Consider the following 54,619-nt stretch of genomic DNA (forward strand, 5'->3'; position numbering starts at 1 on the left):
CGCGGGTCTTGTTCGCCGCGTCGGTGAGCGACTCCTGGGCGGTCATCTTGCCGCTCAGCGCCGACTCCAGGGCCGGGGCGATGATCTCGTCGTTGATCTGGATCCACTGCGGGAGCGCCGGACGGGCCTGCGCCACCTTGAGCTGCTCGAGGAAGGCCTGCTGCTGCTCGCCGAAGGTGGCGGCGTCGCGCTCGGCGGCCTCCTTGTTGACCGGGAAGCCGCCCAGGGCCTGGGCCAGGGTGGTGTTGTTCGTGGAGTTGGTCAGGTGCTGCAGCCACTTCCAGGCCAGCGCCTCGTTCTTGCCCTTGGTGAACACGACCGCGTTCTCGCCGCCGATGTTGCCGGCGGGAGTGGTCTTGTACGGCAGCGGCGCGACGTTGAAGTCGAGGTCGGGGAACTGGTCCTTGATGGTGGCGACGTCCCACGGGCCGGAGATCATCATGCCGGCGAGGCCGTTGGCGAAGGCCTGGTCGGAGTCGGTGATCTCACGGGGTGAGGACGGCAGCAGGTCGACCCAGAGCTGGAGGGCCTCCACGGCCGGGGCCTGGTCGAACAGGATCTTCTTGTTCGCCTCGTCGACCATCTGGCCGCCCGCGCCGCCGACCACGCCCGGCCACATCCAGGCGCCGTAGCCGTCGCCCTTCGGCACCACGATGCCGGCGACCTTCGGGTCCTTCTGGTGGATCCCGGCGCTGATCGACTTGAGCTCGTCCCACGTCTTCGGCGGGGTCGGGACCAGCGCCTTGTTGTAGAAGAGGGCGACGGCGGTGTGGTCGATCGGGAAGCCGTACAGCTTGCCGCCGACCTTGTTGGTGTTGAGGGCGCCCTCCCAGAAGTCGGCCTCGTTGAGCGTGCCGGCCGGGACCTCCTTGATGGTGCCTTCCTGGGCGAAGCGGGAGACCAGGGGCTGGTCGAGGATCCCGACGTCGGGGACGGTGTTGCCGGCCAGAGCGGAGCCGAGCTTGGTGTTGTAGTCGTCCTTGGGGATCTTGACGATGTTCACCTTGACCCCGGGGTTGGCCTTCTCGAAGTCCGTGCGGATCTTCTCGACCACTTCGCCGGCCTGAGGGGTGCGGTCCTGGAACATCCAGTAGGTCAACTCCGTCGTGGCAGAGCCCGCGCCGCCCTCCTCGGAGCCGCCGCCGCAGGCGGCGAGCCCGGCGAGCAGCACCGCTGCGGCTGCCGCCCCAGTGACTCTCCTGATCATTTCCATCTCCTTCTCGGGGGGTTGAACAGACGATAATGTAAGACGCGAAAAAAGATCAGTCCCTCGTCGGAAACGCTTTGGTAACGCGGCACCCGCTACCCTGTGCGGCGGCACTTGCCTGGTAGCCGTTTCGTTTACGCATTGAACTAACATGTCGGCATAAAGCGGGAGGACAGGCCATGGCAAGGCCGGAGCGTAAGACGGTCAGGGATGTCCGGAAGGGCAACCGCGGCATGCTGCTGCGGACTCTGTACTTCGGCGGCCCCCGGAGCCGTCACGAGCTGACCGGCCTCACCGGCCTGAGCGCGGCGACCATCAGCACCATGACCGGCGACCTGCTGTCGGAGAAGATCCTCATGGAGGCCGGCCAGGTCGAGAGCGACGGCGGGCGGCCCCGGGTGCTGTTACGGGTCAACCCCGGATACGCCCACGTCATCGGCGTCGACGTCGCCGAGACCCACGTCAGGGTCGAGCTGTTCGACCTGGAGATGACGGAGAAGGCCCGGGTCGACTACACGCTCCGGCCCTCCCACCACGACATCGAGCTGGTCGCGCGGCGGATCCTGGCCGGCATCGACGTGGTGCTGGCCGACGGGCAGGTGACCGCCGAACAGGTGCTCGGCGTGGGGATCGGGGTGCCGGGCATCGTCGAGCGCGGCGCCGACACGCTGATCCACGCCAAGACCTTCGGGTGGGACGGCGTGCCGCTGGGGGCGTTGATGCGGGCCGGGACCTCGCTGCCCGTCTTCATCGACAACGGCGCCAAGACCATGGGGCAGGCGGAGCTGTGGTTCGGGGCCGGCCGGGGGGCCGACCATGCGGTGATCGTGCTGATCGGGTCGGGTGTCGGAGCCACGGTGGTGGCCGACGGGCTGGCCGTGCGGGGGACCTCGAACAGCGCCGGCGAATGGGGTCACACCAAGATCGAGATGAGTGGACGGCTGTGCCGCTGCGGGTCCCGGGGCTGCCTGGAGGCCTACATCGGGGCCGAAGGGCTGCTCGCCCGCGCGGGGGTGCCCGCCCAGACGACCGACTGGCCGTCGGCCCTCGGGCGGGTGCTGGAGGCGGGCGGTGACGTGGTCCAGGAGACGGTGACCTATCTGGGCACCGGTCTGGCCAACCTGATCAACATGCTGAACCCCGAGCGGATACTGATCGGCGGCTGGGCCGGGCTGATGATCGGCGAACGGCACCTCGACGAGATCCGCGTGGTGGTGGGCGAGAACTCCCTGACGCAGCCCTACAACGCGACCTCGATCGTGCTGGGCGAACTCGGCCCCGACGCGGTGGCGATGGGGGCGGCGACGCTGGTGCTGGAGGAGTTCCTTGACACGAGCGCTCCACTGAGGCTCCACGCCGCCAGTTGATGCTTAGTTCAAAGGGTTGAACTAAGGTCCCGGCCAGATCATCAGGACCACCCGCTGGGGCGTCTGCCGTTCGACGCCGGGCAGGGCGTGGGGCCAGCGGCTGATCCTTAGGTTTTCCCAGCCGCCCCATATGCCGGCGTGAGGTAGATCCACGATCTTCGGGACACGGGCGGTCACCCTGGCGAGAGCCTCCGACAGAGTGGTATAAAACCTTCCAGTTACATAACTGGAAGGTTATCTGCCTATGTTGGACGCCACGTTCGCCGCGCTGGCCGATCCCACTCGCCGGGCGATCCTGGCGCGGCTGGCCCAGGGGGAGGCCACCGTGACCGAGCTCGCCGCGCCCTTCGCGATGAGCCAGCCGGCCATCTCCAAACACCTCAAGGTGCTGGAGAAGGCCGGTCTGATCACCCGGGGCAGAGACGCCCAGCGCCGTCCCTGCCGGCTGGCCGCCGAACCGCTGGAGGAGGCGACTCAGTGGCTGGCGGGCTATCGGGAGTTCTGGGAGGCCCGCTACCGGCAGCTCGACGCGGTGCTGAAGGGCATGGAATGACCGGCGTCGTCACCCGGGGCGACCGGGAGATCGTCGTCACCCGCCGCTTCGCCGCGTCCCGGGACCGGGTGTTCGCCGCGCTGACCACGCCCGACCTGCTCGTTCAGTGGTACGGCGCACAGGGGTGGCGGCTGGTCGAGTGTTCCTTCGAGGCGTCGCCGGGCGGCGCCTACCGGTTCGTCTCCGAGGGGCCGGGCGGGGCGCGGATGGTGCAGCGCGGGGAGGTGCGGGCCGTCGAGCCGCCTCGGTCGATCACCCTCAGCGAGGTCTTCGACGAGCAGTCGTATCCCGGCGTCACCCTGATCACCCACGATCTCACCGACGAGGGCGCGGGCACCCTCCTCACCACCACGATCCGCTACGCCACCCCGGACGGCAGGGCGACGGCGCTGCGCTATCCGATGGCCAGGGGGATGGCGCAGGCGTACACGAAACTGGATCTTCTGCTGGAAAGGAACGGCATGAACTGGACCCTCGAAGTGGTCGTCGTGCCCGTGTCGGACATCGACCGGGCCAAGGACTTCTACGCCGGCAAGCTGGGCTTCACCGTCGACCACGACACGGCGTTCGGCGACGATGTGCGGATCGTGCAGCTCACCCCGCCCGGGTCGGGCTGCTCGGTGGTGATCGGGAAGGGCGCGGTGCCCGCGATGGCTCCGGGGTCGCTCCGGGGGCTCCAGCTGGTGGTGCCGGACATCCGCAAGGCCCACGCCCAGCTCGTGGAGCGGGGGGTGGACGTGAGCGACGTGCAGAAGATCGGCGAGAACCCCCATCCGGTGCCCGATCCCCTCGACAACGTCGGGTTCGTGTTCTTCGACGACCCCGACGGGAACGGATGGGCGGTCCAGCAGATCTCGTCCCGAGGCTGACCGCCCACCCGCTCTCAGCCGGTGGCGAGGATGACGTCGGAGGCCTTCACGATGGCCGTGACCTGGCTGCCGACCCCCAGCCCCAGTTCCTCGGCCGCTTCGGCCGTGACCGACGCGACCAGCCGGAGCCCGCCCGCCGACAGTTCGACGTTGGCGGTCGCCTCGCCACGTGTGATCCCGGTGACCTCGGCTGGGATCGCGTTCCGCGCACTCAGTTTCATGATCACCTCTTTCCCGGCGAGGCAGCGGCGGAATCTCGTCACACCCGCTCCCAGATGGAGACCCAGTCGATCTGCACGTTCCCGGCCGCCGTGTCGGTGGGGCCGTTCGGGATCGCCGTCTCGGTCTGGAGCACCCAGTGCATGGGCTTGACCGGCATCAGCGCCGTGTTGGTGAAGGTGCCGATGGTCGTGCCGTCGAGGAGGAAGCGCACCGACTGCGGGGTCCACTCGACGACGGCGGTGTGCCAGCCGCCGAAGGTCACGCCGGTCGGATACGGCGAGGCGACCTGTGGGTTGCCCCGGTGGTGCATGAACGCCTCGATGTGCCCGTCGAGGCTGCCCTCTGGGAAGTCGATCTCGCCGTCCGACCAGACGCCCGGAGGGTCCGGCCAGAGGAGCCAGGCCGTCTTGTAGCCGGGCACCGGGTCGGCGCGGAACCGGACCGCGTAGCGGCCGTGAAGGAGACCGTCGTAGGCGTTGGCGTGGCCGGGGATGATCGGGAGCGGGGCGGAGACCAGGTGCTGGCCGTTCTCGGTGTGCAGGAACATGTTGAGCGCGCCGTTGTGGACGCTGACCACGCGGTCGGGGGCGTACCGCCCGTGGCCCGAGGTGTCCGCGAAGCCGGAGTAGGCGGTCCACCTGCTCGCCACCGCCGACGGGAAGGCGCCCAGCGGGACGGTCTGGGTGAAGTCGTCGGTGAAGACCTGCCGCCAGCCGGGCAGGTCGCCGACCGGCATGGCCTGGCCCGACGGGGCGGGGGTGGCCAGCGGGGGCGTCCAGATCTGGGCCGGGCCCGCGTCGCAGGTGTAGACCCAGATGGGGTTGCCGTCGGCGGTGCCCACGTTCTTGGACGACAGGCACAGGCCCGAGTTGGGGTTCACGAGCGTGCCGTTGGGGCGGGGGCTCCAGATCTGGGCGGGGCCGCCGTCGCACGTGTAGAGCCAGACGGGGGTGGTCGAGACCGTGCCGGCGTTCTTGACCGCCAGGCAGTGGTTCCCCTGCACCCGGACGGTGCCGTCGCCGGGCAGCGTCCACTGCTGGTGGGCGGTGCCGTTGCAGGTCCAGAGCACGATTGGGTTGCCGTTGGCGGTGTTGCCGGCCGCGTTGTCGAGGCATTTGGCGGCGATGCCGCGGATCGGCCCGGTGGCCGCGGCGTGGGCCGGCGGCGCCAGGCTGAGCAGGGACGCCAGCAGCACGAGTGCCAGCGTCGCGGCGTGTCTCACCGTTCGCATGGATCCCTCCTTGGAGGTGGGTGACGTACCGAGCCTTGGGGGAGATCGGGCCGTCCGGGAGGCGGCTGGCGTTCCACGTAACGTTTCAGGCCGTGGCGCTGCGTGATCGCGACGAGTGTGAAACGTTCCAGAGATGGACCGAACCCCCTCAAAGCGACGTCCCCCCGGCCCGTTGCGTGACCTGTCACCCGATCTGGCGCTGGCCCAGGCGGCTCTGGCGATCGAGCTCCGGGCCGGGCGCGACAAGGCCAACATGGGGCTCCAGGAACTCGCCTCGCAGGTGTACTGGTCCAAGGCGACCGTGAGCCGCTGGCTCAACGGCCAGGCGATGCCGACCGAGAAACAGGCCCGGCAGTGGGCCGAGACGTGCGGGACCGACGTGCCGACCATGGCGCGGCTGTGGCAGCAGGCACAGGAAGTGCAGGAGCCCGTGGCCGCCGCCGCTCCCGGGCCGTCTCGGCGGCGGGTCCGGCTCTGGCCGATCCTCGTCGGCGTCGCCGTCGTCGTCGGCGCCGCCGTGCTCTGGTTCTCCCGGGACGATCGGCCGCCGTGCGCGCTGGACCACCCGATCTCCCTGCACGTCCCCCCGCAGAGCGGCGAGCGGATGAGCGTCACCGCCGAGATCCGCTGCGCGCTGCCCGCCGACCGGCGCTACTTCGTGGTGGAGGAGGTGCCGAACGTCGACGTGCGCAACCCCCACCCGGCGTTCTACGTGAAGGCGCAGGTCAGCGAGGTCCGGATCGGCGCCTCCTCGGTGCTGTCGATGATCCTCAAGGAGCCGGTGACGACCCGGGCCAAGTTCTACGTGATCAGCGTCGACGAGGCGGGCGAGCGGGCGCTGGAGGAGAACCGCGTGATCGACAACGGCCTGCTCGACCTGCCCGAAGGGTCCCGTCAGGAGTCGGCGGTCGGCTGGCACGTGAAGGCCTGGGAGTAGCGTCTGCCTAGAGTGGAAGCCTGGACATAGGGGGTTCATCATGCGCCTTGTCGGAACGGTCGCCCTGGTCACCGGGGCGTCGAGCGGGATCGGCGAGGCCGCCGCGATATCGCTGGCGCAGCAGGGCGCGACGGTCGCGGTGGTGGCCCGGCGGCGGGAGCGGCTGGAGGACCTGTCCGCCCGGATCGGCAAGGACGGCGGCCGGGTCCTGGTCATCGAGGCCGACATCACCCAGGAGGCGCAGGCCGCCGAGGCGGTCGAACGGACCGCCACCGAGCTCGGCCGGATCGACACGCTCGTCAACAACGCCGGGGTCATGCTGCTCGGGCCGGTCCAGCACGCGCCGGTCGCCGAGTGGCAGCGGATGGTCGAGACCAACGTCCTGGGCCTGCTCTACTGCGCCCACGCCGCGCTGCCGCACCTGATCAGGGCCGCCGACGACGGGCCCCGCTACGTCTCCGACATGGTCAACGTCTCCTCGGTCGCCGGGCGGATCGCCCGCACCGGGAGCGGCGTCTACAACCTGACCAAACACGGCGTCGGCGCGTTCAGCGAGTCGCTGCGCCAGGAGGTCACCCGCAAGCACGTGCGGATCTCCCTGGTCGAGCCGGGCGCGGTCGAGACCGAGCTGGCCGGGCACAACCGGCCCGAGGTGCTGGAGACGATCCGGAGCAACTTCGACGACGTCGAGCGGATGCAGCCGGAGGACATCGCCGACGCGATCACCTACATCGTCACCCGTCCCCGCCACGTCGCGATCAACGAGGTGCTGATCCGGCCGACCGAACAGGAAAGGTGACTCCGAGGAGGTCCCGAGATGCCGAAAGCCTACGTGTACCGCGAATACGGAGGCCCTGAGGTCGAGGAGTTCGCCGACCTGCCCAAGCCGACCGCCGGACCGGGCCAGGTCGTCGTCCGCGTGCGGGCCGCCGGGGTCAACCCGGCCGACTGGAAGCGCCGCACCGGCTGGTGCCGCCCCGGCACCGGCCCCGACCACTTCCCGGCGGTCTTCGGCAACGAGGTCGCGGGGGTCATCGCCGAGATCGGCCCCGGCGTCACCGGCCTCAAGCCGGGCGAGGCCGTCTTCGGCAGCCCGCTGAAGGGCGGCTACGCCGAATACGCGGTCCTCCCGGCGGCCGGCGTCGCCCACAAGCCCGACGAGGTGTCGTTCGAGGACGCCGCCACCCTCCCCGTCGCCGCCGCCACGGCCTACGACGGGGTCCGCCAGCTCGGCGTGCCGCCCGGCGGCACCCTGCTGATCACCGGCGTCGGCGGCGGCGTCGGCACGGCGGCGGCCCAGATCGCCCGCAACGCGGGGGTCAAGGTGGTCGGCACCGCCGACCCCGGCAAGCGCGCGTTCGTCGAGTCGCTCGGCGCGACCTACGTGGAGCCGGGCCCGGGTGTCGCCGAGCGCGTGCGGGCGGTGGCGCCGAAGGGCGTCGACGGGATCTACGACCTCGTCGGCGGCGACGCCCTGCGCGAGGTCGCGCCGGTCCTGGGCGACCACGCGAAGCTGATCTCGGCCGGGGACCAGTCGACGGCCAAGGACCTCGGCGGCGGCCCGGTCACCCGCGCCCGCACCAAGGAGGTGCTCGGCGCGGTCGCCGGGATGGTCGCCGACGGGAGCCTCAACCCCTACGTGACCGCGACCTATCCGCTGGAGGAGGCCGACCGCGCGCTGAGGGAGGTCGAGAACGGACACGCCAGGGGCAAGATCGTCATCACCGCGTGAGCGGTTCGCCTCGGCCCGGGTGGCCCGGCTGGCGACGTCCGGCCCCCGCGTGGTCCCGGTGACCTTCGCCCTCGACGGCGAGGTGATCGTGAGCGCCGTCGACCACAAGCCGAAGACCACCCGGCGGCTGCGGCGGCTGGAGGACATCGCGGCCGACCCCCGGGTGAGCCTGCTGGTCGACCACTACGACGACGACTGGGACAGGCTCTGGTGGGTACGGGCCGACGGGGTCGCCCGGGTGGTCGCCGCGTGGCCGGTGGAGTGCCTGGCGGCGAAGTATCCCCAATATCGGGAGAGGCCGCCCGAGGGGCCGTTCATCGTGATCGACGTGCGGCACTGGCAGGACTGGTCGGCCCGCTAGCCGAAGATCACGGTGGCCAGCGCCGCCGCCGACTCGGCCAGCGCCGCGTAGGAGGCCAGCCGCTCCAGCCTGGCCCGCAGCACCGCCCGGTCGGGCTCCGGCCGGGCCAGTTCCGCGGTCACGGCGGCCAGGTCGGCCCGCGCCTCCGGCAGGTCGTGCCGCTCGATGAGGCTCGCCAGGTCGTTGACCTGCACGGCTTTCGCGTTCGCCCCCGCCGCCATCGGCCCCGACACGGTGCCACCCGAGATGGTGATGCCGTAGTTGTCGTTCACGACGCTCCCTGCTGAGTCGCCTGCGCCTGATGACCCGCGGCGATCGGCCCGTTGACCGTTCCCCCGCTCACCCACGCGCCGTAGTTGACGATGGCCTGCTGACGGTAGGACGTGGTGTCGATGTCGTGCGCCTCCAGGTAGTCGAGGACCGCCTCGTTGAGCCGCTGCGAGATCAGCTTGCTGTACTTGTCGATGTCCAGGACCTGCATGAACGACGTCGGCTCACGCTCGGCCCCCAGCTCCCGGACACTGGCCCGGGCGCCGTAGGGATAGGCGAGGAACCGGTCGGGACGCTGCTGCCGGTTCTGCTCGAACACCGACCGCACCAGCCGGACCGGCGCGAACAGCACCTCCTCGAACAGCCGCAGCCGCAGCGCCGCCAGCGCCTTGCCCACCACGGCGATCGGGGACAGCGCCGGCAGCACGTCGATCACGTGGAAGCTGCGCCGGCACGGAGGCAGTGCCATGATCAGGCACTGGGTGTACATCATGCGCCCCTCGACCGCGAGGTGGATGTAGGCCGAGATGTCGGTCTCCCGGTCGGAGGACGGCACGACCAGCGTCCCCGAGTCGGTGACGATGGGCGGCCCCTCGGCGCCCACGGTGACCCGCTGGTAGTAGCGCATCGCGCCCTGCGGGTTCCGCTTGACGGCGTCGATGGAGGCGGGGTCGAGCGTGAAGCGCGGCATGCCGTCGGGCCCGAGCAGCGGATGGCCGCCGCCGCCCCGGTGCAGCGTTCCGGGGGCGGTCAGGTGGTCGCTGACGGTGAGCCTGGCGATGCTCTCGCGCTCGTTGAGCACTCCCGTGCGCATCTGCTCCAGGCGTTCGCGGATGAAGGCGTGCAGGTCGGCCGGGTCGATGGTGGCGTTGCGCCGCTCACCCGCCGCCGCGCCGGGGGTGGGCGGCTTCCGGTCCAGTTCGACCACGATCGACCAGGTCTGGTGGGTCTCACCCGACCCGACGAACGGGTCCTCTCCGCCGTAGAGCGCGAGGTTGCCCCACTGGGCCTGGTCGATGTACCAGTCGCGCTGAGCGGGGACCGACTCCTGGGGAGTCGTGTGGGGACGGCCGAAATCGAAGGTGGTGGAGAGCTGGATGTACTGGAAGACCCAGTAGGCGATCGCCGTGAGCAGGGCGAACATCAGCATGACGTATCCCGGCCGCACGACGCCCAGCGCGGCGGCCGGCGCTCCGACGGCGAAGGCGGAGGTCAGCGCCTGGAAGGCGAGGAGGGCCATCACCTGCAGGATGAGGCCCAGCACGACCAGCGCCGCCCAGACGATCATGAACACCCGCAGGACCGTGTTGGCCTGGACGGACCGGCGTGACAGCAGGGCCAGCGGCACCATGCTGATCAGCAGGCCGGCCGTGATCCCGAAGTCCAGACCCAGTCCGAGTAAGAGCAGCAGTGAGATCACCGCGTCCCGGGCCACGGTCACCCGCCGCGCCCGCAGGCAGTGCATCAGCACGGTGCGGGCGTCGGTCCGGCCGTGCGACGGCGCCACGGCACGGTGCCTGTCGCCGAGGAGCTCGTCGATGACGGCGTCCCGGAACTCGGCATCGATGTACGCGCCCGCGGACAGGTACCGCGTGCTGTTGGACAGAACCGTAGGAACCGACATGCAGGCGAACGTAGACCTCTATGTCATAAAGTAACGGGAAAATCACCGGTTGGAGTCACGACTTTTCCAGGGACTTACGCAGATTCCGGGCCAGGTACTCCCTGGCCTCGTACGCGGCGTCGAAGAAGCCCGGGAAGGTGAAGAACCCGTGCAGGGCCCCGGCGAACTCGCGGTAGTCGACCGGCACCCCGGCCTCGTGCAGAGCGTGCGCGTACGCCCTTCCCTCGTCCCGCAGCGGGTCGTACTCGGCCGTGATCACGGTCGCCGGAGCGAGGCCCGACTTGTCGGCCAGGTGGAGAGGGGACAGCCGGGGATCACGGGGATCTACGCCCGGGGCGTACTTCCCGACGACCCAGGCCATGTCGGCCGCGCTCAGGCCGTAGCCGGAGTGGAATCGGTTGTAGCTCGGGGTGTCCATGGCCACGTCGGTCACCGGGTAGACGAGGGCCTGATGGGCGAGCGGCAGGCCGGCGTCGCGGGCCAGCCAGGCGGCCACGGCGGCCAGGTTGCCACCGGCGCTGTCACCCGCGACGGCGACCCGTCCCGGGGCGGCGTCGTAGCGGGCGGGGTGGTCGAAGACGTCGCGGACGACCGCCCAGGCGTCGTCGACGGCGGCCGGGAAGACGTGGTGGGGGGCGAGGCGGTAGTCGACCATGGCGACGGTCGCGCCGGTGCGGACGGCCAGGTCGCGGCCCATGGGATCGTGCTGGGGAAGGGTGCCGTAGACCCAGCCGCCGCCGTGGAGGTAGACGACCACGGGGAGGGCGGGGTCGCCGGTGGGGCGGTACAGGCGTACCGGAACATCCCCCACCGTCGTGTCGGTCACGGAGAAGACGTCGACGGGAGCGCCGCGCTCGGCCTTCTTGTTGTCCAGATGACGGAGCACCTCCACCTCGTCGTCGGTGATCGAGTCGAGGTCGGCGCCCGGGATCGGGGGGAAGCGGTCCAGATACGTCTTGGACTGCGGGTGGAGTGGCATGCGCGAGAACATAGTCGACTTCGCGGGACGAACGCCCTCTGACGGTGCGCAACCGACCTGACACCAAGGGCTGACCAAAGAAAGGTCAGGGGACCCTAACGAACGAGCTGATCACAAGTGCACTTCGGTGGGTCCCCCGGAAGAAGAACTGTGAGAGACTCCAGCATTGCGGGGCGGTAGCTCAGCCGGTCAGAGCATCGGACTCATAATCCGTGGGTCGTGGGTTCAAGTCCCACCCGCCCTACTCAAAACCCCAGGCCAATCGCCTGGCCCCGGGTGTGGCCCCACGCCCCAAGGATAACCACAGATCACACCAGGATGATCACTTCGACGGTTCAGATCCGGCCGTCAGGAGAGTGCTTGGGCCGGAATCACCTGGACGCCACGTCGGGGACAAAATGCCAATGAATGGCATACATCCCCACACGGTCAGTGGCGCGATGGACGGCGGACGCAGTTCCGCAGAGAACGGGATCTCCACGACCCTGTTCTTGGGCGTCATTCCAGGCCCAGGTGGCGGAGGGCGGTTCGGGCCTGGGCGGCGGCCTCCTCGCGGGTGGGGGCGGGGCGCAGGCCGAGGAGGCGCTGGCGGTGGGGCTCGCCCAGGAGCAGGGTGAACACGGAGTGGGCCAGGTCGAGGTCGGGCTCCGGCAGCCGCGTGGCGATGGCCGCGATGTAGGCCTGCGGCCCGTCGCGGTAGAAGCCCTCGGCCAGGTCGGGGAAGCTGTGCGCCTCGGTGACCAGCAGGCGGTGCAGGCCGATCGCCTCGTCTGAGTGCAGACCGGAGACGATCTTGGTGGCCAGCTCCAGCAGGGTGTCGCTCTCGGTGGGCTGGTCGAGGGTGCGCAGGCGGCGGCGTTCCACGGCGGCCAGGAAGATGGCGGTGCGGTCGCCGAAGTAGTCGTAGAGGGTGCGCTTGGTGACGCGGGCCTCGGCGACGATGTCGTCGAGGGTGACCTGGCGGAAGCCGCCGGCGACGAACAGGCGTACCGCGACGTCGAGGATCTCGTCGCGGCGCTGGGCGCGCTCCGCCGCCGTCGGGCGGCCCCGCTTTCGGGGAAGCATCCTGCCTCCTTGCCAGAATGAACCATGTTTCGTTTCATTATATGGTTCGGCTGAGCGAGAAGGAGATCCGACATGCTGTTGGCGTTCTACCGGCAGATGGTGCTGGTCCGGCGGTTCGAGGAGCGGGCGGCACGGGCGTACACCGAGGCGAAGATCGGCGGCTACTGCCATCTCAACCTCGGCGAGGAGGCCACCGTCGCGGGGCTGATGGCGGCGCTCGAACCGAGCGACTACGTGTTCACCAACTACCGGGAGCACGGCTACGCCCTCGCCCGCGGCATCGCGCCCGAGCGGGTGATGGCCGAGCTCTACGGCCGGACCGACGGGGTCTCCCGGGGGTGGGGCGGGTCGATGCACATGTTCGACGTCGCCTCCCGGTTCATGGGCGGCTACGGCATCGTCGGCGGTCAGGTGCCGCTCGCGACCGGCGCCGCGCTGGCGATCGACTATCGCGGCGGCGCCGAAGCGGTGGTCTGCCTGATGGGTGACGGCACGACCAACATCGGGGCCTTCCACGAGTCGCTGAACATCGCGGCGCTGTGGGAACTGCCGATCGTGTACGTCGTGGTCAACAACGGCCTCGGCATGGGCACCCCGGTGGAGCGTTCCTCCGCCGAGCCCGAACTCCACAAGCGCGCCTCCGCCTACCGGATGGCCTCGGCCCGCGTCGACGGCAACGACCCCGTCGCGGTGTTCGACGCCGCCCGGGTGGCCCTCGACAGTGCGCGCGCCGGGCGGCCCTATCTGCTGGAGACCGTCTCGGGGCGGCTCAAGGGCCACTCGGTCGTCGACCCGGCCCGTTATCGCAGCCGCGCGGAGGCCGAGGCGCTCCAGGCCGCCGACCCCGTCGCCGCCTACGCCGTCCGCCTGCACGAACAGGGCGTCCTCACCGACGACCTCATCGCCGGGATCGACGCCGAGGCCACCGCGATCGTCGCGGCCGCGGCCAGGTTCGCCGACGAGAGCCCCCACCCCGAGGTGGCGACGCTTTTCGACTACACCTACGCGACCTCCGTGCCCAACGACTCACGTCGACTTCCCGGTGAGGCCCTGTTCGCATGAGCGTCATCAGCTACCGCCAGGCCCTCCACGACGCGCTGCGCGGCGAGATGCTGCGGGACGACGACGTCTTCCTGATCGGCGAGGAGATCGGGCTCTTCGAGGGGTCGTACAAGATCACTGCGGGGATGCTCGCCGAGTTCGGCCCCAAGCGGGTCAGGGACACCCCGATCGCCGAAGAGGGCTTCACCGGCGCGGCCATCGGGGCGGCGATGCTCGGGCTGCGGCCGGTCGTGGAGATCATGACGATCAACTTCTCGCTCCTCGCGCTGGACCAGATCGTCAACCACGCCGCCAAGATCTACGGCATGTTCGGCGGGCAGGCCCGCGTGCCCCTGGTGATCCGCACGCCCGGCGGCGGCGGGCAGCAGCTCGGCGCCACCCATTCGCAGAACATCGAGCTGTACTACGCGTTCGTGCCCGGCATGAAGGTCGTCGCCCCCTCCAGCCCGGCCGACGCGAAGGCGCTCATGCTCGCCGCGATCCGCGACGACGACCCCGTGCTCGTGCTGGAGAACCTCGCCCTCTACAACACCACCGGCGAGGTCCCCGACCACGACGAGCCCGCCGAGATCGGCAGGGCCGCCGTCACCCGGCAGGGGGCCGACATCACCGTGGTCGCCTACTCCCGCATGGCGGCGGTCGCCCTCCAGGTCGCCGCACGGCTCGAAGAGGAGGAGGGGATCGACGTCGAGGTCATCGACCTGCGCAGTCTCCGGCCCCTCGACCGCGACACGATCGTCGCGTCGGTGCGGAAGACCAACTGCGCGGTGGTCCTGGAGGACGACTGGCTCACCTACGGGATCGGCGCCGAGATCGCCGCGACCATCTCCGACGGCGCGTTCGACTGGCTCGACGCCCCGGTCCGGCGCGTGGCCATGGCGGAGGTCCCTCTCCCGTACGCCAAACCGCTGGAGACCGCCGCGCTGCCCTCGGCGGCCGACGCGATCACCGCCATCCGCGAGACCCTCGACGCCGTCGCCCGGAGGAGACCCTCATGATCGACATCCTTATGCCCCGCCTGTCCGACACGATGACCGAGGGCGCCATCTCGACCTGGCACAAGAAGCCCGGCGACCGCGTCTCGCCGGGTGACGTGCTCGTCGACATCGAGACCGACAAGGCCCTGATGGAGTACGAGGCCTACGAGGCCGGAACCCTGGCCGAGATCCTCATCCCCGAGGGTCGCAACGCCCCGATCGGCGCCCCCATCGCCCGCCTGGACGACGGATCGGACGACATCCGCCCGGAGCGGATCGCGGCGACGCCGCTGGTCCGCAGGCTCGCCCGGGAGCGCGGCATCGACCTCGCCGCCGTGGCGGGGTCCGGCCCGGGTGGCCGCATCATCAGAGCCGACCTTGAAACGAGCCGGGAACCGGCGAGGGAGAAGCCCGTCACGGTTCCGGCGCGACCGGATCAGCGCGAGCCCCGATCGGTGCCGTTCGACCCGATCCGCCAGGCCGTCGCCGCCCGGCTCACCGAGAGCGGCACGACCGTCCCCACCTTCACCGCCACGGCCTCGGCCGACGTCGAGGACCTGCTCGCCCTGCGCGCGCAGATCAACGAGGCCCACGCGGACACCGGCGTGAAGGTCAGCGTCAACGACCTGCTCGTCCGCGCCGTCGCGCTCGCCCTGCGCGCCCATCCCGGCGTGAACGCCTCCTACTCACCCGAAGGACGCGGCCACACCCTGATCCACCGGCGGATCCACGTCGGCATCGCGGTCGCCTCCCCGGCGGGCCTCGTCGTGCCCGTCGTCCGCGACGCCGACCGCGCCACGGTCACCGCCATCTCCACCGCCGCCCGCGACCTCGCCGGCCGGGCGGCCGACCGCACCCTCACCGCCGCCGACATGAGCGACGGCACGTTCACCGTCAGCAACCTCGGCATGTACGGAGTGGAGCACTTCACCGCCATCATCAACCCGCCCCAAGGGGCGATCCTCGCCGTCGGCGCCGCCCGGCCGGAACCCACCCGCAGGCGGCTCCGCTACACGATCACCGCCGACCACCGGATCATCGACGGCGCCCTCGCCGCGCGCTTCCTCGCCACTCTCACCGGCCTGCTGGAACACCCACTACGCGTGGTGGCCTGACCGCGCTCCCGCCGTGGGGCCGGCGACCACGCCCGGCCCTGGCCGTCGAGGCGTGGCTGCTGGAGATCGAGGCTATCGCGGCCCGGTAGGGAGGTCGGGCAGGCCGTACCTCCCGCACATCGCCTGGAAGATCGCGACCTTGTCGTCGCCGTAGCGCCGGACGTGGGCGGCGTAGGACTCGGCGGAGACGAACCGGGGCGGATGTGACTTGGTGTGGAACTTGTCGGCGTACATGACGAGTTCCTCCTCGCCGGTCTCCGCGAGGTAGTCGGCGACCGGCAGGGGCAGGGACTGCCGCCGGACGTCGTCGGCGGTGAGGCCGACGCCCGTGTGGTGGGAGGCGAAGCGGCAGAGCTGCTCGGGCAGGCCCTCCTCGGCGAGCAGTTCGTGGCCCAGCACGCCGTGCCGCACGTAGGGGGCGTCGCCCAGCCGGTAGACGCCGATGTCGTGGAGGAGGCTGCCGGCTCTCACCAGGTCGGCGTCGAGTTCACGGCCGGTGTGGGGCAGGAGCTGCTCGGCGATCCCGCGCACGACCTCGCAGTGGCCGTGGACGAGCTCGAACATCTCCCGGGTCGGCGCGTGTTCGCGGTGCAGCGCGCGGATCTCCGCGTCCGAGGGGATCATGACCGGAGCCTACGGCATGCGGGCTCAGCCGATGTTCGACAGGATCCGGGGTCGCAGGACCATCGCCGCCACCGCGGCCAGGGCGGTCAGCGCGGCCACCACCATGATCGGCACGGAGGTGATCTCGACGCCGGCCGACGCCACGATCACGGCGGAGGTCGCCGTCAGGCTCAGCACCGTCGTCGCCATCAGCAGGCTCGTGGTGATCGTCGTCTGCCGGCCCATGTACGAGGTCAGCGCCGCCCCCACCACCAGTAGCGACCCGACGACGCCCAGCACCGGCGGCAGCGTCTCGGCGGTCACGTCGCCGGAGGCCAGCATCTCAGCGTGGGTCATGACCTCGTAGTCGTTGCCCAGAGCGGCGCTCAGCCGGTCGCGCAGCTCGCCGGGGTCCACCCCGGGGGCGGCCTGCACCTGGACCGACTCCAGCTCCAGGTCGCCGACCAGGTCGGCCGCCGCCATCGGCAGCAGCCCGATGGTCCCGCGCACGTCGAGGCTGGGGTTGCCGCGCGACTCGGTCACGCCGGTGATCTCGAAGGCCCTGTTGGCCCCGTTGCCGTGCACCATGATCGTCTCACCGACCTCCAGGTGGAGCTGGTCGGCGGTCCGCCGGTCCAGCACGGCGTCCGAGGCGCCGTGCGGCGGCTCGCCCTCCATGCCGGGCGCGGAGGCCGACAGCAGGGCCATGTCCAGCGCCACGGCCTCCAGCGGGACCAGGGAGCCGAACCCGACCAGGCCGACGCCGCCGCCCTGGACGGGCATGGCCGCGGCCACGCCGGGCACGGCCCGGATCTCGGTCAGGGTCGTCTCGGGCAGGGTCGGGATGGTTTCGAGGCCCGGATATCCCGCGGGCAGAACGGCGGCGTCGATGGGGGATTCGTCGCCGGAGAGGCAGCGGGCGAGGTGCCAGCCCGCCCCTGAGAGGTGGAGGCCCGTGCCGATCAGGAACAGCCCGGCGACGGCTGCGATGACGCAGCCCGCCAGCGCCCTGAGGTGGCGGCTGGTGCCCGACATTGCGCTTCCCCCATACACGTCATCTGAAAAGGTCTCAAAATGGTCAACACCGCCGGGCCGCAAATAAAGCCCGACGGTGCTGTTTTGGCCGAAAACTTTACGTACTACGGACGGGTGTAGGTCAGCGTGAAGGAGCCCGAGCCGCTGTAGGCGTGGACGCGGTAACGGTAGGTGCCCGCGCTGCCGGTGTAGGTGATGGACTCGTCGGCGGCGGCGCTGGTGCCGCTGGCGACGGTGGTCCAGGTCGAGCCGCTCAGGCGCTGGAGGTAGAGGTCGAAGTCGGTGCCGTTCGGGCCGTCGAGGCAGACGGTGTGCGTGCCGGCGTTGGCGGTGAACTGGCTGCTGTTGCCGTACTGGCCGCTGCTCAGCGAGCCCGTGAGGGTGCCGCCGTTGCAGGAGCCGCCGCCACCGCCGCCCGTGGTGGTCAGGGTCAGGCCGTAGGCCGACAGGATCTCGTTGACCGGCTGGAAGTAGGTCGTGCCGCCGACGGAGCAGTTGCCGCTGCCGCCGGAGGTGACGCCCTGGGCCTGGGTGCCGGAGATCCACGAGCCGCCCGAGTCGCCGGGCTCGGCGCAGACGTTGGTGCGGGTCACGCCCGAGACGGTGCCCTGGGAGTAGGTCACGCTCGTGCCGATCTGCTGGACGGTGCCGCAGTGCCAGCCCGTGGTCGAGCCGGAACGGCAGATCGAGCCGCCGACGACCTGCGCCGTCGAGCCCGCCACGGTCGCGGAGGTGCCCGCCACGGTCGGCGTCGGGACCCAGTTGGAGTTGACCGCGACCCAGGCGTAGTCGTTGCCGGGGAACGAGGAGCCCTGGAAGGTGCCCTGCGCCACGCGGTTGTAGCCCTGGGTGGAGGCGCCCACGTTGCCGCAGTGGCCCGCGGTGACGAAGCCGGGGGTGCTGCCCCGGGTGATGGAGAATCCGATGGAGCAGCGGCCGGAGTTGTTGATGTAGTAGGCGTCGCCGCCGCGCAGGTCGTAGTAGGTGACCGGCTGCTCGTTGCTGGCCACGAACCGGACGGCCGCCTTGTCGACGCCCGCGGCGGCCACGAACGCCTCGGCGGCGGCCTGGTCGCGGGTCTCGACGACGACCGAGTTGGTCTTCACGTCGACGTAGTACACCGGCACGGTCTGCGGGGCCGCGGCGGTGTCGAGCTTGTCCTTGAGCGCGGTCAGGTCGCCCAGCGAACGGGTCACGAGCTGTGCCTTGGCGCCGCCGGCCTGGATGGCGGCGACCTTGGAGGCGTCGGAGGTGGCCACCGTCAGCGAGCTCGCGGTGTCGCCGCTGAGCCAGGAGCCGCCGAACGAGGCGCCGAGGTCGGTGCGGACCTTGCCCTCCAGCTTGCCGAGCCGCGCCTCGTTCACGAGACGGAGCTGGGCCTGCTCGGCGGAGAGGTTCAGGTCACGCTGGAGGGCCTCCAGCATCGAGGGTGCCGGTTTCGCCGGCGCCGCCACGGCGGCCGGAGCGGAGGACAGGACGAGGGCGAAGCCCATGGTGAGGGCGCTCGCCGCGCTCAGGATGTGCCTGCTGCGCATCGATTCTCCTTGGGGGCTGGGAGTGACCTGAACGTAAGCTGCAGGACCACTCTCAGAGGAGCCGTCGTTTGCCCCCTATCACCGTGTTATGACCCCCTTATGGCATGGTTCCGAACCCCGGGTTACGGGCCAGCCAGTTCGAGTAGGGTGCGCTCTGCCGGACCGCGTCCAGGTGGGAGAACTTGGCGTGGCTGACCACAGCCGGTGCCAGCTGGGCGGCCGGGGTCTCCGGATGCCAGCCGAGGAGCTGCCGCCAGCGCAGCGGCGCGCCGCGCACGGGTAAGGCCACCAGCCCCTCACTCATCCGGAACGTGGCCTGGCACAGCGCCACCGCGCGGCCGACCCTGACGAGGTGGATGCAGGTGGCGACGTCGGTCTCGTAGATCGCCTTCGGGGCGAACCCCGACCGCGAGGCGGCCACCGCGAAACACTCGCCGAAGCAGCCGTCGCCGGGGGTGACCGCCCACTGCTCCCCGGCGAAGTCGCCGAACTCGACCTCCCGTTCCCCGGCCAGCGGGTGGGAGGCCGCGACCAGCACGAACACGGGGTCGTTGGCGACCAGCGTCCACGACAGCGCCTCGCCGCCGGGGGGACGGGAGTCGCCGCAGACGCCGATGAGGGCGTAGTCGAGGCGGCCGAGCATCACCTTGGTCGACAGCTCCCCGGTCGACCACGACGTGGCGGTGGTGATGACGGCGCCGGGCTCGGCGGCGGCCAGCCGGTCGACCAGGCCGCCCAGGATCGGGCCGTTGGCGGCGCCGATCCGGTAACGCCGGCCGATGGGCTCGCCGTTGGCGAGCCGGGCGGCCTCCTCCTGCAACTGCTGCACGGCCGGCAGCAGCACTTGGGCGCGGGCGAGCACCAGCTCGCCGAGCGGGGTCGGGCGGGAACCGGTGTGGTCCCGCTCGAACAGGCTGCCCCCCAGTGCCCGTTCGATCCGCTTCAACTGTGCGGTGAGCGCGGGCTGGGCGAGCCCGAGCGCACTGGCCGCCTTGGTGACGCTGCCGGTCTCGGCGACCATGCGCACGATTCTCAGATGGCGCAGCTCCAGGTCCATAACGTGACGGTATGACCCCCGAATAACTCCAGCAATGATGATTTGTCACACAATCTGACTAGTCATGTCGGAAAAGGTCTCCCAAGACTGTGCCGCCACCGTTACCCCACGGGAAGGCCCAGGGTAGGCCTCACCAAAAGAACGGGGGACATGGGTGAGGGTCTTTCTCGCGCTGGCGATCATCGTCGTCGGCGTGGCCGCCTGTGGTCCCGAGACCCCCGTGCCGGACGGTCCCGCCGCCAAGGTCAGGCGCGGGTTCAAGATCGGGCTGATGCTGCCCGACAAGACGACCCCCCGCTGGGAGAAGTTCGACCGCCCGTACATCACCTCGTCGGTCGCCCAGCTCTGCCCCAACTGCCAGATCATCCCCCTCAACGCCGAGGGCGACCCGGTCGCGCAGCGCCGCCAGCTCGACCAGCTCACCGCCCAGGGGGTCAAGGTCGTCATCCTCACCCCGGTCGACGCCCGGGGCATCCAGCCGTCGGTCGACCAGGCGGCCCGGCGGGCCGTCAAGATCGTCTCGTACGACCGCCTCGCGCAGGGCGCCATCGAGGCCTACACCTCCTTCGACAACGTCGACGTGGGCCGCCTCCAGGGCCAGGCCCTGGTCGAGGCGGTGAAGGCGAGCGGCCGCAAGGGCGACATCATCATGCTCAACGGCCCGACCACCGACCCGAACTCCGACGAGTTCAAGGCGGGCGCGCACGCGGCGATCGACGGACGGCTCCGCATCGGCGCCGAGTACGACACCCCCGGCTGGAGCCAGGACGAGGCCGAGCGCGAGACGGAGATGGCCATGGACCGGCTGGGCACCGACAACGTCGTCGGCATCTACGCCGCCAACGACGGCCTGGCCGGCGGCGCCGCGGCGTCGATCCGCGACTCGGGCCTGGCCCCGAACACCCCGCTCACCGGCATGGACGCCGATCTCGACGCCATCCAGCGGCTGATGCTCGGCACCCAGACCATGACCATTTACAAACCGATCCAGCCCGAGGCCCAGAACGCCGCCCAGCTGGCGGTCGACCTGGGCGCCGGGCGGCCGATCCAGGGCACCAGCATGGTCAGCAACGACACGAAGGAGGACATCCCGGCCGAGATCACCAGGGCGATCGTGGTGACCCGCGCGACGATCAAGGACACGGTCATCAAGGACGGCTTCTGGACGGTCAACGAGGTCTGCGGCCCGCCCAACCTCAAGCCGGTCTGCCAGCAGCTAGGCATCACCTGAGGTCTCGTCGGAGGGGTCGGGCACGTCCTTGGGCCGCAGCCGCTCCCACAACAGGAAGATCGCCGCGATGACGAGCATCCCGACCCCGGTCCACAGGTTGATCCGCACCCCCTCGGCCTTGGCGATCTCCTCGGCCCCGTCGAGGAGGCCGGCGACGACCAGGATCACGCCGTAGACGGCGAACAGGCCGCCCAGGATGCGGCGGATGTCGAACAGCATCGCGTCCCCCTTACAGGAAAGGCAGGTAGAAGGCGGCGGCCAGGACCAGCGCGCCGGAGCCGAGCACCACGGGGGAGCGGTACCACGCCTTGTCCCCGGCGAGGGAGTCGTCCTTGAGGTCGACGTCGGTCAGGCCGTACACCAGACCCCGCAGTTCCTCCTCCGGCTTGGGCGTGGTGACCAGCGTGATCACGACCGAGACGATCGCGTCGACCAGGAACGCCGCCCCCGCGGCGACGAACGAGGCGTTCAGGTCGGTGCCCAGGTCCAGGATCTCGGCGCGGTACGGGATGTAGACCGCGAACGCCGCCAGGGTGCCCGCGATGATGCCCCAGAAACCGGCCCAGGGGGTCATCCGCTTCCAGAACAGGCCGATGATGAACGTCGCGAACAGGGGCGCGTTGAAGAAGGCGAACAGCGCCTGGAGGTAGTTCATGATGTTCGAGAACCCGGCCGCGATGAACGCGGTGCCGATCCCGGCGACCACACCGCCGATGGTGGCGATGCGCCCGAGACGTACGTAGAACTCGTCGGGCTTGTCGCCGTTCACGTGACCCTTCCAGATGTCATACGTGAAGACGGTGTTGAACCCCGAGATGTTGGCCGCCATGCCGGCCATGAACGAGGCGAGCAGACCCGTGACCGCGACGCCGAGCACGCCGTTGGGCAGGAACTCGTTCATCAGCAGCGGGATCGCGTAGTTGTAGGCCGGACCGCCGTCCTTGCCGAGGTTGGAGAAGAGCACCAGGGCGATCAGGCCGGGGATCACGGTGACGACCGGGATCAGCAGCTTCGGATAGGCCGCCACGATCGGCGTCAGCCGCGCCGCGTTGGTGTTGCGGGCCGACAGGCCGCGCTGGACCTCGGCGAAGTTGGTCGTCCAGTAGCCGAACGACAGCACGAACCCGAGCCCGAACACGATCCCGACCCAGTTGGCCCCGAGCGGGTTGTCGGCCGTCGCGGTGTTCGACCAGGTGTGCAGCGCCCCCTCGCCGAGCACGCTCTCCCGCACCTTCTGCCCGAGCCCCTCGAACCCGCCGACCCGGATCAGCCCCAGCACGACCACCGGGACCAGCCCCGCGATGATCACGAAGAACTGCATGACCTCGTTGTAGATGGCCGACGACAGGCCACCCAGGGTGATGTACGCCAGCACGATCGCCGCCGACACGATCACCGACAGCCAGAGGGGCCAGCCGAGCAGCGCCTCCATCACCAGCGCCAGGGCGTAGAGGTTGATCCCCGCGATCAGCACCTGCGCGACGGCGAACGCGATGGCGTTGAACAGCTGCGTGGCCGGGTTGAACCGCCTCCGGAGGAACTCCGGGACGCTGTGCACCTTCGACCGGTAGTAGAACGGCATCATCACGATGCCGAGGAACACCATGGCCGGAATGGCGCCGATCCAGTAGTAGTGGACGGTCATGAGGCCGTACTGGGCTCCGTTGGCGGCCATGCCAAGGATCTCGATCGCCCCGAGGTTGGCGGAGACGAACGCGAGACCCGTGATCCACGCGGGCAGGGCACGCCCGGCGAGGAAGAAGTCGCTGGAGGAGCGGATGGCGCGGCGGGCGGCGAATCCGATGCCCACCACGACTGCGAAGTAGAGCGCCAGGATCAGATAGTCCAGCGCGTTGACATCCAGGCGGAGGTCCTGGGGAGCAAGAGCGAGCACAGCCAGCCGCTACCCAGGAACCTCACGGTGTCACGTTGACCGGAGTGCGGTCTCGTGACCGTTTCAGCCGAGCAGGCCGAGATACTGGGCCAGACGTGCCTGGACCTGGGTCAGCAGGTCTTCGTCCAAGGCCCCACTGCGATCTTCCAGGACCGACTTCATGAGCGGCTGGACCGCCGGGATCCTGATCCAGCACTTCTTGACGACCCCGCCCTGGCCCCGGGCGAGCTGGATGTCGAAGCGGGTGCGACGCGAGGTCGAGCCGGAGATGGGACAGACCAAGACGAACGGCCAGTGGGAGTCGCTGTTGGACTCTCCACCCGTGACCACGACGACCGGGCGGCGTTCGTCGTGGACGACCCGCTCTTCCTCCGGAATCAGGCGAAGCGCTTTGTCGCTGACGAGGTAGACACCACCGGTCACATAGGGACCTGGCACTCATTCCTCCATGAGGTGCCGGGTCGCCTCGGCACGGTGCTCCGCGAGCTGGGAGCTCTCTTCGACCAGATCGTCGATGCCGCCGGGCTCGTCTTCGGGCAGGGGGTTCCGATCGGCCCACCGGCGCAGGCGGTCGAGACCGGTGTTCAGATCGGGAAACGGCGCTCCGCCGGCCAGATCGAGTCGCACCTCACGCTGGTTCTGCTGGATCGCCATCTGCATGGGGCGCGTCTGGTAGGTCAGGCTCCTGAGCTGACCCGCGGACCATCGCCCGTATTCGCTGAGAACGTCGTCGATGATCTCGGCGAACTCGTCGTCGACGATCGTCTGAGGTGCGTCGATCAAGTGGATGACGCGTTCGCGGTGTCCGGCGAAGGGATCGGCGCTCTCCTCGACTTCGAGCACCCCGGCCTCGGAAAGGTCGCGCTCGACCTCCGCGAGGCGGAAGCTGTGAGGGCCGTGGTCGCGCCACCGCCATTCGACGCCGGACGCCGGCGGCAGGCCGCGTTCGACGGCGCGGAGGTCGGCCAGGTAGAGGAGCTTCGCCAACTTGGTGCGGTTGATGCGCATGCCACTCGTGCGAGCCGTCGCGAGCAGATAGGCGACGGCTGCGGCGGGACCGCGGAGAGGCGCAGAGGCCGGCACGACGTCCAGTTTAAGGACCGGTTGAGCCATGACCAGTGCCTCCCGCCCGTCCCGTCATCGAGTGCGTGTGCTGTTTTGCCCGACCCGTGGCCGTGACAATACGCTACGGCTCGGTGGCGGGGAGTGTAAACAGGCGTTCAGGTTCGTTCCAGTGCGACGACGGGGATCCTGCGGCCGGCCTCCTTCTCGTGGTCGGCGAAGAAGGGGTAGTTCTTCTTGATCTGGGACCACAGGGCGTCATACTCGGCGCCCTCGGTGGGGCGCGCGTTGGCGATGTAGACCTGGTCGCCGACCTCGACGGTCACGTCGGGGGTCTTGAGGAGGTTGCGGTACCACTCCGGGTCCTGCGGGGCTCCGGCGGCCGAGGCCATCACCAGGAGGTGGTCGCCCTCGATGACGTACATCATCGGGGTGGTGTGGGGGCGGCCGGTGACGCGGCCGCGGGTGGTCAGGATCAGCAGGGCGCGGCCCTCGAAGGGGCCGCCGCCCTTGTGGGCGCGGAAGTCCTCGATCGTCTTGCGGTTGATCTCGCGGATGTCGCCGTCCATCGGGTTGCTCATGCGCCCATACTTGCCGGAAAAATCGATCTCAGTCCCACGCCGCGCTGACCTGGTCGGCCACCGAGGGCGCCTGCGCGAGGCCGGCCTTGAAGGCGGGGGCCCACAGGCCGGGGTCGAGGACGTTGCTGCCGAACACGGCCTTGGCCGCCTCGTCGGGGCCGACCGAGGCGGTCCGGGCCGCGCCGGTCTTCGCCAGCTCCCCGGCCAGCCGCTCGGGCGGGACCATGCCGGTCAGCGGTTCGAGCACGACGACCGTGCCGGCGCCCTTGGCCAGGTCGGCGTTGGTGCCGCTGCGGACGCCGCCGTCCATGTAGCGGGCGCCGTCGATCTCGACCGGCGGGTAGACGCACGGCACGGCGCAGCTCGACGCGACGGCCAAGGTGAGCTCGACGCCCGACTCGCGGGTCCAGACGACGAACTGGCCCGTGGCGGCGTCGACGGCGGTGATCTGGAGGTTCCGCTCGGGCCACACCTTCACCGGCAGCCGGTCGCCGACCGACTCGATCCGGGCCATCCCCTCGACGACGGGCAGGGCGAGCGCGAGTTCGCCGACCCTGCGGCGGGCCTCCTTCGGCTCGACACTGGGGTCGAACAGGATGCCGAACGCCTGCATGACCGGCGCCATGTCGACGACGGGGCGTGGCCCGTGGTCGCTCGTGCTCTGCCGGGCCACCGCGCGCTCCAGGTCCGCGCCGGTCGCGAGGAGGGTGCCGACGACGGATCCGGCGGAGGTGCCGATGATCGTGTCGGCCGTCCCCAGATCGACGCCCTCACGGCGCAGCCCGGTGATGATGCCCGCTTCCCAGGCGATGCCGGCGATGCCCCCGCCACCCAGGACCAATGCTCTCGTCATGTACCGAATTATGTTCTATCGACGGCCGCTAGGGGAGGGCGACCACGGCGTATCTCTCGTCGTGGACCGGCCGGCCCCACAGCGCGGGGTCGGGCAGGGGTTCGACCACGACCCGCCCGACCATCGGGCGGACCATCCCGGCCAGCTCCCCGGCCGTGATCCCGGCGGTGCCCCAGCGGCCCTCGACCAGCACGAGACGGCCGCCGGGGCGCAGGCTCGCGATCCACCGGCGCAGCACGGCGGCCGGGTCGTCGAAGATCCACAGCAGGTGGCGGCAGAGGACCGCGTCGAAGTGGCCGGGCGGGTCGTCCGCGTCGCCGACCGTGATCTCCGGCGTGAATCCCGCCCCGGCCAGCTTGCGGCGGGCCCGCCCCACCATCTCGGCCGACCGGTCGACGCCGACCGGGCGGTGGCCCAGCTCGGCCGCGAGCAGGGTCAGGGAGCCCGTGCCGCAGCCCGCGTCGAAGACGTCGGCGGGCGCGGGCGGGAGCCAGGCCGCCAGCCGGGCGGCCCAGGCCGCTCTCACCGACGGGTCGCGCAGGCCGTGGTCGGGCTCGTCGTCGAAGGTCGCGGCCTCGTGGTCCCAGTTCACGACGTCCCAGTTCACGACTCGTCCTGCTGCTCCTTCTGGAGGGCGCGGAACTCGTCCATGACGGCCTCGCGGGCCTCCTCCGGCAGGTGGTCGATGTAGAGGATGCCGTTGAGGTGGTCGGTCTCGTGCTGGAAGCAGCGGGCCAGCACGCCGGTGCCGGTCACGCTGATCGGGGCGCCGGTGAGGTCGAAGCCGTGGACGGTGGCCACGTTGGGGCGGCCGAGCCCGGCGCGCGGGCCGGGGACCGACAGGCAGCCCTCGCCGCCGACGTCGAAGACCTGGTCGTCGGGGTCGGGCAGGTCGAGGGTCGGGTTGACGACCACGCCCTTCTGGTAGACCTCGTCGGCGTCGGGGCAGTCGTAGACGAAGATCCGCAGGGCCACGCCGATCTGGTTGGCGGCCAGGCCGACGCCCTCGGCGGCGTACATGCTCGCGAACATGTCGTCGGCCAGCAGGGCTAGCTCGTCGTCGAACTTCACTACCGGGCGGCACGGCGTGTGCAGCACGGGGTTTCCGACGATCGTGATGGGTCTGGCCGTGCCGGTCATGGATGCTCCGCCTCGATGAATGGGTCGTGGTCCTCTCTCATTGTCGCAGCGGCCCGGACCTGAGATAGTTGGTTTGGTAATCAAACCAAGTACCATGCACGAGGGGCGGACGGTCAGGGTCCCCACCTGATCGTGCATGGCCGGTTTTCCATTCACGGAGGAGAAACCGTCCATGCGAAGAAAGATCGTCAGCGTGCTCGCGATCCTCGCCCTGGCCCTGGTCGCGGCGGTGGTGCGGATGGCCCCCGCGGGGGCGGTCGCGTCGGATCCGTACACGTACAAGAACGTGCGGATCGACGGCGGCGGGTTCGTCCCGGGCATCGTGTTCAACCAGACCGAGCGGAACCTGATCTACGCCCGGACCGACATCGGCGGCATGTACCGCTGGAACCAGTCGACCTCGACGTGGAAGCCCCTTCTCGACTGGGTCGGCTTCACCAACTGGGGCTACAACGGCGTCGACAGCATCGCCACCGACCCCGTGCAGACCAACCGGGTGTACGCCGCCGTCGGCATGTACACCAACTCCTGGGACCCCAACAACGGGGCCATCCTGCGGTCGGCCGACAAGGGCGACTCGTGGTCGGTCACCCCGCTGCCGTTCAAAATGGGCGGCAACATGCCCGGCCGGGGTATGGGGGAGCGGCTCGCCGTCGACCCCAACCGGAACGCCGTCCTCTACCTGGGCGCGCCGATGGGCAACGGCCTGTGGCGCAGCACCGACTACGGCGCGACCTGGGCCAAGGTGACGAGCTTCCCCAACGCCGGCAACTACAGCGACGACCCGAGCGACCCCAACGGCTACACCAGCCACCAGCCCGGCGTCGTGTGGGTCACCTTCGACAAGCGCACCGGCACGTCCGGCAGCGCCACCCAGACGATCTACGTCGGCGTGGCCGACAAGGCCAACACCGTCTACCGGACGACCAACGGCGGCACCACCTGGGAGCGCCTCCCCGGCACGCCGACTGGTTACATCGCCCACAAGGGCGTGCTCGACCACGTCAACGGCTACCTCTACCTGGCCACGTCCGACACCGCCGGGCCCTACTCGGGGGCCAAGGGCGACGTCTGGCGCTACGCCACCGCGACCGGGACCTGGACGCAGATCTCGCCGGTCCCGTCGAGCAGCGGTGACGCCTACTTCGGCTACTCCGGCCTGACCATCGACCGGACCAACCCGAGCACGATCATGGTGGCCACCCAGATCTCCTGGTGGCCTGACGTGATCTTCTGGCGGTCGACCGACTCCGGGGCCACCTGGACGCGGATCTGGGACTACACCTCGTACCCGAACCGTAGTTTCCGCTACAAGATGGACATCAGCTCCTCGCCCTGGCTGAGCTGGGGGGCCAACCCGCAGCCGCCCGAGGTCACGCCCAAGCTGGGCTGGATGACCGAGTCGATGGAGATCGACCCCTTCGACGGCAACCGCTTCATGTACGGCACCGGCGCCACCATCTACGGCTCGACCGACCTGAAACTGTGGGACACCGGCGGCCAGCTCACCATCAAACCCATGGTCAAGGGCCTGGAGGAGACCGCCGTCCTCGACCTGGTCAGCCCGCCGACCGGGAGCGCGCCGCTGATCTCGGGCCTGGGCGACATCGGCGGGTTCCGGCACACCAACCTCGACGCGGTGCCGCCGATGATGTTCCTGCAGCCCAATTTCACCTCGACGACCTCGCTCGACTACGCCGAGCTGAACCCCTCGACGATGGTCCGGGTCGGCAGCTTCACCGAGGCCGACCGGCCGAACGACAACCACGTCGCCTTCTCCACCGACGGCGGCGCGAACTGGTTCCAGGGCTCGGAGCCCGGCGGGATCAACAACGGCGGCACCGTCGCGGCGGCGGCCGACGGCAGCCGGTTCGTGTGGGCGCCCGGCGACAGCGGGGCCTCCGTGGTCTACTCGGTCGGGTACGGCAACTCGTGGGCGACCTCGTCGGGAGTGCCGTCGGGCGCGCGGGTCGAGTCCGACCGGGTGAACCCGCAGAAGTTCTACGCCTTCGCCAACGGGCGGTTCTACGTCTCGACCAACGGCGGCCAGACCTTCACCGCCTCCGCGGCGACCGGGCTGCCCGCCACCGCGCGGTTCAAGGCCGTTCCCGGGCGTGAGGGGGACATCTGGCTGGCCGGTGGGACCGGGCTGTGGCGGTCGACGAACTCCGGGACGTCGTTCACCAAGCTCTCCAACGTGGAGGAGTCGGACAACGTCGGCTTCGGGAAGGCCGCGCCGGGGCAGTCGTACATGGCGATCTTCCTGATCGCGAAGGTCGACGGCGTCCGGGGCGTGTTCCGCTCCGACGACACCGGCGCGACGTGGGTCCGCATCAACGACGACCAGCACCAATACGGCAACATCGGCGAAGCGATCACCGGCGACCCGAGGATCTGGGGCCGCGTCTACCTCGGCACCAACGGCAGAGGCATCCTGTACGCGGACCGCACCGGCACCAACCCCTCACCCTCCCCGTCGCCCTCCCCGTCGCCCTCGCCTTCACCGTCGCCCAGCCCCAGCCCTTCGCCCAGCCCCTCTCCCAGTCCTTCGCCGTCGCCCTCGCCCAGTCCGAGTCCCAGTCCGAGTCCCAGTCCGAGTCCCAGTCCGTCGCCGTCCCCCAACCCGGGTAAGGCCTGTGTGGCGACGTACACGATCACGAACTTCTGGCCCGGCGGGTTCGGCGCGAGCGTGACCGTCAGGAACAGCGGGACGACCGCGATCACCGGCTGGACGGTCCGCTGGACCTGGGCCAACGGCCAGACGGTCAGCCAGTTCTGGAACGGCGTCCACTCTGCGAGCGGCGCGACCCAGACCGTGGTGAACGCCCCCTACAACGGCAACCTGAACCCGAACGGCACGACGACCTTCGGCTTCAACGCCAGCCAGTCCGGCACGAACCCGATCCCCACCCTCACCTGCACCCCCGCCTGACCCTCGACGGGCCGACCGGCCAGGGTGACTCCCACCTGGCCGGTCGGCCCGACATTACGGAAATGCCGCTCACGGCGGCACCGGACAGCCCTTCCACCTGAGAAGCCGCCCCCGCCGATGCCGTGGGTGGCCTCGGGCGCTCGCGCCGGTCGGGCCGGCGCGCTCAGAGCCAGCCGTTGCGCTCCGCCGTCTGGGCGGCCTCGATGCGGTTGCGTACGCCGACCTTGGTGATGGCCGACGACAGGTAGTTGCGGACGGTGCCCTCCGACAGGTGCAGCCGGGTGGCGATGTCGGCGATCGTCGCGCCGCCCGACCCGGCCACCAGGACGTCGCGTTCGCGCTGTGACAGCGGGTTCGGGCCGGCGCTGAGCGCCGCCGCGGCCAGCGCGGGGTCGATGACGCGTTCCCCGGCCACCACCCGGCGGATCGCGGCCGCGAGCTGCTCGGCGGGGCCGTCCTTGATGAGGAAGGCCGAGGCCCCGGCCTCCATCGCCCGGCGCAGGTAGCCGGGGCGGCCGAAGGTGGTCAGGATCATGACGTGGCAGCCGGGGACCGCCGCCCGGATCCGGGCCGCCGCCGTCAGCCCGTCGGCGCCGGGCATCTCGATGTCCAGCAGGGCCACGTCGGGCCTGACCCGCCCGGCCAGGGCCACCGCCTCGTCGCCGTCGGCCGCCTCGGCGACGATCTCCAGGTCCTCTTCCAGGCCGAGCAGCGCCGCCAGGGCGCCGCGCACCAGATTCTGGTCCTCCGCCAGCATGACCCTGATCATGAGGGCGACCCTACGGGGACCCGGACCAGGACGCGGAACCCGCCGCCGGGCAGCGGGCCCGACTCCACCGTGCCGCCCTCGGCCGAGACCCGTTCGGACAGGCCGGTCAGGCCGTTGCCCGGGACGTGGTCCTTCGCGGCCCGGCCGTCGTCGCGGATCTCCAACGTGGCCGCGCCCTCGCCGTGGGAGACCTCGATGACGCAGCGGGAGGCGCGGGCGTGCCGGACGACGTTGGTGACCGACTCGCGGACCGCCCACCCGAACACGCCGTCGGCCGCCTCGGGCAGCGGGCCGCCCGCCATGCGGACCGTGGTGTCGACCCCGGCCGCCGCCAGGACCGCCCGCGCCCCGTCGAGCTCCTCGCCCAGCGCCCGCCTGCGGTAGCCGGAGACGACCTCGCGGACGTTGGCCAGCGCCGACCGCGCCGCCGTCTCGATGTCCCCGATCTCGCCGATGGCCCGGTCGAGGTCGCGGGCGGCCGTCCGCCGGGCCAGTTCGCTCTTGAGCACGATCAGCGACAGGGTGTGGCCGAGCACGTCGTGCAGGTCGCGGGCGATGCGGAGCCGTTCGTCGGCGGCGGCGAGCCGGGCGACCTCGCCGCGGGCCTCGTGCAACTGGGCCACCAGGGTGCGCGAGTGCCGGAGCGCGACCATCATCAGGCCGAAGGCCAGCACCGTCAGCGCGATCCCCCCGACCATCGGGAGCGGGGCCCCGATCAGCAGGCCGTCCCCGGCCAGCACGGCCGTCGCCACCGGCACCCCGGCCACGGCCCACCGCAGCGGCAGCGTCATCGTCAGCACGAACACCAGGTAGACCGGCAGGCCCAGCCATTCGAGCCCGAAGGCCAGCGGCAGCCCCGCCGCCAGCAGCGTGAACGTCGCCGTCACGGCCACCGACCGCACCGTGAACGGATCGTCCCAGCGGAAGCGGACGAACGCCGCCGCGTAGTACGTCACCACGAAGACGGCCAGGGCCGTCCAGCCCAGCCACTGCCGCGCGCCCTCGTATCCGGTCACCGCCACCGCGACCGGGATCAGGAACAGCATTCCGAACGACATCCAGAAGGCCCGTTGCAGCAGTTCCGGGCCCTGGACGTCACCGGTGAGAAGTCGGTTCATCAGGTCGCGACACTAGCGCGCCGGTAGGCGGCCACCGCGAGCGCGCCCAGCCCGGCCGTCCAGGCGGCCAGCACGAGCGCGGCGGTCAGCGACGGCGCGTGCCCGGCGGCCACGGCCCGCCCGAGCTCGGCGAACCGGGTCGAGGGCAGCCCTCCGGCGACGTCCCGGATGAACTCCGGCAGCACCGACAGCGGCAGCCACATCCCTCCCGCGATGGCGAGCACGAAGTAGGCGCCCAGGGTGAGCGGCTGGGCGGCGTCCGGCCCGACCAGCGAACCGATGAGGGTGCCGAGTGCGGCGAACGGCAGCGTGCCCACCCACAGCAGCGCCGTGATCGCGATCCACTGCGCGGGATCCAGCCGCACGCCCTGGAACACCACCGACGCCAGCCCGACCAGGACCACGGCCGGCAGCCCCAGCGACATGGCGGCGAGGGTCTTCACGACGATCACCGTGCCGGGCTTCAGCGGGGTCACCCGCAGTTGCCGCAGCCACCCGCTGCGGCGTTCGGCGGCCAGCCGCACGCCCGTGGTCATCAGCGTCGCGCCGAGCGCGCCGTAGGAGGCCATCGACACCATGATGTCGACGGAGGAGGTCAGCCCGGTGACGGGGTCGGGGCGGTCACCGTCGAAGATGCCCGACCACAGGAGGTAGAAGCCGACCGGCACGGCCAGCGTGAAGAACAGGTAGTGGCGGTCGCGCAGGACCTGGAGCAGTTCGACCCGGAGATAGCTCAGCATGAGGGGTGCCTTTCAGAGGTCGGCGGAGGTCAGGGAGAGGAAGGCGTCCTCCAGCGCGGGGGTGGTGATCTCCAGGTCGCGGACGGTCAAGCCCGCGCCGTAGAGGGCGGCGACCACGGTGTCCGGGTCGGCGGTGCGCAGGGTGGCGACGTCGCCGGTCACCTCCACGGCGGTCACCCCGGGGAGCCGTTCGAGCCCGGCGGCGGGCCGGCCGCCCAGCGTGAACCGCACGGTCCGGCCGCCGGCCCGCTGTTTGATCTCGGCGGGCGTGGCGTCGGCGACGATCCGACCGCGCGCCACGACGACCACGCGGTCGGCGTTCTCGTCGGCCTCGTCCAGGTGGTGGGTGGCGAACAGGACCGTCCGGCCGCCCGCCGCGTAACGGCGGATGGCCGCCCAGAAGGCCCGCCGGGCCTCCACGTCGAGCGCGGCGGTCGGCTCGTCGAGGACGAGCACCTCCGGCGCCCCGGCGACCGCCATGGCGAACCGCACCCGCTGCGCCTGCCCGCCGGACAGCCGCCCGGCCCTCCGCCCGGCCAGGTCGGTCAGCCCGGCGAGCTCCAGCACCTCGTCCAGCGGCATCGGCCGGGGGTAGAGCCCGCCCACGAACCCGACGACCTCCCGCACGGTCAGGTTCGGCACCAGGTCGCCCTGCTGGATCATGGCCCCGACCAGCCCTTCGGCCGCGGCCTGGGAGGGGTTCCTCCCGAACAGCTCGACCCGCCCGCCGTCGGGCGTGACGAGGCCGAGCATCATGCCGATCAGGGTGCTCTTCCCGGCCCCGTTGGGCCCGAGGACCGCCACCACCTGCCCGGCGGGCACCCGCAGGCTCACCCCCTCGACGGCCCGCACGGTCCCGAAGCTCCTGGCCACACCTTCGACGTTGATCGCATCCATGGCGACAACGGTAGAAAGGCCGGATTCGCGAAAGTAGTGAAGCTTGTCGGGCGATCACCCTGACATAAGTCACATGCCCGGCTCCCCGTGGCGGGGGCCGGGCATCAAGAGGGGAGGGTCACGCGTCGGCGGGCTGCGCCGCCTGCTCGGCGGTCCGGCGGACCTGCTCGATCTGCGCCTCGGTGACGGTGAGGGAGCCGAACTCCTTGACGGCCTGGTAATAGGTCCAGGCGAGGCCGTTGCAGGTGTTGCGGGGGATGGTGGAATACGTCGAGCAGATCTGCTTCATGTCGTAGTAGAACGCGTCGTCGATGCGCGACTTGTTCGCCGGGAACTGGCCCACGACCTTGTAGTTGCGGTAACCGAAGTCATGGCGGCGGCACGGCATTCTGAAGTCGAATCCGAGCGGCTGGTCGGGGCTGGTCGAGCAGAGGTCGGTCGACCAGTCGAAGGCGTAGTCGGCCCAGGCGCCCTGGTTCTGCCAGGCCGCGCGCCAGCTGCTGGCGCCGGCGGCGGTGGGCTGGCTGAAGGTGGAAAGTGCGTTGAGCTTTTCCTGCAGCGTCACCGCGTATGCAGGGGATGTTAATCCGAGTAATGTGGCGAGAGAGAGGGCGCCGAATGCGAGCGATCGCTTGACCATGGGGCTCTTCCTTTGTTCGAGGGAAACCTCAGTGGCACTGGCCTGCCTGCACCACAATGAGGGGAAGCCCCTTCCGGCGCCCGCACAACTCTTCATCAAGAACGCTGCAGATTTCACGAACAATCGCTCTTTACAAAGCCACCCCTATTCTGTCATCCGCACGGGCGAAGACCGGCACCATGGGTTTTTGCGAATACGCCATCGCCGACCCCTATCTCGGTCCGATCTCGCGAATCCCGGGTGGCTGTCCGGCCCGATCCTGTCGGTGGCCGGGTGCACCATGGCGGGCCTAGCCATCGGGCGGGCCTGGCCATCGGGCGGGCCTGGCCATCGGGCGGGCCTGGCCACCGGGCGGGCCGCGTCGTCCAACGGTGGTCGGGGAAAGCGACATTCGCCCGCTCGACGGGTCGGCGATGGGTCTGGGGTCCTTTGCGGCAGAGATTCTGTTCTTGCCGACGCCCGCAGGTGATCGAAGACCGCCCGACTCTGAAGCCACGGACCTGCTGGGACGGCCATCCGGTTCTCGATCCCAGGAGGTACCGCGCGACTGCGTCGACCTGTGTTCTGGCGGGCTTGCCCGGCGGAACCGTAACGGAAGAGGGCCCCGGCAGGCCGCCCGGCGACGTGGCCGTCGCCGGTTGTGACGAGCGCAGCGAGGGTTTTCCGAGCGGAGCGAGCCTGCCTTGGAGCGCGAGGGGCTGCTTTCGCGTGGAGCGCGGCGACCCGGAGCGCCAGCGACCCCGCCTTCGACGTCGCCCCCACACCGCCTTCGAGCGCGCCTTCGAGCGCGCCTTCGAGCGGGCCTTCGAGCGGGCCTTCGAGCGGGCCTTCGAGCGGGCCTTCGAGCTCGTCGCCGACGCCGCCTTCGACACGCCGGGCCGTGGAATCCCCCCTCCCTGGGGCGGAGTGCGACATGTCCCTGTACGACTGATGAATCAGGCCAAATGGTCCGTCGGGTTGAAAGTCGCGTGCAAGGGCCCTGGTTATGCTGGCCGTGGGGGTGACACCTATATGGCTAAGGCCGGGCCCACCGACCCCGACGTCGATCCGAAGACGCCGGTCGCGGTGGACAACAGTGGAATCAGGGGACGGTACGACCGTTTCCGCGCGACCCGCACGGGCGCTCTGACCCTGAAGATCGTGGTCGGCACGATCGGTGGGGCCATGGTGATCGGCGGGCTCATCATGGTGCCGTTCCCCGGGCCGGGCTGGCTCGTGGTGTTCGCGGGGCTGGCCCTGCTGGCGACCGAGTTCAGCTGGGCCCACCGGGTGCTGGAGTTCGCCAAGCGCTACGTGACCATGGCGACCGACTGGCTGAAGCGGCAGAACTGGGCGGTCCGGATCATCGCCGGCGTCCTGACGTTCGCGCTGGCCTTCCTGATCGTGTGGGTCTGCCTCAAGCTCACGCTGGGCTTCGACATGATCGACTACGGCCTGAACTTCGTCAGGTCCTGAGTCAGGTCCTGAGCAGGCGCCGCTCCGCGAGGGCGGCCAGCACGCGTGACCCGTCGGCCATCACCGAGTCGTCGAACTCGGTCTCGGGGGAGTGGTTGGTGGCACAGGTCGCCGGGTCGGCCCCCTTCGCGTGGGCGCCCAGCACGAGGAACGCGCCCGGCACCTCGTCGAGGACGAACGAGAAGTCCTCCGACCCGGTGGCCGGGCGCGGCATCGTCAGGTAGCGGTCGGCCCCCACCACTTCCGGGACCACCTCGGCGGCGAACGCCGCCTCGGCCGCGTCGTTGACCGTCACCGGGTAGCCGATCCCGAACGAGCACTCCGCGCGCAGCCCGTGGGCCTCCGCGACGCCCGTCGCCAGCCGGACCACCCCTTCCTTGACCTTCGCCCGGGTCTCCGGGGAGAACGCCCGGATCGTCGCCTGGAAGTAGGCCTCGTCCGGAATGATGTTGTCGGCGGTGCCGGCGTGGAACTGGCCGACGGTGATCACCACCGGGTCGAACACGTCGAAGGCCCGGGTCGTGTACGTCTGCAGCTGGCTCACGATCTCGCACCCCACCTGCACCGGGTCGAGCGCCCGGTGGGGAGTGGACCCGTGGCCGCCCCGCCCCCGCACCGTCACGTTGAACGTGTCGGCGGCGGCGAGGATCGGGCCGGGCTTGGTGACGAACCAGCCGCTGGGCACGATCGCGGAGAAGACGTGGATGCCGTAGGCGGCGGCGACGCGGCTGCCCGAGGCGTCGAGGACCCCCTCGTCGATCATGATCTTGGCGCCCTCCTGGCCCTCCTCGCCGGGCTGGAACATGAACACGACGTCCCCGGCCAGGTGTTCGCGGCGTTCGGACAGCAGGCGCGCCGCGCCGACGAGCATGGCGGTGTGCAGGTCGTGGCCGCAGGCGTGCATGGCGCCGTCGATCGTCGAGCGGTAGTCGACGGGGACGCGTTCCTGGACGGGGAGGGCGTCCATGTCGCCGCGCAGCAGCACGCTCGGGCCGGGTCTGCCCCCGCGCAGCACGGCGGTGACCGAGGTGAGGCGGGTGCCGGTGGTGATTTCCAGGGGGAGCCCGTCGAGGGCGGCCAGGACCTTTTCCTGGGTGCGCGGCAGATCGAGGCCGATCTCGGGTTCCCGGTGGATGGAGCGCCGCAGTTCTTCCAGCTCGCCCTGAAAAGTCATGCCTCATCCTCCGCCGGGTCGAGGGCCGTCTCCAAACCGGCGCGCCTGCCGTCCGCCACCCGTGACAGGCTGTGATTCTTGGTGACGCACTGTCACCATCATGGGAGGGGAATCATGATTGTCTCGCTTGCCCTCGCGGCGCTGCTCTCCGGCGGTGTCTCCGTCACCATCGACAACGGCGTGACCGAGCTGTCCGGCCGGGTGGAGTACACGGTCGAGGTGGTCAACCGGGAGCCCCGGCCGGTCAGGGCCGACGTGCGGATCGCGTTCCCCGCCGGGCTCACCGGGCTGCGCGCCGAGGGCGCGACCCTGGCGACCGACTACGCGGGCTGGGAGGCGCTGCTGCCGACCGGCACCAGCACGTTCCGGCTGAGCGGCCGGGCCGGGACCGGCGCTCCCTCCGACGCGGTGGCCGCCACGGCCTGCGTCTACCTGGAGAACCCGACCCGGCCCGAGGTCTGCGCCAGCGACATCGACACGATGGGGCCCAAGGGCGACTGGAGCGTGCTCGGGGTGGTGGCGCTGCTGCTGGCGCTGATCGGGGCCGGGGGCGCGGCCTGGCTGCTGCTGCGGACGCGGCGTGCCGTCACGGACCTTTCCGCGCCGTCGGACCGGGAGCCGGAGCGCGTCTGATCCCCAGGAACGCGCGCGCCTCCGCGGTGGACATGGGCGGGCGCTGGGCCAGGCGGGCCGCCTCGGCCGCGCGGGCGACGAGCTCCTCGTTGCCGCGCACCGGGCGGCCCTTGGCGTAGGTCAGGGTGTCCTCCATGCCGACCCGCAGGTGGCCGCCGCCGGCCAGGGCGGCGAACATGACGCGGAGCGACTCGCGGCCGATCCCGGTCGCCGACCAGGTGGCCTCGGGCGGGAGCAGGCTCACCGCGGCGGCGACCGTGCGGAGGTCGCCGGTGAAGCCGCCCGGCACGCCCATGACCAGGTCACAGTGGACCCGGCCGCCGGACGGCGGGCCGAAGCGGTCGAGCAGGCGGTTCATGGTGGCGACGTGGCCGAGGTCGAACAGCTCGAACTCGGGCACGATCCCCCTGGCCTGGGTCTCCTGGTAGAGCTCGGCCACGAAGCCCCACGGGTTCATGAAGACGTCGTCGCCGAAGTTCACGGTGCCGCAGGTGAGGGAGCAGGCGTCCGGTCCGGCGTCCAGCACCTTCAGCCGATCCGGGTACGGATCGTGCACCGACCCGCCCGTGGAGAGCTGGACGACCAGGTCGGTCTCCCGCAGCGCGGCCACCGTCTCGGTCAGCAGTCCCAGGTCCAGCGTGGGTTCCGCCCGGGAGTCCCTGATGTGGACGTGGACCACCGCCGCCCCCGCCGCCTCGCACGCCCTGGCCGTGGCGACCAGTTCGCCGAGGGTCACCGGGAGGGCGGGCACGTCGGCCTTGGCCGATTCGGCCCCGGTCGGCGCGACCGTGATGAGCGTGCTGGGCATATCGGGATATTGCCCCCTTGTTCCCGGGCGGGACAAGATGCTTTCCTGAGTCGAGACTCAGGGAAGGGTGGTGGGACCATTGCGGACGGCCTCTCCGATCGGGCTGCACCGGGTGCTGTCGCCACCGGGCGCGCTCCCTCAGGCGGCCCACCGGCTCGACGCCTCACCGGGGCTGTGGCCGGGGGAGACCCGGCTCAGGGTCGAACGGCTGAACCTGGACGCGGCGTCGTACCGCCAACTGTCTGACAAGCACCACGGCGACGGCGCGGCGGTGCGCGGCGAGGTGCTGGAGATCATCCGGAGCCGGGGGAAGATGCACAACCCGGTCACCGGCTCGGGCGGCATGCTGGTCGGCGTGGTCGAGGAGGGCCCCGCGTTCCCGGCCGGGACCCGGGTCGCGACGCTGGTCTCGCTGACGCTGACCCCGCTGGTGCTCACCTCGACGACCTGGGACGGCCTCTCGGAGCAGGTCCCGTGCGACGGCCACGCGATCCTCTTCGAACGCTCGGTCGCGGCCGAACTGCCCGCCGACCTGCCGGTCCCGCTCGCCCTGGCGGTCATGGACGTCTGCGGCGCGCCCGCGCTGACCCAGCGCGTTGTCCTGAAATATCGGGACATGGAGATGGTCGCCGGTGTGGCCTCGGGGCAGGCAGGCCGCGTTGTCGCGAAATTTCGTGATGGCGAGTCTTCGTCAGCAGGGCGCATGGTCAGGAAATATCGTGATCCGGTAGTGGCGGTGCTCGGGGCGGCAGGGAAGAGCGGGTCACTATCGCTGGCCGCCGCCCGCCGGGCCGGGGCACGGACGATCGGCGTGGTCCTGACCGAACGCGAGGCCACCACGGTCGAAGGACTGGCCGACCGGGTGCTGGTCGCCGACGCCAGGGATGCGGTCGCGCTGGCGGACCTGGGGGCCGACGTCACGGTCGTCTGCGTGGACGTGCCCGGCTGTGAGCACGCCGCGATCCTGGCCACCCGCGACGGCGGGACCGTCGTCTTCTTCTCGATGGCGACCTCCTTCCCCGCCGCCGCGCTGGGCGCGGAAGGCCTCGGCGCGGACGTCACGATGCTCATCGGCAACGGCTACGCCCCCGGCCACGCCGCGCTGGCGCTGGACCTGCTGCGCGCCGAACCCGGGGTCCGGGCCGCGTTCGAGGAGCGGCTGCGATGAAGCTCGGCCTCGACCCGGCGGTCGTCCGCAAGGCCCGTGAGCTGGCCGCCCGCGCCGCCGAACCGGTCATCGAGATGGCCCGCACCCACACCACGGTCTCGGTCGAACGGGCCGTGCTCCGGCTGGCCGGCGTCACCGGGGCCGACGCCGACGGGATCCCGTGGGTCAACCGGATCGTGGACGCCGTACGGGACCAGGTCGGTCTGGAGCACGGTGTGGCGCTGCCGTTCTTCGCGGCCGGGAACTGGCGCTCCCTGAAGTTCGACCTGCCGGCGGGGACCGGGCGCGAGCGGGCCCTGGCGAGGGCCCGCGAGGCGGTCGGCCGGGGCGTCGCCCGGATCGACCGCAACCGCGCCGACCGCGACCGCCTGCTGGCCAGGCACGGCGACCCGGAGAAGCCCTGGATCTACCTGATCGTCGCGACCGGCGACATCCACGAGGACATCCCGCAGGCCCAGGCGGCGGCCCGCGAGGGGGCCGACGTCATCGCGGTGATCCGCTCGACGGGACAGTCCCTGCTCGACTATGTGCCGGAGGGCGCCACCCGCCAGGGGTACGCCGGGACGTACGCGACCCAGGAGAACTTCCGCCTCATGCGGGCCGCCCTTGACGAGGTGTCGGCCGAGCTGGGGCGCTACGTCCGGCTGACCAACTACGCCAGCGGCCTGTGCATGCCCGAGATCGCGGCGCTGGCCGGGCTGGAACGCCTCGACATGATGCTCAACGACTGCATGTACGGCATCATCTTCCGCGACATCAACCCCCGCAGGACCTTCGTCGACCAGCGGTTCTCCCGCCAGATCCACGCGCGGGCCGGGATCGTCATCAACACCGGCGAGGACAACTACCTCACCACCGCCGACGCGGTCGACGCCGCCCACACGGTGGTCGCCTCGCAACTGCTGAACGAGCGCTTCGGCCACGAGGCCGGGCTCACCGACGCCCAGCTCGGCCTGGGCCACGCCTTCGAGATCAACCCGGAGATCCCCGGCTCGTTCCGGCTGGAGCTGGCCCACGCGCAGCTCGTGAGAGAGCTGTTCCCGGACGCGCCGCTGAAGTACATGCCGCCGACCAAGCACATGACCGGCAACATCTTCGCGGGCTACCTGCTGGACGCCTTCTTCAACCTGGCCGGGGTGACGACCGGCCAGTCGATCATCCTCGTCGGCATGATGACCGAGGGCATCCACACCCCCTGGCTGTCCGACCGCGACCTGGCGCTGGAGAACGTCCGCTACGTCCGCCGGGCCGCCGGGGACCTGTCGGAGGACTTCACCCCCGGCCCCTTCATCCGCGAGCGCGCCGCGCGGGTGCTGTCGGAGACCGTCGACCTGCTGCACCGCGTCGCCGACGACGGCCTGCTCGACGCCATCGCCGACGGAGTGTTCGGCGTGACGAGACGGCCGCCCGACCGGGGCAGAGGCCTCGACGGCGTCGTCGAGAAGGCCGGCGACTACGTGAACCCCGCGACCGAGATCCTGGAGGCGGCCCCGTGACGGTCGAGACGTTGAAACAGATCATCCGCCCGTACGGCGACACGACCGGCGACGCGATGATCCAGGTCAGCTTCACCCTGCCGGTGCCGCACGGCCCCCGGGCGGAGCTGGCCGCGCTGCAACTGGCCGGGAAGATGGGCCTCGACCCGGCGAGCGTCGTCCACACCAAGGCGATGGGCCCCGACTTCACCTTCTTCATCGTGTACGGCAAGGCGACCCACCTCATCGACTACGCCGGCATCGAGGTGCCCGAGGGGCGCGAGTTCGACCTCCTGACGCCCGCCCAGGTCAACGGCGCGATCAAGGCCGTCCTCGGCCGGCGACTGGTGGTGGTCGGGGCCTGCATCGGCACCGACGCCCACACGGTCGGCATCGACGCGATCCTCAACGTGAAGGGCTTCGCCGGCGAGAAGGGCCTGGAGTACTACCGCGAGATCGAGGTCCACAACATGGGCGCGCAGGTGGCCGTGGCCGCCCTCGTCGACCGCGCCAAGGCGGTGGACGCCGACGCGGTCCTGGTCTCCCAGGTGGTGACCCAGAAGAGCGCCCACATCCACAACACCAAGCAGATGGCCGCCGCCTTCACCGAGGCCTACCCGACGTCGCTGACCGGCGGCCTCGGCCGCCCGCTGCTGATCGTCGGCGGCCCCCGCTTCGACACGGTGACCCCGTCGGACCTGGGCGTCGACCGCATCTTCGGCAAGGGCACGACACCGGGCGAGGTGGCGAGCTACCTCGTGCACGCGCTGGTGCGCGAATGAAGGTGACCCACCGGCGGTATGTGCCGGCCTCCCACGCCCACTACGGCGGCTCACTGGTCGACGGCGCCTACGTGCTGGGGCTGTTCGGCGATGTCGCCACTGAGGTCTGCATCCGGATGGACGGCGACGAGGGCCTGTTCGCGTCCTACCAGGACGTGCAGTTCAGGGCTCCGGTGGTCGCGGGCGACGTGATCGAGGTGACGGCCGAGGTGACCCGGGTGGGCGACCGCAGCCGGACGCTGGCCTTCGAGGCCCGGGTGGTCTGCCGGGCCCGGCCCGGCCTGTCGCCCTCGGCGAGCGAGGTGCTCGACCCGCCCCTGGTGGTGACCACGGCGACCGGCACGGTCGTGGTCCCGGCGAAATAGTATCGAATGAGAATGTAGCAACTAATATCGTCTCATGAGCGCTGACATTCCTCATGAGACGGGCCCGTTCGCCCTCGGGCTGCTGCTGCGCCAGGCGCACTGGCGTGCGGCGGCGGTGATGACCGAGGCGGTCCGCCCCCTCGGGATCGAGCTGCGGCACTTCGCCGTGCTGGTCGTCCTGGTCGACCGCGGGGCCACGGTGCAGCGGGACCTGGCGGCGGCGACGGGGTCGGACAAGGCCGGGATCATGCGGGTCGTCGACGACCTGGAGCGGATGGGGCTGGCCGTGCGCCGGGCCGTTCCGGGAGACCGGCGGGTGCGGGCGGTGGAGCTCACCGCCCAGGGGCGTGAGCTCTTCGACGCGGCCCAGGTGGCGGCGGAGCCGTTCGCCGAGCGGCTGGTCGCCCACTTCGAGCCCGGCGAGGCCGAGCTGCTGAAGGATCTGCTGACCCGGTTCGCCTATCCGGGAGAGTCGCCTTCGTCACATAGTATCGATTGATACCATCACAAGTGATACCGTCGTATATGTAACGAAATGGAGCTGCGACGCGGGGGGTGTGAGCGTGAACGTCTACGAGGCAGTCACCAGCCGGCGGGCGGTGCGCGGATTCATCGGCCGGGAAGTCCCGGAAGCAGTGCTGGAACGGGTGCTGACCGCCGCGCGGTGGTCACCCTCCGGCTCGAACCTCCAGCCGTGGCACGTCTACGTGCTGACCGGCGAACCCCTGGCCGAGCTCAAGAAGCGCGCGATGGAACGCGTGGCCACGGGCGACCCGTGGGACGAACGCGAATACGAGATGTATCCGCCCGCGCTGAAGTCGCCCTACCGCGAACGCCGGTCCGCCTTCGGCCGGGAGCGCTACGGCGCGCTCGGCGTGCCGCGCGACGACTGGGAGGCGCGGCAGCGGGCGGCGTCCGCGAACTGGGAGTGCTTCGGCGCCCCCGCCGCCCTGTTCTGCTACATCGACGCCGGCATGGGCCCGCCCCAATGGGCCGACGTCGGCATGTACCTGCAGACCGTCATGCTGCTGCTGCGCGCCGAAGGTCTGCACAGCTGCCCGCAGATGGCCTGGTCGGTCTACCGCTCGACCGTCGCTGAGGTCCTGTCGCCCCCCGAGGGGCTCGTCCTCTTCTGCGGTCTGTCGATCGGCTACGAGGACGTCACGGTGCGGCACCCCCGGACCGGCCGCGCGCCGCTCGACGAGACGGTCACCTTCGTCGGCCGCGCCGGGCGGCGGCTCCAGGCGGCCTGACGGGACGCGATCCCGCCCCGCCGCGAGAGAGGACGGACCATGAGTGTCACGAGCCCGGAACCGGCGGGCCTGCGCGATCTTCCCCGCCCCGTCGCGGTGGCGGTCGGCGGCGGGGGAGTGCTCGGAGCCGCGCAGGTCGGCATCGGATACGCGCTGGAGCAGCGCGGATTCGTGCCCGACCTGATCGTCGGAACCTCGGTGGGCGCGCTCAACGGAGCCATCGCGGCCGCCCATCCCGGCCGGGCCGCGCCCTGGCTGGATCGCGTGTGGACCCGGGCGCGGCGGCGCGAGGTGTTCCCGTTCGGCTACCTGCCCTCGCGGGCCGGGGTCTTCGCCGACCGCGGGCTGCGCCACCTGATCGCCTCGGCCGGGCTGCCCGCCCGGATCGAGGACCTGGCGGCCCCCTTCACCGCGGTCGCCATGGACCTGGCCACCGGCCTCCCGGCCCTGCTCGACCACGGCGACCTGGAGTCCGCGCTGCTGGCCAGCGCGGCGATCCCGGGGGTGCTGCCCCCGGTGGTGCGGGAGGGCCGGACGCTCGTCGACGGCGGGATGATCGCCTACATCCCGGTGCTGGCCGCCCTGCGGGCCGGGGCCGCCAGCGTCGTGGTGCTCACCGCCGGGCCGGTGGGTCCGCAGAGCCCGGCCCGCCTGCCGCGCCGGGCGGGCGCGGTCGCCGCCAGGGCGGGGCTGCTGCTGTGGCGGCACCAGATCGAGCGCGACCTCCACGAGGTGTCCCGCCGGATCCCGACGGTCGTGCTCCCGACCGGCGTCGACACCTGGCCCGCGCCCTGGGACTTCCGGCACGCCCAGCGGCTCATCGACACCGCCCGCCTCGCCGCCGGCCGCTTCCTCGACGGGCTCCGCGTCAGCGGGCCCGGCCTCTACGGGACCGGCGGCCCCCTCACGACATCAGCCCTCTCGGAGGTCGGCCGATGAGCACCATCGCGTTCGTCACCATCCCCATGCACGGCCACGTCAACCCGGCGCTGCCGGTCGTGGCCGAGCTCGTCCGGCGCGGCCACACCGTCACCTGTCACACCTCACCCGCGTTCGCGCCGGCCGTCGAGGCCACCGGCGCGAGGGTGCTCCGCTACGCCGGAGGCGACCGGCCGCCTCCCGATCCGCCGACCCCGCTCACGATGCTCGACGGGCTCGCCCGCACGACCGCCGACCTGCTCCCCACGGTGCTCTCCGACCTGCGGGAGATCGGGCCCGACCTGATCGTCCACGGCGCGGCCTGCCCGTGGGGCGCGGTCGCCGCCCGCGAACTCGGGGTGCCGGCGGCGGCCCTGTTCACCACGTTCGCCTTCAACCGGCGGGTGCCCAGCCCCACCCACGCCTCGTGGGCGCTGCTGGCCTCGGCCGCGGCCCGGAGCCGCGCCGCCCGGAGCTACCTGCGCTCGCGGTGGGGGCTGCGCCACCGCTACGACACGCGCGGCCTGCCCCTGCTCGACCTCGCCAACGTGGGCGAGCCGCTCAACCTCGTCTTCACCTCGCGTGCCTTCCAGCCCGGCGCGGCCTCCTTCGACGGGTCCTACCGGTTCGTCGGACCCAGCCTGGGCGCCCGTCCCGCCGAGCCGTCGTTCGACCGGCTGCGGGCCCCGGTGCTGTACGCCTCCCTGGGCACCGTGTTCGACGGCGGCGCCCGGCTGCTGCGCACCTTCGCCGCCGCGCTGGCCCCGCTGGGCGGCGCCGTGGTCGTCTCCACCGGGGCCACCGACCCGGCCGCCCTGGGCGGGCTGCCGGACAACGTGCTGGCCCGCCGCTCGGTGCCGCAGCTGGAGGTGCTGGCCGACGCCGCGCTGTTCGTCACCCACGGCGGGATGAACAGTGTCAACGAGGCCCTGTACGCCGGGGTCCCGATGCTGGTGGTCCCGCAGGGCGCCGATCAGCCGACGGTGGCCCGCCGGGTCGTCGAGCTCGGCGCCGGCCTGTCGATCCGGACCGGGGACGCCACCGTGGAAGCCGTGCGCGACCTCGCCCGGCGGCTGCTCGGCGAGCCGCGCTTCCGGGCCGCGGCGGCCACCCTGCGCCTCGCCCAGCGCGAGGCCGGCGGCCACCTGCGCGCCGCCGACGAGCTCGAACACCATCTGCGCCGCCTCGGCCGCCTCGGGCGGCGGGCCGCGGCGGACGCGCCAGGGGAGCGCTGACCCGTGTCGCCCGTCGTCCTGGTCCTGCTGCTGCTCGCCGGGCTGTCGGAGTCGGCCGGGCGGATCCTGCCCGTGGTCGCCCGGCGTCCCGGCGGCTCGCGGTCCCACGCGATCGTGCTCCTGCTGTCCGGGGCCGTGGTCGAGGGCGCCGCCTTCGCGCTGTGGCCGCTGACCGCGTGGACCCTGGCCGGGCCGGCGCTGCCGGGTCCGCTGCCGGACGTCGCCGCGCCCGCCTGGACGCCCGGCCTGGTGGCCCCCCTGACGCTGGCCGCCGTTTTGGCCTTCCCGCTGCTCGGTCCCCTGCTGCACCTGCTGCTCTTCGCGGCGGTCGGGGCGGGCCTCGCCGGGCCGCTCGCCGCGGCGACGGGGTCGGGCTGGTGGGCCGCCGCGGGCTGCGTGGCCGTCGCGGGGGCCGGGCTGGGCGTGGCCATCGAGGCCGTCCGGCGGCTGGTCGCATGATCGACTTCCCGCTGGTCGTCCTGGTGCTCGGCCCGGTCCTGCTCGCGGAGGCCCTGCTCGCCCGCTACGAGGTGCTGGCCTACACCGCGGGCTGGCGGACCCCCGCCACCGGGCTCACCGACGGCATGCCCCACGCGCGGGGCGCGGACCCCGCCCGTCCACCGGCCGCCTACCTGGTCTATCTCGATGGCATCGGCAAGCGCCGCTTCCGGGACACCCGGGACGGGGGCCAGCTGGTCGAAGCCCTGATCGACGGCGCGCCGGAGCTGCGGGTGCTGGGTCAGGTGCAGCCCTACTCGCCGCTGGCCGACCCGCTCGCGGACCGGCCCGTGTGGGAGTGGATCCGGCGCCGTGCCGGGCTCCTGCTGTTCCTGCACAACGTGATGCAGATCTTCGTCGCCGCCGACAGCCGGTACCGGCTGCCGTACAACGGCGCGGTGGGCGGGCAGATCGCCGACCAGCTGCGCCTGGCCGGTCACCGGCCCGGCACACCCGTGGTGCTGCTCGGCTACAGCGGTGGGGCGCAGGTGGCGACCGGCGTGGTCGGCGAGCTCCACGGGCGGCTCGGCGTCCCGATCCTGCTGATCACCATCGGCGGGTTCCACAACGGCGCCAACGACCTGACCCACGCCCATCGGCTGCACCGGATCACCAGCGCCGCGGACTTCATCGAGCGGGTCTCCACCTGGATCTTCCCCCGGCGCTGGCCGCTGCTGCGCCGCAGCGGCTGGAACCGGGCCGTCCGCGCGGGGAAGGTCACCGTGCACCGGCTCGACCCGGCCACCCACATGGGGCGGCGCGGCTACATCAGCCCGGCGGAGCGGCTGCCCGACGGCCGCACTTACCTGGAGCGCACCACCGGGACCGTGATCGCCGCGATCCGCGAGTTCACCGGTCGTCCATGACGTCGGACTTCAGGCGCTCGAACTCCTCGTCGGAGATGGCGCCCGACTTCCGCAGCTGGTCGAGCTGGGTGAGCCGCTGGATGACCGCGTCGGCCCCGGTCGCCAGCGGCGGCACCGGGCCCACGCGCATCCGGTGGGCCAGCGCCTTCAGGTCGTCGAGGATCAGCGGCTTCCCCGGGCGCGCGGCGTCGTAGGCGACGGTCAGCCGGGTCCCCGGCGGCACCGGGAAGATGGTCGACTGCCTGATCTCCATGCCGGGCACGTCGGGCACGTGGCCGATCAGCCGGTACATGAGCTGGTTGTTGACCCGCACGCCGGTCGGCACGACGTCGGTCACCACGGCCTCGGCGCGCAGGCCGCTCTCGCGCAGGGACCGTTCCCGCGCGTCGGCGCGCCGCCAGCCGAGGATCATCAGGACCACGGCCACGACGACGAGCAGGGAGAGCGCGCCGAAGACGAGGGCCAGGACCAGGTTGCCGAGGACGTACATGGAGACCGCCAGCGGCAGGCTCCAGATCAGTTGCAGGCCGACCGACAGGCCGATCCAGACACGCGCACCTTTGGGCATGGGCGGCACATTACCTCGGCAAGCATCGGTATCTACAAGATCTGGGGCGTCGGCTTGTGCGGGCGCTCGCACCGATCTCCAGAAAGCTACGGTAGCGTAGGTTACGAAAACGTAAGTATGTGGGGAGCTGACATGGCGCGCGCACTGACGCAGACGGAATTCCTCATCGAGCTGGAACCCGTCGTCGAGGAGAACCTGAACCGGCACATGGGTGTCGCCAAGGAATGGTTCCCGCACGAGTACATCCCGTGGGACGACGCCCGCACCTTCGACGGCATCCTCGGCGGCACGGCCTGGCGGCCGGAGGACTCCACGATTCCCGACGTCGCCCGCACCTCGCTCCTGGTCAACCTGCTGACCGAGGACAACCTGCCGAGCTACCACCACGAGATCGCGACGACCTTCGGCCGCGACGGCGCGTGGGGCACCTGGGTGGGCCGCTGGACCGCCGAGGAGGGCCGCCACGCGATCGTGATCCGCGACTACCTGATCGCCTCGCGCGCGCTCGACCCCACCGAGCTGGAGCGGGCCCGCATGAAGCACATGGAGGCCGGCTTCCAGACCGAGTACGGCACCATGCTCGGGCAGCTCGCCTACGTCTCCTTCCAGGAGCTGGCGACCCGCATCGCCCACCGCAACACCGGCAAGGCCTCGCAGGACGAGACGTGTGAGCGCATCCTGGCCCGCGTCGCCGCCGACGAGAACCTGCACATGCTCTTCTACCGCAACCTGCTCGGCGCGGCCCTGGAGCTCGACCCCAACCAGACCATGCGCGCCATCACCGACGTCGTGACCTCGTTCCAGATGCCGGGCGCGGGCATGGCCGGGTTCGCCCGCATGTCGATGCAGATCGCCCACGCGGGCATCTACGACCTGCGCTCCCACAAGGACGAGGTCCTGATGCCGGTGCTGCGGCAGTGGAAGGTCTTCGAGCGGGAGGGCCTCGACCCCGAGGGCGAGAAGGCCCGCCAGGAGCTCGCCGAGTTCCTCGACAACCTCGAAGTGACCGCCAAGCGATTCGAGGAGCGCAGGGAGGCCCGGCGAGCCCGCGAAGCGGCAAAATAGGCTTTATGTGGATCAATGAGCCTTCGGGCTGGACCGCCGACGGAGACGCCCTGACCTTCTCCGTCACCGGCGAGACCGATCTGTGGCGGCAGACACACTACGGCTACACCTACGACACCGCGCCGATGTACGGCCGCACCGTCGAGGGCGACGCCAAGGTGCGGGTCACCTTCACGGCCGACTACGCCGAGCAGTACGACCAGGCCGGCGCCATCCTCCGCGCCGACGAGAGCAACTGGATCAAGGCCGGCGTCGAGTTCGTCGACGGCGAGCTGCAGATCAGCGCCGTCGTGACCCGCGACTTCTCCGACTGGTCGGTCATGCGCGCCCCCGCGGGCACCACCTCGGTCACCTTCGAGCTCGTCCGCGAGGGCGACTCCGTGCACATCAACTGGGGCGTCGACGGCGGCGAGCCGGACACCCTCCTCCGGCTCGCCTACTTCCCGCCGGGCGTGCCCGCACTGGCCGGCGCGATGGCGGCGGCCCCGGTCGGCAAGGGCTTCGAGGTGCGGTTCTCGGAGGTCCTCATCACCGGTTGATCTCCTGTTGATCTTCCGGGTGTCGGTCACCCCGGTCCAGCCCGCATACTGTGATCGCACATGAGCGGGAAGGTCCGGGAATGGTGAGATTCGCTCCTTATAAAAGGTTCTCGTGGCCGCTCCGGTGGCTGTTCCGGACCCTGACGGCGCTGCTGGTGCTCGTGCTGGTCGCGGCGGGGGCGGTCGTCTGGACCGTACGGGCGTCGTTCCCCGAGCTCGACGGCGAGCTGCGGCTGGCGGGTCTCGCCAAGCCGGTCACCGTGCTCCGCGACGGGCACGGCGTGCCGCAGATCTACGCCGACACCGCCGCCGACCTGTTCATGGCGCAGGGCTACGTCCACGCCCAGGACCGCTTCTGGGAGATGGACTTCCGCCGCAAGACCACGGCCGGGCGGCTGTCGGAGCTGTTCGGCGGCTCCACCCTGGAGATCGACAAGGTGGTCCGCACGCTCGGCTGGCGCCGCGTGGCCGAGCAGGAGATGAACCTCCTCACCCCGGAGGCGAAGGCGGGTCTCGACGCCTACGCCGCCGGGGTGAACGCCTGGATGAAGGCCAACGAGGGCTTCGCCGCCAGGAGCCTGGAGTACGCCGTCCTGAAGCTCACCAACGGCGACTACGAGCCCGAGCCGTGGACGCCGGTCGACTCGCTGTCCTGGCTGAAGGCGATGGCCTGGGACCTGCGGTCCAACCTCGACGACGAGATCGAGCGCTCCGTCGACGCCGCGACCGTCCCGCGCGAGCGGGTCGAGGAGCTGTTCCCGCCCTACCCCTACGACCTGCACCGGCCGATCGTCACCACGGGCGGCGTCCGCGACGGCGCGTTCACCTCCGGCGGGCGGGAGGGGGGAGATCAGGCCGTCGCCGCGGCCTCCGCGCTGCGGAGGGTGTCGGCTGCGCTCGACGCGGTGCCCTCCCTGCTGGGCAGCGAGGGCGACCCGAAGGGCATCGGCTCCAACTCGTGGGTGGTGTCGGGGAAGTTCACCGACACCGGCAAGCCGCTGCTGGCCAACGACCCGCACCTCGGGCCGAAGATGCCGTCGATCTGGTATCAGGCCGGCCTGCACTGCCGGACCGTCTCGGCCGCCTGCCCCTACGACGTCTCGGGCTTCACCTTCTCCGGCCTGCCGGGCGTCGTCATCGGCCACAACCGGACGATCGCGTGGGGCTTCACCAACCTCGCCCCCGACGTGGCCGACCTCTATCTGGAGCGGGTGCGCGAGAACACGTACGAGATCTCCGGCACCTGGGCCCCGCTGGAGACCCGCGCCGAGCGCATCGAGGTGGCGGGCGGGCAGCCGGTGGAGCTGGCCGTGCGGACCACCCGGCACGGCCCGATCGTCTCCGACGTCTTCGCGCCGGTCGGCCCGCTGAGGAAGGAGGGCGTCGAGGTCGCGCTCCGCTGGACCGCCCTCGACCCCGGCATGACCGGCAACGCCATCTTCATGCTCGGCAGAGCCACCGGCTGGGACGAGTTCAGGAAGGCCGCGGCCCAGTTCGAGGTCCCCTCCCAGAATCTCGTGTACGCCGACACCTCCGGCAACATCGGCTACCAGGCCCCGGGGAAGATCCCGGTCAGATCGGGCGGCGACGGGAAGTGGCCCGCCGAGGGCTGGAGCGGCACGCAGGAGTGGACCGGCTTCATCCCGTTCGACGAGCTGCCGATGGCGTTCAACCCCGAAGAGGGCTTCATCGCGACCGCCAACAACGCGGCCGTCGGCCCCGGCTACCACCACTTCCTCACCGACGACTGGGCCTACGGCTACCGCTCCCAGCGCATCGCCGACCGCCTCACCCGGGCGATCGAGGCCGGGAAGGTCACCAAGGACGTCATGTCGGAGATCCACATGGACTCCTACAACGGACTGGCCCCCATCCTGGTCCCCCACCTGACCCGGGTCGGCGGCGCCGACAGCGCGCTCCTCACCGGCTGGGACTTCACCCAGGGCCGCGACAGCGCCCCGGCCGCCTACTACAACGCCGTCTGGCGCAACCTGCTGGCGCTGACCTTCCACGACGAACTGGGCGACAAGCAGCGCCCCGGCGGCAACGACCGCTGGTGGGAGGTGGTCCGGCGGCTGCTCGACGACCCCAGGGACACCTGGTGGGACGACGTGCGCACGCCCAGGGACGAACAGCGCGACGACATCCTCCGCGCGGCCCTGGTGGCGGCGTCCAAGGAACTGCGCGAGAAGCTCGGCGACGACCCGGGGAGCTGGACCTGGGGCGACCTGCACACCCTCGAACTGACCAACGAGACCTTCGGCACCAGCGGCATCGCGCCCGTCGAGTGGCTGTTCAACCGCGGCCCCTACCCCCTCGCGGGTGGCAAGGACGCGGTGAACGCGACCGGCTGGGACGCCGCGTCGGGCAGCTACGAGGTCGACTGGGTCCCGTCGATGCGGATGGTCGCCGACCTGGCCGACCTCGACGCCTCGACGTGGGTCAACCTGACCGGCGCCTCCGGCCACGCCTTCCACGGCAACTACGCCGACCAGGCCGACCTGTGGGCCGACGGCGAGACGACCCCGTGGCCGTTCACCGAGGCGGCGGTCCGTAAGGCGGCGACCGACGAACTGACGCTCACCCCGTAGAGGCTGCGCCGGGCGCGGCGCGGCCGTCGCGCCCCCGGCCGGGCCTACAACGGAGTAATGACCAGGGAAGTGATCAGCGCCGACGGCGTGCCCGCGCCCGGTGGCGCCTACTCGCAGGCCGTCGTCGCCCACGGGTTCCTCTACACCGCAGGGACGGGCCCGCACGACCCCGTGACCGGCGAGGTGGTCGGCGGCGACGTCGCCGCCCAGACCCGGCAGACGCTGGCCAACCTCCGCGCGCTGCTCGCCGCCCGGGGGCTCGACTTATCCGACGTCGTCAAGGTGACCGTCCACCTCGACGACCTGCACCGGGACTACGAGGCGTACAACGCGGTCTACGAGCAGACGATGGCCCGGCCGTTCCCCGCCAGGACCACCGTGGGGTCGACGCTCGACCACAAGCTGGTGGAGATCGATGTGGTGGCCGTGCTCCGCGACTAGCCCAGCACCCGGCCGAGCCACTCCGACCGGGTGCGGCGGGCCTCGGCCGACAGCGCGGCCTCGGGGTAGAGGGCGTCGAAGCCGTGGAAGCCGCCGTCCCACACGTGCAGGTCGGCGCGGCCGCCGGCGGCCCAGATGCGGCCGGCGTAGGCGACGTCCTCGTCCCGGAAGACCTCGGCGGAGCCCGCGTCGACGTACGCGGGCGGCAGGCCCGACAGGTCGGCGGCGATCGCCGGGGAGACGTAGGCCGGGACGTCGTCGCCGGTCAGGCCGCCGAGCACGGCGCGCCAGCCGTAGGCGTTCATCTCCCGGCTCCACACCCCCGGGCCGGTGAACTGCAGGGTGGACGTGGTGGCGTCGCGGTGGTCGAGCATCGGGCAGATGAGCACCTGGGCGGCGAGCGCGGGCCCGCCCCGGTCGCGGGCCATCAGCGCGACCCCGGCGGCCAGCCCGCCTCCGGCGCTGATGCCCGCCACGACGATCTTCGCCGGGTCGACGCCGAGCTCGGCGGCGTTCTCGGCGGCCCAGGTGAGGGCGCGGTGGCAGTCGTCGGCCAGGGCGCTGCCGGTGACGTCGGGGGCCAGCCGGTAGTCGACGGTGACGACGACCGCGCCGAACCGGTCGAGCCACTCCAGCGGGATGTCGAGATTGGCGAACCTGTCGCCCATGATCATGCCGCCGCCGTGGATCCAGACGACACAGGGCGCGCCCACGGCGCCGGGCGGGCTGAGCACTGTCACCGGGATCTCCGCGCCGTCCTCGGCGATCACGGCGACCTCCCGCCGCTCCACGTCCCGGCCGCCCAGGAGGGTGTCGAGGGGAGGAGACGGGATGCCACGCAGCATCGCGACCACCTCAGGGGTCAGCTCGGGCATGAGCGGCAGATCGGCGGCCAGGACACGGAGCTCGGCGTCGACGGCGGGCCGGACGGGGATCATGGTGAGTCCTCTCTCAGGGGTCTGTTCCGCCGAGATGGCGAAATTTCGTGACTGGGGGACAGGCACGGCGCTGTCAGAAGGTGGCTTTGCCGTTCACCGGGGTGAGGTCGGTGTAGGTGGATTCGCCGGCCAGCAAGGGGGCGATCCTGGCCACCATCGCCTGGGCGGTCTCGCCCGCGAACAGCCTGTGGTGGTCGTCCTCGGTGGTCCAGCCCTCGGTCACCTGGACGACGTCGGGGTCGGCGGCCGAGCGGCTGACCAGGTAGACGACGCAGTGTTCGCTCGCGGCCGGGCCGCCCGCGTCGAGGCCGGTCAGCAGGAGGGCGACCAGGTCGTCTCCCCGGCCGGGCAGGGCGGTCATGGTGGCGGTGAATCCGTAGGTGGCGTTCATGCCCGTTCCTTCTTCTCGGAGGATTTTCCGTTGCCTCCATTACAGGGCCCTGTCCCTGCTCACGGGTAGAACGATGCTCGTCAGGGCTTGCCTGATCCTCTCAAGGGCGCTGTAATCGTGCCATGGAAGAGCTGCGCCGCCTGCTGAACCGGCATGCCCGGCCCGACATGACCACCCCCATCGACGGAGTGCTCGTGTCCCGGGTCGATCGGTCCGACCCGGCCGAGACCTCCATGTCCGGGACGGTGCTGGCCGTCATCGCCCAGGGGGAGAAGCGGCTCGCGCTCGGCGACCGGGTCTACGACTACCGGGCCGGTCAATATCTCGTCGCCTCCGTCGACCTGCCGGTCACCGGCCGGTTCGTGGGTGCGACCAGGGAGGAGCCCGCGCTCGGGTTCGGGCTGGTGCTGAGGCCTGAGGCGGTGGCCGAGCTGCTGCTGGCGGCCGGGCCCGGCGACCTCCCGCGCGAACCGGCCGGGACACCCTCCGGGCTGGCGGTCAGCGACGCCTCCGCCGAGCTGCTCGACGCGGTCGTGCGGCTGCTGCGGCTCATCGAGCGGCCGCGCGACCGGGCGGTGCTGGCGCCGCTCGTCATCAAGGAGATCCTCTGGCTGGTGGCGACCGGGCCGCAGGGCGGGGTGGTGCGGCAGCTCGGGCTGGCCGACAGCGGGCTCAGCCACGTCGCGCGGGCGGTGCGGTGGATCCGCGAACACTACGCGCAGCCGTTCCGGGTGGAGGAGGTGGCGAGGCTGTCGGGCATGAGCGTGTCGGCGTTCTACCGCAACTTCCAGGCGGTCACCGCGATGAGCCCCATCCAGTTCCAGAAGCAGATCCGGCTCCAGGAGGCCCGGCTGCTGCTGGCCACCCGCCCCGGCGACATCGCCGGGGTGGGCCATCGGGTCGGCTACGACAGCCCGTCGCAGTTCAGCCGGGAGTACCGCCGCCAGTTCGGCACCCCGCCCAGCCAGGACGCCACGCTGCCGAGGCCGGCCCCCAGGACGATGGCCGCCCTGCCCTGACGGCCGGTCGGCGCCGGATGCGGCGTGGGGCGCCGACGGCGGTCGGGGCCAGGGCAGGCGGAGCCGTAACGGAAGAAACGCTTTTAAGACGCGGTGACGGACGAGATCTCGTTGAGGGGGAACTCCAGGTAGTCGCCGGCCTCCTCGCACCACGCGTCGAGGACGCCGCTGTGCAGTTCGCCGTGGCTGACGGTGGCCGTCACGCCGTCGGACAGGGTGATCAGCGCGCGGACGCCGCGGTCGACGACGAAGCCGAGGAGCGACTGCTGGGCGGTCGGCAGGCGGCTGGCCATCCGGCCGATCAGCGCCCACGTCTGGCCGTTGGGGCGGTCGTCGTCGCGGTGCTTGAGCAGGCGGGCGGCGTGTTCGTGGGGGTCGGGCGGGGGTTCGGTCAGCATCGGCGGCGGGTCGAGCTCGGCGACCCGTCCGCCCGGCAGCAGGATCAACCGGCCGCCCTGCGGCTCGCGCCGGATCTCGATGTCGCCGGTGTCGTTGACGGGCACGGGCGCGTAACCGGCCTCGCGCAGCGCGCGCAGGGTCCGGTCGGCGGGGGAGGTGCTGGCCAGCACCGTCGGGGCGAGCTGGCGCAGGCCCAGTTTCGCGAGCTTGCGGTGGGCGGCTATCTCGGCCAGCAGCCCCGGGTCGGAGCCCTGCACGATGCAGCCGACCGACGTCACGGTCACCTCGCCGTGGCGGCGGGCGACGTCGTTGATCAGATAGGTGAGCGGCTGGGGGAGGGTGCCGACCTGGGCGAGCTCGTCGAGCAGCTCGTCGGCGGT

The 54,619-nt window shown here is 71.2% G+C and carries 58 protein-coding genes, 1 tRNA gene and 1 pseudogene (2 of these 60 cut by a window edge); 30 read left to right on the top strand and 30 right to left on the bottom strand.

From position 1 onward, the window contains the following. A protein-coding gene (locus tag AW270_RS13775) for an ABC transporter substrate-binding protein (protein WP_169807314.1) crosses the window boundary here: on the bottom strand, positions 1–1,207 show its 5' portion. It extends 23 nt beyond the left edge of the window; 1,207 of the gene's 1,230 nt are visible here — the first part of the coding sequence; it begins with the start codon at positions 1,205–1,207; the stop codon falls past the left edge of the window. Between the two features lie 179 nt (positions 1,208–1,386). Here AW270_RS13775 and AW270_RS13780 point away from each other — a divergent pair, with 179 nt between their 5' ends. The 3 genes from AW270_RS13780 (at position 1,387) to AW270_RS40545 (ending at position 3,996) form a co-directional block, all read left to right on the top strand. Beyond that, on the top strand, positions 1,387–2,574 hold the full coding sequence (locus AW270_RS13780) for an ROK family protein (protein WP_061294618.1): 1,188 nt from the start codon (positions 1,387–1,389) through the stop codon (positions 2,572–2,574). 244 nt (positions 2,575–2,818) lie between these two features. Continuing rightward, entirely contained in the window at positions 2,819–3,127 is a 309-nt protein-coding gene (locus AW270_RS13785; protein ID WP_061294620.1) for an ArsR/SmtB family transcription factor, read from the top strand. Continuing rightward, entirely contained in the window at positions 3,124–3,996 is an 873-nt protein-coding gene (locus AW270_RS40545; RefSeq protein ID WP_157521935.1) for an SRPBCC domain-containing protein, read from the top strand. Before AW270_RS13785 ends, AW270_RS40545 begins: the two co-directional genes overlap by 4 nt. Before the next feature lie 14 nt (positions 3,997–4,010). Here AW270_RS40545 and AW270_RS13795 read toward each other — a convergent pair whose 3' ends face one another. Both AW270_RS13795 and AW270_RS38680 read right to left on the bottom strand, forming a co-directional pair. Continuing rightward, entirely contained in the window at positions 4,011–4,217 is a 207-nt protein-coding gene (locus AW270_RS13795; protein ID WP_061294837.1) for a TOBE domain-containing protein, read from the bottom strand. A gap of 38 nt (positions 4,218–4,255) precedes the next feature. Further along, entirely contained in the window at positions 4,256–5,449 is a 1,194-nt protein-coding gene (locus AW270_RS38680; protein WP_061294622.1) for a ricin-type beta-trefoil lectin domain protein, read from the bottom strand. A gap of 172 nt (positions 5,450–5,621) precedes the next feature. Here AW270_RS38680 and AW270_RS13805 point away from each other — a divergent pair, with 172 nt between their 5' ends. From AW270_RS13805 to AW270_RS13820, 4 genes are read left to right on the top strand one after another with little or no spacing between them, the layout of a single operon-like run. Then, positions 5,622–6,386 (top strand): helix-turn-helix domain-containing protein, encoded by a 765-nt coding sequence (locus tag AW270_RS13805; RefSeq protein WP_061294624.1) that lies wholly within the window; start codon positions 5,622–5,624, stop codon positions 6,384–6,386. A 40-nt stretch (positions 6,387–6,426) separates the two neighbouring features. Next, entirely contained in the window at positions 6,427–7,185 is a 759-nt protein-coding gene (locus tag AW270_RS13810) for an SDR family NAD(P)-dependent oxidoreductase (RefSeq protein ID WP_061294626.1), read from the top strand. A gap of 18 nt (positions 7,186–7,203) precedes the next feature. Beyond that, complete coding sequence (locus AW270_RS13815; protein WP_061294628.1) at positions 7,204–8,118, top strand: NADP-dependent oxidoreductase; 915 nt, start codon at positions 7,204–7,206, stop codon at positions 8,116–8,118. A 19-nt stretch (positions 8,119–8,137) separates the two neighbouring features. Beyond that, complete coding sequence (locus AW270_RS13820; RefSeq protein WP_061294629.1) at positions 8,138–8,479, top strand: TIGR03668 family PPOX class F420-dependent oxidoreductase; 342 nt, start codon at positions 8,138–8,140, stop codon at positions 8,477–8,479. Here the strand turns inward: AW270_RS13820 and AW270_RS13825 are convergent. From AW270_RS13825 to AW270_RS13835, 3 genes are read right to left on the bottom strand one after another with little or no spacing between them, the layout of a single operon-like run. Further along, positions 8,476–8,751: a hypothetical protein gene (locus tag AW270_RS13825; protein WP_061294631.1), complete on the bottom strand. Its 276-nt coding sequence runs from the start codon at positions 8,749–8,751 to the stop codon at positions 8,476–8,478. The genes AW270_RS13820 and AW270_RS13825 overlap by 4 nt on opposite strands. After that, positions 8,748–10,373 carry an AbeC-like domain-containing protein gene (locus AW270_RS13830; RefSeq protein ID WP_061294633.1) on the bottom strand — a complete coding sequence of 542 codons (1,626 nt, stop codon included), beginning with the start codon at positions 10,371–10,373 and terminating at the stop codon, positions 8,748–8,750. Before AW270_RS13830 ends, AW270_RS13825 begins: the two co-directional genes overlap by 4 nt. 55 nt (positions 10,374–10,428) lie before the next feature. Then, on the bottom strand, positions 10,429–11,352 hold the full coding sequence (locus AW270_RS13835) for an alpha/beta hydrolase (RefSeq protein ID WP_061294838.1): 924 nt from the start codon (positions 11,350–11,352) through the stop codon (positions 10,429–10,431). Between the two features lie 170 nt (positions 11,353–11,522). Between AW270_RS13835 and AW270_RS13840 the strand changes: the two genes are divergently transcribed. Next, a tRNA-Ile gene (locus AW270_RS13840) sits at positions 11,523–11,596 on the top strand. A gap of 254 nt (positions 11,597–11,850) precedes the next feature. Here the strand turns inward: AW270_RS13840 and AW270_RS13845 are convergent. Beyond that, complete coding sequence (locus tag AW270_RS13845; protein WP_061294635.1) at positions 11,851–12,417, bottom strand: TetR/AcrR family transcriptional regulator; 567 nt, start codon at positions 12,415–12,417, stop codon at positions 11,851–11,853. 63 nt (positions 12,418–12,480) lie between these two features. On the opposite strand from AW270_RS13845, the pseudogene pdhA reads away from it, so the two are divergent. From pdhA to AW270_RS13860, 3 genes and pseudogenes are all read left to right on the top strand, one after another. Then, a pseudogene (pdhA, locus tag AW270_RS13850) lies at positions 12,481–13,479 on the top strand (pyruvate dehydrogenase (acetyl-transferring) E1 component subunit alpha); the annotation flags it as partial. After that, positions 13,476–14,477 (top strand): alpha-ketoacid dehydrogenase subunit beta, encoded by a 1,002-nt coding sequence (locus AW270_RS13855; RefSeq protein ID WP_061294639.1) that lies wholly within the window; start codon positions 13,476–13,478, stop codon positions 14,475–14,477. The pseudogene pdhA and the gene AW270_RS13855, both read left to right, overlap by 4 nt. Beyond that, the gene (locus AW270_RS13860; RefSeq protein WP_061294641.1) at positions 14,474–15,571 is read left to right on the top strand and encodes a dihydrolipoamide acetyltransferase family protein; all 1,098 of its coding nucleotides are present in this window, start codon (positions 14,474–14,476) and stop codon (positions 15,569–15,571) included. Before AW270_RS13855 ends, AW270_RS13860 begins: the two co-directional genes overlap by 4 nt. 72 nt (positions 15,572–15,643) lie before the next feature. Here AW270_RS13860 and AW270_RS13865 read toward each other — a convergent pair whose 3' ends face one another. From AW270_RS13865 to AW270_RS13880, 4 genes are all read right to left on the bottom strand, one after another. Then, the gene (locus AW270_RS13865) at positions 15,644–16,195 is read right to left on the bottom strand and encodes an HD domain-containing protein (protein WP_061294643.1); all 552 of its coding nucleotides are present in this window, start codon (positions 16,193–16,195) and stop codon (positions 15,644–15,646) included. Positions 16,196–16,219: 24 nt separating this feature from the next. After that, positions 16,220–17,209, bottom strand: a complete 990-nt coding sequence (locus AW270_RS38685; RefSeq protein ID WP_061294645.1) for an ABC transporter permease — start codon at positions 17,207–17,209, stop codon at positions 16,220–16,222. Between the two features lie 104 nt (positions 17,210–17,313). Then, positions 17,314–18,744, bottom strand: a complete 1,431-nt coding sequence (locus AW270_RS13875) for a S1 family peptidase (RefSeq protein WP_061294647.1) — start codon at positions 18,742–18,744, stop codon at positions 17,314–17,316. A gap of 97 nt (positions 18,745–18,841) precedes the next feature. Beyond that, positions 18,842–19,801 carry a LysR family transcriptional regulator gene (locus AW270_RS13880; protein ID WP_061294649.1) on the bottom strand — a complete coding sequence of 320 codons (960 nt, stop codon included), beginning with the start codon at positions 19,799–19,801 and terminating at the stop codon, positions 18,842–18,844. A 154-nt stretch (positions 19,802–19,955) separates the two neighbouring features. On the opposite strand from AW270_RS13880, the gene AW270_RS13885 reads away from it, so the two are divergent. Then, positions 19,956–21,032: a sugar ABC transporter substrate-binding protein gene (locus AW270_RS13885; protein WP_061294651.1), complete on the top strand. Its 1,077-nt coding sequence runs from the start codon at positions 19,956–19,958 to the stop codon at positions 21,030–21,032. Here the strand turns inward: AW270_RS13885 and AW270_RS13890 are convergent. The 8 genes from AW270_RS13890 to def form a co-directional block, all read right to left on the bottom strand. Next, positions 21,018–21,251 carry a hypothetical protein gene (locus AW270_RS13890; protein WP_061294652.1) on the bottom strand — a complete coding sequence of 78 codons (234 nt, stop codon included), beginning with the start codon at positions 21,249–21,251 and terminating at the stop codon, positions 21,018–21,020. The genes AW270_RS13885 and AW270_RS13890 overlap by 15 nt on opposite strands. Positions 21,252–21,261: 10 nt before the next feature. Continuing rightward, positions 21,262–22,926, bottom strand: a complete 1,665-nt coding sequence (locus tag AW270_RS13895; protein WP_061294653.1) for a sodium:solute symporter family protein — start codon at positions 22,924–22,926, stop codon at positions 21,262–21,264. A gap of 63 nt (positions 22,927–22,989) precedes the next feature. Beyond that, positions 22,990–23,364, bottom strand: a complete 375-nt coding sequence (locus tag AW270_RS13900; RefSeq protein WP_082801536.1) for a type II toxin-antitoxin system PemK/MazF family toxin — start codon at positions 23,362–23,364, stop codon at positions 22,990–22,992. After that, complete coding sequence (locus AW270_RS13905) at positions 23,365–24,009, bottom strand: type II toxin-antitoxin system antitoxin SocA domain-containing protein (RefSeq protein WP_169807315.1); 645 nt, start codon at positions 24,007–24,009, stop codon at positions 23,365–23,367. A 137-nt stretch (positions 24,010–24,146) separates the two neighbouring features. Continuing rightward, positions 24,147–24,569: a nitroreductase/quinone reductase family protein gene (locus AW270_RS13910; protein WP_061294658.1), complete on the bottom strand. Its 423-nt coding sequence runs from the start codon at positions 24,567–24,569 to the stop codon at positions 24,147–24,149. 28 nt (positions 24,570–24,597) lie between these two features. After that, positions 24,598–25,422 (bottom strand): patatin-like phospholipase family protein, encoded by an 825-nt coding sequence (locus tag AW270_RS13915; RefSeq protein WP_061294660.1) that lies wholly within the window; start codon positions 25,420–25,422, stop codon positions 24,598–24,600. A 28-nt stretch (positions 25,423–25,450) separates the two neighbouring features. Beyond that, on the bottom strand, positions 25,451–26,029 hold the full coding sequence (locus AW270_RS13920) for a class I SAM-dependent methyltransferase (protein WP_061294662.1): 579 nt from the start codon (positions 26,027–26,029) through the stop codon (positions 25,451–25,453). Further along, positions 26,026–26,562, bottom strand: coding sequence for a peptide deformylase (gene def / locus AW270_RS13925; protein ID WP_061294665.1), 537 nt, complete (start codon positions 26,560–26,562; stop codon positions 26,026–26,028). Before def ends, AW270_RS13920 begins: the two co-directional genes overlap by 4 nt. Positions 26,563–26,734: 172 nt before the next feature. Here def and AW270_RS13930 point away from each other — a divergent pair, with 172 nt between their 5' ends. After that, positions 26,735–29,494 (top strand): cellulose-binding domain-containing protein, encoded by a 2,760-nt coding sequence (locus AW270_RS13930; protein ID WP_061294666.1) that lies wholly within the window; start codon positions 26,735–26,737, stop codon positions 29,492–29,494. A 163-nt stretch (positions 29,495–29,657) separates the two neighbouring features. Here the strand turns inward: AW270_RS13930 and AW270_RS13935 are convergent, their stop codons facing one another. The 5 genes from AW270_RS13935 to AW270_RS13955 all read right to left on the bottom strand — a co-directional run bounded on the left by AW270_RS13935 (position 29,658) and on the right by AW270_RS13955 (position 33,583). After that, positions 29,658–30,263 (bottom strand): response regulator transcription factor, encoded by a 606-nt coding sequence (locus tag AW270_RS13935; protein ID WP_061294668.1) that lies wholly within the window; start codon positions 30,261–30,263, stop codon positions 29,658–29,660. Then, positions 30,260–31,381, bottom strand: coding sequence for a sensor histidine kinase (locus AW270_RS13940; protein WP_061294670.1), 1,122 nt, complete (start codon positions 31,379–31,381; stop codon positions 30,260–30,262). The genes AW270_RS13935 and AW270_RS13940 overlap by 4 nt, the downstream gene beginning before the upstream one ends. After that, on the bottom strand, positions 31,381–32,121 hold the full coding sequence (locus AW270_RS13945; RefSeq protein ID WP_061294672.1) for an ABC transporter permease: 741 nt from the start codon (positions 32,119–32,121) through the stop codon (positions 31,381–31,383). The genes AW270_RS13940 and AW270_RS13945 overlap by 1 nt, the downstream gene beginning before the upstream one ends. 12 nt (positions 32,122–32,133) lie before the next feature. Then, a complete protein-coding gene (locus AW270_RS13950) occupies positions 32,134–33,018 on the bottom strand; it encodes an ABC transporter ATP-binding protein (protein WP_061294674.1) in 885 nt (294 codons plus the stop codon). A 118-nt stretch (positions 33,019–33,136) separates the two neighbouring features. After that, positions 33,137–33,583, bottom strand: coding sequence for a phospholipase (locus tag AW270_RS13955; protein WP_245674703.1), 447 nt, complete (start codon positions 33,581–33,583; stop codon positions 33,137–33,139). A 1,086-nt stretch (positions 33,584–34,669) separates the two neighbouring features. Between AW270_RS13955 and AW270_RS13960 the strand changes: the two genes are divergently transcribed. Further along, positions 34,670–35,113 (top strand): TIGR02611 family protein, encoded by a 444-nt coding sequence (locus AW270_RS13960; RefSeq protein WP_082801538.1) that lies wholly within the window; start codon positions 34,670–34,672, stop codon positions 35,111–35,113. Position 35,114: 1 nt separating this feature from the next. Here the strand turns inward: AW270_RS13960 and AW270_RS13965 are convergent, their stop codons facing one another. Then, a complete protein-coding gene (locus AW270_RS13965) occupies positions 35,115–36,287 on the bottom strand; it encodes a M20 metallopeptidase family protein (RefSeq protein WP_061294680.1) in 1,173 nt (390 codons plus the stop codon). A gap of 114 nt (positions 36,288–36,401) precedes the next feature. On the opposite strand from AW270_RS13965, the gene AW270_RS13970 reads away from it, so the two are divergent. Continuing rightward, positions 36,402–36,920: a hypothetical protein gene (locus AW270_RS13970; protein WP_061294682.1), complete on the top strand. Its 519-nt coding sequence runs from the start codon at positions 36,402–36,404 to the stop codon at positions 36,918–36,920. Here AW270_RS13970 and AW270_RS13975 read toward each other — a convergent pair. Beyond that, positions 36,874–37,728, bottom strand: a complete 855-nt coding sequence (locus AW270_RS13975; RefSeq protein ID WP_061294684.1) for a beta-keto acid cleavage family enzyme — start codon at positions 37,726–37,728, stop codon at positions 36,874–36,876. The genes AW270_RS13970 and AW270_RS13975 overlap by 47 nt on opposite strands. Before the next feature lie 79 nt (positions 37,729–37,807). Between AW270_RS13975 and kdd the strand changes: the two genes are divergently transcribed. The 10 genes from kdd to AW270_RS14025 all read left to right on the top strand — a co-directional run bounded on the left by kdd (position 37,808) and on the right by AW270_RS14025 (position 46,288). After that, entirely contained in the window at positions 37,808–38,896 is a 1,089-nt protein-coding gene (kdd, locus tag AW270_RS13980) for an L-erythro-3,5-diaminohexanoate dehydrogenase (protein ID WP_245674704.1), read from the top strand. Continuing rightward, positions 38,893–40,392, top strand: coding sequence for a lysine 5,6-aminomutase subunit alpha (kamD, locus tag AW270_RS13985; RefSeq protein WP_061294686.1), 1,500 nt, complete (start codon positions 38,893–38,895; stop codon positions 40,390–40,392). Before kdd ends, kamD begins: the two co-directional genes overlap by 4 nt. Next, positions 40,389–41,153, top strand: coding sequence for a lysine 5,6-aminomutase subunit beta (gene kamE / locus AW270_RS13990; protein WP_061294688.1), 765 nt, complete (start codon positions 40,389–40,391; stop codon positions 41,151–41,153). Before kamD ends, kamE begins: the two co-directional genes overlap by 4 nt. Further along, complete coding sequence (gene kal, locus AW270_RS13995; protein WP_061294690.1) at positions 41,150–41,518, top strand: 3-aminobutyryl-CoA ammonia lyase; 369 nt, start codon at positions 41,150–41,152, stop codon at positions 41,516–41,518. Before kamE ends, kal begins: the two co-directional genes overlap by 4 nt. A 34-nt stretch (positions 41,519–41,552) precedes the next feature. After that, positions 41,553–42,017, top strand: coding sequence for a MarR family winged helix-turn-helix transcriptional regulator (locus AW270_RS14000; RefSeq protein ID WP_061294694.1), 465 nt, complete (start codon positions 41,553–41,555; stop codon positions 42,015–42,017). Positions 42,018–42,081: 64 nt separating this feature from the next. Continuing rightward, positions 42,082–42,771, top strand: a complete 690-nt coding sequence (locus tag AW270_RS14005) for a nitroreductase (protein ID WP_061294841.1) — start codon at positions 42,082–42,084, stop codon at positions 42,769–42,771. A gap of 39 nt (positions 42,772–42,810) precedes the next feature. Beyond that, positions 42,811–43,710: a patatin-like phospholipase family protein gene (locus AW270_RS14010; RefSeq protein WP_061294696.1), complete on the top strand. Its 900-nt coding sequence runs from the start codon at positions 42,811–42,813 to the stop codon at positions 43,708–43,710. Continuing rightward, complete coding sequence (locus tag AW270_RS14015; protein ID WP_061294698.1) at positions 43,707–44,924, top strand: macrolide family glycosyltransferase; 1,218 nt, start codon at positions 43,707–43,709, stop codon at positions 44,922–44,924. Before AW270_RS14010 ends, AW270_RS14015 begins: the two co-directional genes overlap by 4 nt. A 3-nt stretch (positions 44,925–44,927) precedes the next feature. Beyond that, entirely contained in the window at positions 44,928–45,383 is a 456-nt protein-coding gene (locus AW270_RS14020) for a hypothetical protein (RefSeq protein ID WP_061294700.1), read from the top strand. Next, positions 45,380–46,288, top strand: coding sequence for a hypothetical protein (locus tag AW270_RS14025; protein ID WP_061294702.1), 909 nt, complete (start codon positions 45,380–45,382; stop codon positions 46,286–46,288). The genes AW270_RS14020 and AW270_RS14025 overlap by 4 nt, the downstream gene beginning before the upstream one ends. On the opposite strand, the gene AW270_RS14030 is transcribed toward AW270_RS14025, so the two are convergent. Further along, positions 46,272–46,856, bottom strand: a complete 585-nt coding sequence (locus AW270_RS14030; RefSeq protein ID WP_061294704.1) for an SHOCT domain-containing protein — start codon at positions 46,854–46,856, stop codon at positions 46,272–46,274. The two genes, AW270_RS14025 and AW270_RS14030, sit on opposite strands and share 17 nt — an antisense overlap. A 132-nt stretch (positions 46,857–46,988) precedes the next feature. On the opposite strand from AW270_RS14030, the gene AW270_RS14035 reads away from it, so the two are divergent. From AW270_RS14035 to AW270_RS14050, 4 genes are all read left to right on the top strand, one after another. After that, entirely contained in the window at positions 46,989–47,921 is a 933-nt protein-coding gene (locus AW270_RS14035) for an acyl-ACP desaturase (RefSeq protein WP_061294706.1), read from the top strand. 5 nt (positions 47,922–47,926) lie between these two features. After that, positions 47,927–48,460, top strand: coding sequence for a DUF1349 domain-containing protein (locus AW270_RS14040; protein ID WP_061294708.1), 534 nt, complete (start codon positions 47,927–47,929; stop codon positions 48,458–48,460). Positions 48,461–48,540: 80 nt separating this feature from the next. Beyond that, positions 48,541–51,051 (top strand): penicillin acylase family protein, encoded by a 2,511-nt coding sequence (locus AW270_RS14045; RefSeq protein ID WP_174549868.1) that lies wholly within the window; start codon positions 48,541–48,543, stop codon positions 51,049–51,051. Between the two features lie 57 nt (positions 51,052–51,108). Next, complete coding sequence (locus tag AW270_RS14050; protein ID WP_061294711.1) at positions 51,109–51,492, top strand: RidA family protein; 384 nt, start codon at positions 51,109–51,111, stop codon at positions 51,490–51,492. Here the strand turns inward: AW270_RS14050 and AW270_RS14055 are convergent. Both AW270_RS14055 and AW270_RS14060 read right to left on the bottom strand, forming a co-directional pair. Continuing rightward, positions 51,489–52,430, bottom strand: coding sequence for an alpha/beta hydrolase (locus AW270_RS14055; RefSeq protein ID WP_061294714.1), 942 nt, complete (start codon positions 52,428–52,430; stop codon positions 51,489–51,491). The genes AW270_RS14050 and AW270_RS14055 overlap by 4 nt on opposite strands. A gap of 73 nt (positions 52,431–52,503) precedes the next feature. Beyond that, positions 52,504–52,821 carry a putative quinol monooxygenase gene (locus tag AW270_RS14060; RefSeq protein ID WP_061294717.1) on the bottom strand — a complete coding sequence of 106 codons (318 nt, stop codon included), beginning with the start codon at positions 52,819–52,821 and terminating at the stop codon, positions 52,504–52,506. 122 nt (positions 52,822–52,943) lie between these two features. Between AW270_RS14060 and AW270_RS14065 the strand changes: the two genes are divergently transcribed. After that, positions 52,944–53,840: an AraC family transcriptional regulator gene (locus AW270_RS14065; RefSeq protein WP_061294718.1), complete on the top strand. Its 897-nt coding sequence runs from the start codon at positions 52,944–52,946 to the stop codon at positions 53,838–53,840. Positions 53,841–53,923: 83 nt separating this feature from the next. Here the strand turns inward: AW270_RS14065 and AW270_RS14070 are convergent, their stop codons facing one another. After that, positions 53,924–54,619, bottom strand: the end of a protein-coding gene (locus tag AW270_RS14070; protein WP_061294721.1) for a helicase-associated domain-containing protein. 1,680 nt of this gene lie beyond the right edge of the window; only the last 696 of its 2,376 coding nucleotides appear in the window; the start codon falls outside the window, past its right edge; it ends in the stop codon at positions 53,924–53,926.

Origin of the sequence: Herbidospora cretacea, assembly GCF_001570605.1 — a bacterium.
Classification (GTDB): Bacteria; Actinomycetota; Actinomycetes; order Streptosporangiales; family Streptosporangiaceae; genus Herbidospora; species Herbidospora cretacea.

Bases quoted from the DNA above. Each gene is read 5' to 3' on its own strand.
- AW270_RS13780 (WP_061294618.1), top strand. From the start codon at position 1,387: ATGGCAAGGCCGGAGCGTAAGACGGTCAGGGATGTCCGGAAGGGCAAC.
- AW270_RS13785 (WP_061294620.1), top strand. From the start codon at position 2,819: ATGTTGGACGCCACGTTCGCCGCGCTGGCCGATCCCACTCGCCGGGCG.
- AW270_RS40545 (WP_157521935.1), top strand. From the start codon at position 3,124: ATGACCGGCGTCGTCACCCGGGGCGACCGGGAGATCGTCGTCACCCGC.
- AW270_RS13795 (WP_061294837.1), bottom strand. From the start codon at position 4,217: ATGAAACTGAGTGCGCGGAACGCGATCCCAGCCGAGGTCACCGGGATC.
- AW270_RS38680 (WP_061294622.1), bottom strand. From the start codon at position 5,449: ATGCGAACGGTGAGACACGCCGCGACGCTGGCACTCGTGCTGCTGGCG.
- AW270_RS13810 (WP_061294626.1), top strand. From the start codon at position 6,427: ATGCGCCTTGTCGGAACGGTCGCCCTGGTCACCGGGGCGTCGAGCGGG.
- AW270_RS13815 (WP_061294628.1), top strand. From the start codon at position 7,204: ATGCCGAAAGCCTACGTGTACCGCGAATACGGAGGCCCTGAGGTCGAG.
- AW270_RS13830 (WP_061294633.1), bottom strand. From the start codon at position 10,373: ATGTCGGTTCCTACGGTTCTGTCCAACAGCACGCGGTACCTGTCCGCG.
- AW270_RS13835 (WP_061294838.1), bottom strand. From the start codon at position 11,352: ATGCCACTCCACCCGCAGTCCAAGACGTATCTGGACCGCTTCCCCCCG.
- AW270_RS13845 (WP_061294635.1), bottom strand. From the start codon at position 12,417: ATGCTTCCCCGAAAGCGGGGCCGCCCGACGGCGGCGGAGCGCGCCCAG.
- AW270_RS13855 (WP_061294639.1), top strand. From the start codon at position 13,476: ATGAGCGTCATCAGCTACCGCCAGGCCCTCCACGACGCGCTGCGCGGC.
- AW270_RS13860 (WP_061294641.1), top strand. From the start codon at position 14,474: ATGATCGACATCCTTATGCCCCGCCTGTCCGACACGATGACCGAGGGC.
- AW270_RS13865 (WP_061294643.1), bottom strand. From the start codon at position 16,195: ATGATCCCCTCGGACGCGGAGATCCGCGCGCTGCACCGCGAACACGCG.
- AW270_RS38685 (WP_061294645.1), bottom strand. From the start codon at position 17,209: ATGTCGGGCACCAGCCGCCACCTCAGGGCGCTGGCGGGCTGCGTCATC.
- AW270_RS13875 (WP_061294647.1), bottom strand. From the start codon at position 18,744: ATGCGCAGCAGGCACATCCTGAGCGCGGCGAGCGCCCTCACCATGGGC.
- AW270_RS13880 (WP_061294649.1), bottom strand. From the start codon at position 19,801: ATGGACCTGGAGCTGCGCCATCTGAGAATCGTGCGCATGGTCGCCGAG.
- AW270_RS13890 (WP_061294652.1), bottom strand. From the start codon at position 21,251: ATGCTGTTCGACATCCGCCGCATCCTGGGCGGCCTGTTCGCCGTCTAC.
- AW270_RS13910 (WP_061294658.1), bottom strand. From the start codon at position 24,569: ATGAGCAACCCGATGGACGGCGACATCCGCGAGATCAACCGCAAGACG.
- AW270_RS13915 (WP_061294660.1), bottom strand. From the start codon at position 25,422: ATGACGAGAGCATTGGTCCTGGGTGGCGGGGGCATCGCCGGCATCGCC.
- def (WP_061294665.1), bottom strand. From the start codon at position 26,562: ATGACCGGCACGGCCAGACCCATCACGATCGTCGGAAACCCCGTGCTG.
- AW270_RS13930 (WP_061294666.1), top strand. From the start codon at position 26,735: ATGCGAAGAAAGATCGTCAGCGTGCTCGCGATCCTCGCCCTGGCCCTG.
- AW270_RS13935 (WP_061294668.1), bottom strand. From the start codon at position 30,263: ATGATCAGGGTCATGCTGGCGGAGGACCAGAATCTGGTGCGCGGCGCC.
- AW270_RS13940 (WP_061294670.1), bottom strand. From the start codon at position 31,381: ATGAACCGACTTCTCACCGGTGACGTCCAGGGCCCGGAACTGCTGCAA.
- AW270_RS13945 (WP_061294672.1), bottom strand. From the start codon at position 32,121: ATGCTGAGCTATCTCCGGGTCGAACTGCTCCAGGTCCTGCGCGACCGC.
- AW270_RS13950 (WP_061294674.1), bottom strand. From the start codon at position 33,018: ATGGATGCGATCAACGTCGAAGGTGTGGCCAGGAGCTTCGGGACCGTG.
- AW270_RS13960 (WP_082801538.1), top strand. From the start codon at position 34,670: ATGGCTAAGGCCGGGCCCACCGACCCCGACGTCGATCCGAAGACGCCG.
- AW270_RS13965 (WP_061294680.1), bottom strand. From the start codon at position 36,287: ATGACTTTTCAGGGCGAGCTGGAAGAACTGCGGCGCTCCATCCACCGG.
- AW270_RS13970 (WP_061294682.1), top strand. From the start codon at position 36,402: ATGATTGTCTCGCTTGCCCTCGCGGCGCTGCTCTCCGGCGGTGTCTCC.
- AW270_RS13975 (WP_061294684.1), bottom strand. From the start codon at position 37,728: ATGCCCAGCACGCTCATCACGGTCGCGCCGACCGGGGCCGAATCGGCC.
- kamD (WP_061294686.1), top strand. From the start codon at position 38,893: ATGAAGCTCGGCCTCGACCCGGCGGTCGTCCGCAAGGCCCGTGAGCTG.
- kal (WP_061294690.1), top strand. From the start codon at position 41,150: ATGAAGGTGACCCACCGGCGGTATGTGCCGGCCTCCCACGCCCACTAC.
- AW270_RS14000 (WP_061294694.1), top strand. From the start codon at position 41,553: ATGAGCGCTGACATTCCTCATGAGACGGGCCCGTTCGCCCTCGGGCTG.
- AW270_RS14010 (WP_061294696.1), top strand. From the start codon at position 42,811: ATGAGTGTCACGAGCCCGGAACCGGCGGGCCTGCGCGATCTTCCCCGC.
- AW270_RS14015 (WP_061294698.1), top strand. From the start codon at position 43,707: ATGAGCACCATCGCGTTCGTCACCATCCCCATGCACGGCCACGTCAAC.
- AW270_RS14025 (WP_061294702.1), top strand. From the start codon at position 45,380: ATGATCGACTTCCCGCTGGTCGTCCTGGTGCTCGGCCCGGTCCTGCTC.
- AW270_RS14030 (WP_061294704.1), bottom strand. From the start codon at position 46,856: ATGCCCAAAGGTGCGCGTGTCTGGATCGGCCTGTCGGTCGGCCTGCAA.
- AW270_RS14035 (WP_061294706.1), top strand. From the start codon at position 46,989: ATGGCGCGCGCACTGACGCAGACGGAATTCCTCATCGAGCTGGAACCC.
- AW270_RS14040 (WP_061294708.1), top strand. From the start codon at position 47,927: ATGTGGATCAATGAGCCTTCGGGCTGGACCGCCGACGGAGACGCCCTG.
- AW270_RS14045 (WP_174549868.1), top strand. From the start codon at position 48,541: ATGGTGAGATTCGCTCCTTATAAAAGGTTCTCGTGGCCGCTCCGGTGG.
- AW270_RS14050 (WP_061294711.1), top strand. From the start codon at position 51,109: ATGACCAGGGAAGTGATCAGCGCCGACGGCGTGCCCGCGCCCGGTGGC.
- AW270_RS14055 (WP_061294714.1), bottom strand. From the start codon at position 52,430: ATGATCCCCGTCCGGCCCGCCGTCGACGCCGAGCTCCGTGTCCTGGCC.
- AW270_RS14060 (WP_061294717.1), bottom strand. From the start codon at position 52,821: ATGAACGCCACCTACGGATTCACCGCCACCATGACCGCCCTGCCCGGC.
- AW270_RS14065 (WP_061294718.1), top strand. From the start codon at position 52,944: ATGGAAGAGCTGCGCCGCCTGCTGAACCGGCATGCCCGGCCCGACATG.